47 protein-coding genes and 2 tRNA genes (2 of these 49 cut by a window edge) are annotated in these 57671 nt (G+C 71.3%); 25 read left to right on the forward strand and 24 right to left on the reverse strand.

The features are described from left to right. The 3 genes in view from BCR15_RS04900 to arfA are tightly spaced (at most 3 nt apart) and all read right to left on the reverse strand, a layout consistent with a single transcriptional unit that may run on beyond the window. Window positions 1–78, reverse strand: partial view of a LamG-like jellyroll fold domain-containing protein gene (locus BCR15_RS04900; RefSeq protein ID WP_068750961.1) — the start only. 2289 nt of this gene lie to the left of the window's left edge; only the first 78 of its 2367 coding nucleotides appear in the window; the start codon lies at window positions 76–78; its stop codon lies beyond the left edge, outside the window. A 3-nt stretch (window positions 79–81) separates the two neighbouring features. Further along, the gene (locus BCR15_RS04905) at window positions 82–1119 is read right to left on the reverse strand and encodes an arabinan endo-1,5-alpha-L-arabinosidase (protein WP_068750963.1); all 1038 of its coding nucleotides are present in this window, start codon (window positions 1117–1119) and stop codon (window positions 82–84) included. Then, window positions 1116–2612, reverse strand: a complete 1497-nt coding sequence (gene arfA / locus BCR15_RS04910; protein ID WP_068750965.1) for an arabinosylfuranosidase ArfA — start codon at window positions 2610–2612, stop codon at window positions 1116–1118. The genes BCR15_RS04905 and arfA overlap by 4 nt, the downstream gene beginning before the upstream one ends. A gap of 258 nt (window positions 2613–2870) precedes the next feature. On the opposite strand from arfA, the gene BCR15_RS04915 reads away from it, so the two are divergent. From BCR15_RS04915 to BCR15_RS04935, 5 genes are all read left to right on the forward strand, one after another. Then, window positions 2871–4217 (forward strand): ABC transporter substrate-binding protein, encoded by a 1347-nt coding sequence (locus BCR15_RS04915; RefSeq protein WP_068750967.1) that lies wholly within the window; start codon window positions 2871–2873, stop codon window positions 4215–4217. 63 nt (window positions 4218–4280) lie between these two features. Beyond that, window positions 4281–5243 (forward strand): carbohydrate ABC transporter permease, encoded by a 963-nt coding sequence (locus BCR15_RS04920; RefSeq protein ID WP_078919678.1) that lies wholly within the window; start codon window positions 4281–4283, stop codon window positions 5241–5243. A 1-nt stretch (window position 5244) separates the two neighbouring features. Next, complete coding sequence (locus BCR15_RS04925) at window positions 5245–6093, forward strand: carbohydrate ABC transporter permease (protein ID WP_068750969.1); 849 nt, start codon at window positions 5245–5247, stop codon at window positions 6091–6093. Window position 6094: 1 nt separating this feature from the next. Continuing rightward, a complete protein-coding gene (locus tag BCR15_RS04930) occupies window positions 6095–7333 on the forward strand; it encodes an arabinan endo-1,5-alpha-L-arabinosidase (RefSeq protein ID WP_068750971.1) in 1239 nt (412 codons plus the stop codon). Further along, window positions 7315–7989, forward strand: a complete 675-nt coding sequence (locus BCR15_RS04935; protein ID WP_068750973.1) for a DUF624 domain-containing protein — start codon at window positions 7315–7317, stop codon at window positions 7987–7989. The genes BCR15_RS04930 and BCR15_RS04935 overlap by 19 nt, the downstream gene beginning before the upstream one ends. A 1-nt stretch (window position 7990) precedes the next feature. Here the strand turns inward: BCR15_RS04935 and BCR15_RS04940 are convergent, their stop codons facing one another. From BCR15_RS04940 to gnd, 5 genes are all read right to left on the reverse strand, one after another. Further along, window positions 7991–9010 (reverse strand): LacI family DNA-binding transcriptional regulator, encoded by a 1020-nt coding sequence (locus tag BCR15_RS04940; RefSeq protein ID WP_197971690.1) that lies wholly within the window; start codon window positions 9008–9010, stop codon window positions 7991–7993. Window positions 9011–9088: 78 nt separating this feature from the next. After that, window positions 9089–9928, reverse strand: a complete 840-nt coding sequence (locus BCR15_RS04945) for a DNA-formamidopyrimidine glycosylase family protein (RefSeq protein WP_068750975.1) — start codon at window positions 9926–9928, stop codon at window positions 9089–9091. After that, window positions 9921–14489, reverse strand: coding sequence for an ATP-dependent helicase (locus tag BCR15_RS04950; RefSeq protein WP_068750977.1), 4569 nt, complete (start codon window positions 14487–14489; stop codon window positions 9921–9923). Before BCR15_RS04950 ends, BCR15_RS04945 begins: the two co-directional genes overlap by 8 nt. A gap of 68 nt (window positions 14490–14557) precedes the next feature. Next, window positions 14558–15487 carry a type IV toxin-antitoxin system AbiEi family antitoxin domain-containing protein gene (locus BCR15_RS04955; RefSeq protein ID WP_068750979.1) on the reverse strand — a complete coding sequence of 310 codons (930 nt, stop codon included), beginning with the start codon at window positions 15485–15487 and terminating at the stop codon, window positions 14558–14560. A 150-nt stretch (window positions 15488–15637) separates the two neighbouring features. Next, window positions 15638–17086 carry an NADP-dependent phosphogluconate dehydrogenase gene (gene gnd / locus BCR15_RS04960; RefSeq protein ID WP_068750982.1) on the reverse strand — a complete coding sequence of 483 codons (1449 nt, stop codon included), beginning with the start codon at window positions 17084–17086 and terminating at the stop codon, window positions 15638–15640. Window positions 17087–17178: 92 nt separating this feature from the next. Here gnd and BCR15_RS04965 point away from each other — a divergent pair, with 92 nt between their 5' ends. After that, window positions 17179–17622 carry a VOC family protein gene (locus BCR15_RS04965; protein ID WP_068750984.1) on the forward strand — a complete coding sequence of 148 codons (444 nt, stop codon included), beginning with the start codon at window positions 17179–17181 and terminating at the stop codon, window positions 17620–17622. A 4-nt stretch (window positions 17623–17626) separates the two neighbouring features. On the opposite strand, the gene BCR15_RS04970 is transcribed toward BCR15_RS04965, so the two are convergent. From BCR15_RS04970 to pyrR, 4 genes are all read right to left on the reverse strand, one after another. Further along, window positions 17627–18745 carry a glycoside hydrolase family 32 protein gene (locus tag BCR15_RS04970; protein ID WP_068750986.1) on the reverse strand — a complete coding sequence of 373 codons (1119 nt, stop codon included), beginning with the start codon at window positions 18743–18745 and terminating at the stop codon, window positions 17627–17629. 379 nt (window positions 18746–19124) lie between these two features. Then, window positions 19125–20393 (reverse strand): dihydroorotase, encoded by a 1269-nt coding sequence (locus tag BCR15_RS04975; RefSeq protein WP_068750988.1) that lies wholly within the window; start codon window positions 20391–20393, stop codon window positions 19125–19127. Beyond that, window positions 20390–21322: an aspartate carbamoyltransferase catalytic subunit gene (locus BCR15_RS04980; protein WP_068750990.1), complete on the reverse strand. Its 933-nt coding sequence runs from the start codon at window positions 21320–21322 to the stop codon at window positions 20390–20392. The genes BCR15_RS04975 and BCR15_RS04980 overlap by 4 nt, the downstream gene beginning before the upstream one ends. Then, window positions 21319–21858 (reverse strand): bifunctional pyr operon transcriptional regulator/uracil phosphoribosyltransferase PyrR, encoded by a 540-nt coding sequence (gene pyrR, locus BCR15_RS04985; RefSeq protein WP_068750993.1) that lies wholly within the window; start codon window positions 21856–21858, stop codon window positions 21319–21321. Before pyrR ends, BCR15_RS04980 begins: the two co-directional genes overlap by 4 nt. Window positions 21859–21954: 96 nt before the next feature. Between pyrR and BCR15_RS04990 the strand changes: the two genes are divergently transcribed. Beyond that, window positions 21955–22155 carry a hypothetical protein gene (locus tag BCR15_RS04990; protein ID WP_068750995.1) on the forward strand — a complete coding sequence of 67 codons (201 nt, stop codon included), beginning with the start codon at window positions 21955–21957 and terminating at the stop codon, window positions 22153–22155. A gap of 7 nt (window positions 22156–22162) precedes the next feature. On the opposite strand, the gene pepN is transcribed toward BCR15_RS04990, so the two are convergent. After that, window positions 22163–24748 carry an aminopeptidase N gene (gene pepN, locus BCR15_RS04995; protein WP_068750997.1) on the reverse strand — a complete coding sequence of 862 codons (2586 nt, stop codon included), beginning with the start codon at window positions 24746–24748 and terminating at the stop codon, window positions 22163–22165. Window positions 24749–24900: 152 nt separating this feature from the next. Between pepN and ligA the strand changes: the two genes are divergently transcribed. Both ligA and BCR15_RS05005 read left to right on the forward strand, forming a co-directional pair. Next, a complete protein-coding gene (ligA, locus tag BCR15_RS05000; protein WP_068750999.1) occupies window positions 24901–27003 on the forward strand; it encodes an NAD-dependent DNA ligase LigA in 2103 nt (700 codons plus the stop codon). 8 nt (window positions 27004–27011) lie between these two features. Further along, window positions 27012–27461: a ribose-5-phosphate isomerase gene (locus BCR15_RS05005; RefSeq protein ID WP_068751001.1), complete on the forward strand. Its 450-nt coding sequence runs from the start codon at window positions 27012–27014 to the stop codon at window positions 27459–27461. Here the strand turns inward: BCR15_RS05005 and BCR15_RS14895 are convergent. Next, on the reverse strand, window positions 27458–27604 hold the full coding sequence (locus BCR15_RS14895; RefSeq protein ID WP_153302373.1) for a hypothetical protein: 147 nt from the start codon (window positions 27602–27604) through the stop codon (window positions 27458–27460). The two genes, BCR15_RS05005 and BCR15_RS14895, sit on opposite strands and share 4 nt — an antisense overlap. A gap of 33 nt (window positions 27605–27637) precedes the next feature. Here BCR15_RS14895 and BCR15_RS05010 point away from each other — a divergent pair, with 33 nt between their 5' ends. Genes BCR15_RS05010 through BCR15_RS05025 form a run of 4 tightly spaced genes read left to right on the forward strand, consistent with a single transcriptional unit; the run spans window position 27638 to window position 32991 of the window. Beyond that, complete coding sequence (locus tag BCR15_RS05010) at window positions 27638–28456, forward strand: Fpg/Nei family DNA glycosylase (protein WP_068751003.1); 819 nt, start codon at window positions 27638–27640, stop codon at window positions 28454–28456. Between the two features lie 10 nt (window positions 28457–28466). Beyond that, on the forward strand, window positions 28467–29183 hold the full coding sequence (locus BCR15_RS05015) for an HAD family hydrolase (protein WP_068751005.1): 717 nt from the start codon (window positions 28467–28469) through the stop codon (window positions 29181–29183). Further along, complete coding sequence (locus BCR15_RS05020) at window positions 29180–31699, forward strand: glycoside hydrolase family 65 protein (protein ID WP_068751007.1); 2520 nt, start codon at window positions 29180–29182, stop codon at window positions 31697–31699. Before BCR15_RS05015 ends, BCR15_RS05020 begins: the two co-directional genes overlap by 4 nt. Further along, on the forward strand, window positions 31699–32991 hold the full coding sequence (locus BCR15_RS05025) for a hypothetical protein (RefSeq protein ID WP_068751009.1): 1293 nt from the start codon (window positions 31699–31701) through the stop codon (window positions 32989–32991). The genes BCR15_RS05020 and BCR15_RS05025 overlap by 1 nt, the downstream gene beginning before the upstream one ends. A 3-nt stretch (window positions 32992–32994) precedes the next feature. On the opposite strand, the gene BCR15_RS05030 is transcribed toward BCR15_RS05025, so the two are convergent. The 6 genes from BCR15_RS05030 to BCR15_RS05055 form a co-directional block, all read right to left on the reverse strand. Further along, a complete protein-coding gene (locus BCR15_RS05030; RefSeq protein WP_068751011.1) occupies window positions 32995–33345 on the reverse strand; it encodes an L-rhamnose mutarotase in 351 nt (116 codons plus the stop codon). A 33-nt stretch (window positions 33346–33378) separates the two neighbouring features. Next, a tRNA-Pro gene (locus BCR15_RS05035) sits at window positions 33379–33454 on the reverse strand. A gap of 56 nt (window positions 33455–33510) precedes the next feature. Then, window positions 33511–33581, reverse strand: a tRNA-Gly gene (locus BCR15_RS05040). A 59-nt stretch (window positions 33582–33640) separates the two neighbouring features. After that, on the reverse strand, window positions 33641–34786 hold the full coding sequence (locus BCR15_RS05045) for a type II toxin-antitoxin system HipA family toxin (RefSeq protein WP_068751013.1): 1146 nt from the start codon (window positions 34784–34786) through the stop codon (window positions 33641–33643). Beyond that, entirely contained in the window at window positions 34783–34977 is a 195-nt protein-coding gene (locus BCR15_RS05050; RefSeq protein ID WP_068751015.1) for a helix-turn-helix domain-containing protein, read from the reverse strand. Before BCR15_RS05050 ends, BCR15_RS05045 begins: the two co-directional genes overlap by 4 nt. A gap of 162 nt (window positions 34978–35139) precedes the next feature. Then, window positions 35140–36027, reverse strand: a complete 888-nt coding sequence (locus BCR15_RS05055) for a patatin-like phospholipase family protein (protein ID WP_068751017.1) — start codon at window positions 36025–36027, stop codon at window positions 35140–35142. 121 nt (window positions 36028–36148) lie between these two features. On the opposite strand from BCR15_RS05055, the gene tig reads away from it, so the two are divergent. From tig to BCR15_RS05090, 7 genes are all read left to right on the forward strand, one after another. Further along, complete coding sequence (gene tig / locus BCR15_RS05060) at window positions 36149–37543, forward strand: trigger factor (protein ID WP_078919676.1); 1395 nt, start codon at window positions 36149–36151, stop codon at window positions 37541–37543. Window positions 37544–37701: 158 nt separating this feature from the next. Further along, entirely contained in the window at window positions 37702–38298 is a 597-nt protein-coding gene (locus tag BCR15_RS05065) for an ATP-dependent Clp protease proteolytic subunit (protein ID WP_068751127.1), read from the forward strand. After that, window positions 38298–38939, forward strand: coding sequence for an ATP-dependent Clp protease proteolytic subunit (locus BCR15_RS05070; RefSeq protein WP_228383430.1), 642 nt, complete (start codon window positions 38298–38300; stop codon window positions 38937–38939). The genes BCR15_RS05065 and BCR15_RS05070 overlap by 1 nt, the downstream gene beginning before the upstream one ends. Before the next feature lie 138 nt (window positions 38940–39077). Further along, window positions 39078–40358, forward strand: a complete 1281-nt coding sequence (gene clpX, locus BCR15_RS05075) for an ATP-dependent Clp protease ATP-binding subunit ClpX (protein WP_068751131.1) — start codon at window positions 39078–39080, stop codon at window positions 40356–40358. A gap of 19 nt (window positions 40359–40377) precedes the next feature. Beyond that, entirely contained in the window at window positions 40378–41889 is a 1512-nt protein-coding gene (locus BCR15_RS05080) for an ATP-dependent DNA ligase (protein ID WP_068751021.1), read from the forward strand. A gap of 17 nt (window positions 41890–41906) precedes the next feature. Continuing rightward, window positions 41907–45131, forward strand: a complete 3225-nt coding sequence (locus BCR15_RS05085) for a S41 family peptidase (RefSeq protein ID WP_068751022.1) — start codon at window positions 41907–41909, stop codon at window positions 45129–45131. Continuing rightward, a complete protein-coding gene (locus BCR15_RS05090; protein WP_068751025.1) occupies window positions 45128–46369 on the forward strand; it encodes a D-arabinono-1,4-lactone oxidase in 1242 nt (413 codons plus the stop codon). The genes BCR15_RS05085 and BCR15_RS05090 overlap by 4 nt, the downstream gene beginning before the upstream one ends. On the opposite strand, the gene BCR15_RS05095 is transcribed toward BCR15_RS05090, so the two are convergent. From BCR15_RS05095 to BCR15_RS05110, 4 genes are all read right to left on the reverse strand, one after another. Then, window positions 46366–47388, reverse strand: coding sequence for a LacI family DNA-binding transcriptional regulator (locus BCR15_RS05095; protein WP_068751027.1), 1023 nt, complete (start codon window positions 47386–47388; stop codon window positions 46366–46368). The genes BCR15_RS05090 and BCR15_RS05095 overlap by 4 nt on opposite strands. A 104-nt stretch (window positions 47389–47492) precedes the next feature. After that, on the reverse strand, window positions 47493–49718 hold the full coding sequence (locus BCR15_RS05100; protein WP_068751029.1) for a beta-glucosidase family protein: 2226 nt from the start codon (window positions 49716–49718) through the stop codon (window positions 47493–47495). Window positions 49719–49908: 190 nt separating this feature from the next. Next, window positions 49909–52464: a valine--tRNA ligase gene (gene valS / locus BCR15_RS05105; protein WP_068751031.1), complete on the reverse strand. Its 2556-nt coding sequence runs from the start codon at window positions 52462–52464 to the stop codon at window positions 49909–49911. 30 nt (window positions 52465–52494) lie between these two features. Further along, window positions 52495–53310: a DsbA family protein gene (locus BCR15_RS05110; RefSeq protein WP_068751033.1), complete on the reverse strand. Its 816-nt coding sequence runs from the start codon at window positions 53308–53310 to the stop codon at window positions 52495–52497. Window positions 53311–53449: 139 nt separating this feature from the next. On the opposite strand from BCR15_RS05110, the gene BCR15_RS05115 reads away from it, so the two are divergent. The 5 genes in view from BCR15_RS05115 to BCR15_RS05135 are tightly spaced (at most 53 nt apart) and all read left to right on the forward strand, a layout consistent with a single transcriptional unit that may run on beyond the window. Then, window positions 53450–54787: a bifunctional folylpolyglutamate synthase/dihydrofolate synthase gene (locus BCR15_RS05115; protein ID WP_068751035.1), complete on the forward strand. Its 1338-nt coding sequence runs from the start codon at window positions 53450–53452 to the stop codon at window positions 54785–54787. Next, a complete protein-coding gene (locus BCR15_RS05120) occupies window positions 54784–55137 on the forward strand; it encodes a DUF4233 domain-containing protein (RefSeq protein ID WP_068751037.1) in 354 nt (117 codons plus the stop codon). Before BCR15_RS05115 ends, BCR15_RS05120 begins: the two co-directional genes overlap by 4 nt. After that, window positions 55134–55541: a nucleoside-diphosphate kinase gene (gene ndk / locus BCR15_RS05125; protein WP_068751039.1), complete on the forward strand. Its 408-nt coding sequence runs from the start codon at window positions 55134–55136 to the stop codon at window positions 55539–55541. Before BCR15_RS05120 ends, ndk begins: the two co-directional genes overlap by 4 nt. 53 nt (window positions 55542–55594) lie before the next feature. Continuing rightward, window positions 55595–57532 carry a TIGR03960 family B12-binding radical SAM protein gene (locus BCR15_RS05130; protein ID WP_141680039.1) on the forward strand — a complete coding sequence of 646 codons (1938 nt, stop codon included), beginning with the start codon at window positions 55595–55597 and terminating at the stop codon, window positions 57530–57532. 39 nt (window positions 57533–57571) lie between these two features. Beyond that, window positions 57572–57671, forward strand: partial view of a DUF1846 domain-containing protein gene (locus BCR15_RS05135; protein WP_068751043.1) — the beginning only. Its footprint extends 1400 nt past the window's final position; only the first 100 of its 1500 coding nucleotides appear in the window; the start codon lies at window positions 57572–57574; the stop codon falls past the right edge of the window.

The raw sequence follows: 57671 nt of genomic DNA on the forward strand, positions 1-57671 counted from the left end.
GGCCGCCCCGACGGCCAGGGCCGCGAGGACCTTGGACCGGCGGGAGGCGGGCACGGGGATCACAACTCTGTGAAACATGGGTCAGGACTCCTGATCTGGTGGGGCGGTGGTGAGGACGGGCCATCCGTCGGGCGACCAGCCCAGCTCGCGGATCGCCAGCTGGAAGTCACCGCCCAGGGATGCGTCGTAGTAGTGGAAGGCCAGGTGGTTGCCGGAGACGGACTGGCCGCCGGGCCCGATGCGGTCGCCGTCGGTGTCGAGCAGCAGGGTGCCGCCGCCCTCGAGCAGGGGAACCCCGTCGGCGTCGAGATAGGGCCCCGACACCTGCTCGGCGCGGCCGACGTTGATGGAGTACGTGCTGTCGGTGCCCCGGCAGCACGAGTCGAAGGAGACGAACAGGTAGTACCAGCCGTCGCGATGCAGCAGGGCGGGTGCCTCGATGGCGTTGGGCGGGAACCCGCGATCGGCGATGGTGACCGGCTCCGCGCCGGCCGGCGGCTTGCCGGAGGGGAAGTCGAGCTCGATGAGCTGGATGCCTCCCCAGAAGGAGCCGAAGGCCATCCACCCCTGGCCGTCCCCGTCGATGATGACGGCCGGGTCGATCGCGTTGTAGTTGGCCGAGCCGTCGGAACTCCAGACCTCGCCCTGGTCCACCCATCCGTCGGACGGGTTCTCGGGGTCGAGGTTCGCGTTGGTCCGCAGCCCGATGGCCGAGGTGTTGGAGCCGAAGGTGGACGCGGAGTAGTAGAGGTACCAGGTGCCGTCGTGCTCGAACACCTCTGGGGCCCAGAAGTTCTCGACGCCCTGGATCTTCTCGATGGCCCAGGTGGGCTCGGTCGACGGCGTCCAGGCGTGTCCTGCGTGGGTCCACGCACGGCCGTCCGGCGAGGTGCGGACCTGGATCGCGCCGAGGCCGACGCGCAGGTCGCCGGTGGAGAACACCATCCACGGCTGGTCGCCGTCGCCGACGACGAGCCCCGGGTCGTGCGTGCGGATGTCGCCGGAGACAGGGATCTCCGTCGCGACTGCGGAGACGGACTTGTCGGCGGCGTCGGGTTGGCACCCGGTGAGGAGCAGCGCGCCGGCGAGCGCGGCCGCCCCCCACTGGGCGATCCTCATCGCGACAGCCTCACCATGCTCCAGGAGATGGCGGGCAACTCGAGCGTGAGCGTCTGCCCGTCGAGCGCGGCGCTGGTGTTGGGGCGGGGGACGACGGTGGTGTCGTCGTCGGGGCCGGCCTGCCAGCGGGGGTCGTCGTGGTTGAGGGTGACGGCCTCCGTGAGCCGGCAGCCGGCCGGGACCTCGATGGTCACGCTGACGGTGTCGGTCTCGTGGCGGTTGACCAGGAAGATGGCGCCCTCGGCCTCGTCCCACGTGGCCACCGCGTCGACGGCCTGCACCGGGCCGAACTCGGCGCTGTCGATGGTGGAGCCGTCAATGATGACGCGCAGGACGTCTCCCTTCGCGTGCGCGGCGGTCAGCGCGAACGGGTGGAAGATCGTCTGCTTCCAGACCGGTCCCTCGGGCTCGGCCATGATCGGCGCGATGACGTTGACGAGCTGGGCCTGGCTGGCCGACCACACGCGGTCGGTGTGCCGCAGCAGCGAGATGAGCAGGTTGCCCACCACGACGGCGTCGGCGACGGTGTAGTTGTCCTCCAGCAGGCGCGGTGCCACCGGCCAGTCGTCGCCCGTCGGGGGCTTCGACGGCGTGCGGTCCTGGTACCAGACGTTCCACTCGTCGAAGGAGATGCCGATGACCTTGTCGGACTTCCGGGCGGCGGCGACGGTGTCGGCGGTCGCGGCGACGGCTGCGATGAAGCGGTCCATGTCCTCGGCGGAGACGAGGAACTCCTGGAGGCCGGCCTCCTTCTCCCAGTAGTAGGCGTGCGCCGAGATCATGTCGACCTGGTCGTAGGCCTCGGTCAGCACGGTGCGCTCCCACTCGCCGAAGGTGGGCATCGACCGCGACGAGGAGCCGCAGGCGACGAGCTCCAACCCCGGGTCGATCATCCGCATGGCGCGGGCGGTCTCTGCGGCGACCCGTCCGTATTCCTCGGCGGTCTTGTGGCCGATCTGCCACGGGCCGTCCATCTCGTTGCCGAGGCACCACATCTTCACGCGGTAGGGCTCGTCCGCCCCGTTGGCACGGCGCTGCTCGGCCCAGTGCGAACCGCCCGGCACGTTGCAGTACTCGAGGACGTCGAGGGCCTCCTGCACGCCGCGGGTGCCGAGGTTGACGGCCATCATCGGTTCGATGCCCGCCTTCCCGGCCCAGGTCATGAACTCGTCGGTGCCGACGGTGTTGGGCTCCATCGAGTGCCACGCCAGGTCCAGCCGCTGCGGGCGCTGGTCGACGGGGCCGACCCCGTCCTCCCAGCGGTAGCCCGAGACGAAGTTGCCGCCGGGGTAGCGCACGGTGGACACGCCGAGCTCGCGGACGAGTTCCAGCACATCGGTGCGGAAGCCGTCCTCGTCGGCCTTCTCGTGACCCGGTTCGTAGATGCCCGTGTAGACGCATCGGCCCAGGTGCTCGACGAAGGACCCGAAGGTGCGCCGGCGGACGGGGCCCACCGTGAAGGCGGGGTTCATGACGAGACGTGCTGTGCTCATGGGGGACGGGCTCCTTCGCCGGTCGTGACTTTCATCGATGTAAATGGATGATGACATGCCCGCCCCGCGAGGTCAAGGGGGCACCGTCAAAGGCGTGCCGGGAGCGCAAAGATCACGATCTGGTCACAGGGACTTGACGTATTCATCGATTACCGTCTACAAATGTCCCAGTGAGAGTTCCAGGGTCGGAAACCTCCCGATGGCCCGCCAAGGAAGGCGGGTTCGCGGCACCGGCCCGATGACATGAAAGGGCCACCAATGTTTGGCAACTTTTCCCGCCGCTCGCTCCTCGGGGGCATCGGCGCGGCCGCGATGGCAGCCGGTCTGGCGGCCTGTGGCGGCGAGACCAGCACGGGCAGCTCGAGCTCTGCCAGCGGCTCCGCCGCCGGCGGCGCGGGCGTCGAGCTGACCTACATGTTCCGCGGCGGCGAGGACGAGCGCAAGGCCTACGACCAGGCCATCGCCGCGTTCGAGAAGCAGACCGGCGCCAAGGTCAAGGTCATCGTGACCGACGCCGACCAGTACCGCACCAAGCTGCAGGCCGCCATCACCGGCAACCAGGTACCCGACGTGTTCTACCTCGAGCAGGGTTCGGTCATGGCGTTCGCCAAGAACGGCATCGTGAAGAACATCACCCCCGACATCGAGGCCGCCGGCCTCGACATCGACCGCGTGTGGAAGTACGGCGTCGACTCCTACCGCTTCGACGGCGACCAGGTCGGCCAGGGCGACATCTACGGCCTGCCCAAGGACGTCGGCCCGTTCTCCTTCGGCTACAACAAGACCATGCTCGAGGCCGCGGGGATCCCGCTGCCCGACAAGGACAAGCCCTACACGTGGGCCGAGTTCCGCGAGGTCGCCAAGCAGCTCACCAAGGACGAGCAGTGGGGCACCGGCCTCAACGTCGTCTGGAACCTGCAGGCGTGGGTCTGGTCCAACGGCGCCGACTGGGCCGACGAGGAGCGCCGCACGGTCACCGTCGACACCCCGGAGTTCGCCGAGGCCCTGCAGGACTTCGCCGACATCCAGCTCGTCGACAAGTCCACCCCGTCGGTCGAGCAGGCACAGACCATGGACACCTACCAGCGCTGGATGCGCGGCCAGATCGGCTTCTTCCCCGTCGGACCGTGGGACGTGTCCACGTACCGCGAGCTCGACTTCGAGTGGGACCTCATCCCTTGGCCCGTGGGTAAGACCGGCGAGACCGCCACGTGGCTCGGGTCGCTCGGCATCTCCGTGTCCAACAAGACCAAGCACCCCGAGCTCGCCACCCAGCTCGCGATGTTCCTCTCCGCCGACGAGGAGACCCAGCGCAGCCTCTACAAGGCCGGCGTCCAGATCCCGAACCTGGTCGACATGGCCGAGGGCGAGTACCTCGACGACGAGCTGGCTCCGGCCAACAAGGAAGAGTTCGTCCAGATCGCCCGCGACTACGGCCGTGCGCTGCCGGCTGCGGAGACCTGGTCGCCCGAGTGGTACGACGACTTCTGGATCGACATCCAGCAGGTCCTCGACGGCAAGGTCACGGCTGCCGACTGGCTCGCCCAGATGCAGCCCCGTATGCAGCAGAAGCTGGACCAGGCCAACATGGCCGCCGGCCGCTGACCCGTATCCACTGATGGGGCGGGGCCCCTCCCGGGTCCCGCCCCTCGTCATCCGAGGACAAGCATGAGTGCCACCACGGCCCCCGCCGCCCCCGCGGCACGCGCGGCCACCGCGTCACCGCCGTCGCCGCCGCCGAAGCGCAAGTCGAAGCTGTACCGTCGCGAACACCTCGTGGCGGCCGCCTTCATCGCGCTGCCCCTGGTCGGGTTCCTGACCTTCGCGATCGGCCCGTTCCTGTACAGCATCTACGCGTCGTTCACGAACTGGAACATGCTGAGCTCGCCGACCTGGATCGGTCTGGCCAACTACCGGCAGGCGTTCGGCGACCCGTACTTCCGGACGTCGCTGTTCAACACGTTCTTCTACATGATCGGCATCCCGATCGGGCTGGCGCTCTCCCTGACGCTGGCGCTGGCCATGAACCGGCGCATGCCGGGACAGTCCTTCTTCCGCGCCATCTACTACGTGCCGGTCGTGTCGTCCCTGGCGGCGGTGTCCATCCTGTGGCAGTGGGCCTACAACGGTGACTTCGGCCTGGTGAACCAGGCGCTGGAACTGATCGGCGTCGACGGCCCGAACTGGCTCATGAACGTCTCCACGGTGAAGCCGGCGCTCATCATCATGGCGATCTGGAAGGGCCTGGGCTACTCCATGCTGCTCTACCTCGCCGCGCTGCAGAGCGTGCCGCGCTCCCTGTACGAGGCGGCTGAACTCGACGGCGCCAGCTCGATGAAGCGGTTCTGGCACATCACGCTGCCCATGGTGCAGCCGGTCACGTTCTTCCTCGTGGTCACCAACATCATCGCCGGCTCGCAGATCTTCACCGAGATCAACATCATGACCCCGACGGGCGGCCCGGAGTTCAGCTCCGCCTCGGTCGTCTGGTACATCTGGCGCCAGGCCTTCTCCAACCTCCAGATGGGGTATGCGTCCGCGATGGCCGTCCTCCTCGGGATCCTGGTGTTCCTCATCACCGCGTTCCAGTTCTGGCTGAACGCCCGCAACGCACACGAGGGGGTCGACTGACATGGCCAGCAACGCCAAGAGGCGCTACCGCACCGGCAACATCATCGTCGCGGTTCTGCTGCTCATCGGAGGCATCGTCATGGTGGCCCCGCTGCTGTGGATGATCTCCACGTCGCTGAAGACCCGCGAGGGCGTCTTCGCCCTGCCGCCGGAGTGGATCCCGCCCATCCCGCAGTGGGACAACTACGTGCGGGTGTGGACCGCGGGCCCCCTGCTGTCGGGCATCAAGAACTCGCTGATCGTGTCGCTGTCGGTCACGATCGTGGGCTCCCTCACCTCGACGCTGGCCGCCTTCGCGTTCGCGAAGCTGCGCCTGCCGGGCAAGGACTTCATCTTCCTGTTCATGCTGGCCGGGTTGATGATCCCCTTCCCGACCCTGATGATCCCGCAGTTCGTGATGTTCGCCGGCCTCGGCTGGGTCGACACCCTGCTGCCGCTCATCGTGCCCGGCCTGTTCGGCAACATCATGATGATCTTCTTCCTACGCCAGTACCTGGGCAGCGTGCCCGATTCGCTGATCGAGGCCGCGAAGATCGACGGCGCGGGCTACCTGCGGATCTTCGGCTCTGTGGTGTTGCCGCTGATCCGGCCGGCCATCGCCGCCCAGTTCATCCTGTGGTTCATGGCGGTCTGGAACGACTACCTGGCCCCGCTGATCTACCTCAACACCCCCGAGCGGCAGACGCTGCAGGTGGTCATCGCGAACTTCAACGCGAACTACGCGATCCAGACCGACTATCCGCTCATCATGGCCGCCTCGGTCATCGCGCTGATCCCCGTCTTCGTCATCTTCCTCGCGTTCCAGCGGCAGATCATCGAGTCGGTGGCGCTCACCGGAACGAAGGGCTGACGTGGAGCCGGACTACCTCACCGCCGTCTCCGACGGCACCGCGGACCCGGGGGCCTGGGGCGCGCACGACCCCACCGTCGTCGACGCCGGGGACGGGCGGTGGCTGATGTTCTCCACCGACACCGCCGTCGCGGGCGCTCCGGGTGTGGGCGTTCAGATCCGCCAGTCGCGCGACCTCGTCGAGTGGTCCTGGCTCGGGCACGCCTTCACTGGCGTGCCCAGCGAGGCCGCCGACTGGAGCGGTGCCACAGGCATCTGGGCCCCCGAGGTCGTCCGGCGCGGCCACGAGTACCGCATGTACTACTCGGCGAGCTCCTTCGGCTCTCGGACGTCCGCCATCTCCTTTGCCACGGCGCCCTCAGCCGCGGGGCCGTGGGAGCACCGGGCCGTGGTCGTCCGGACGCAGCACGAGCGGGACGTCGTCAACGCCATTGACGCGGCGGTGGTCGTCGACGCCGAGGGCGCCGACTGGCTGCTGTACGGGTCGTTCTTCGGCGGCCTGCGGATCCTCCCGCTGCGCCCCGACGGTCTGCCGGCCGAGCCGGGCGACCTCGGCACACCCGTCGTCCGCCGGGCGGCGTCGATCCACGGCGCCGTCGAGGGTGGCCACGCACTGTGGGACGCGGAGTCGGCGACCTACGCGCTGTTCTGCTCCTTCGACTCGCTCTTCGACACCTACAGCGTCCGGGTCGCCCGGGCGGGCGCCATCACGGGTCCGTACGTGGACCACGCGGGACGCGCCCTCGTCGACGACGGGGAACCGCCCGCCGAGAACGGCCTGATGATCGTGGCCGGCTACGAGGCCCCCGACGGCCGGCTCTGGCAGGCCCCCGGGCACAGCTCGCACCTCGTCACAGAGTCCGGGCGCTTCCTCGTCCACCACGTCCGCGACGGCGCCGAGCCGACCCGGCACACCGCCCACCTCCGGCGGCTGCTGTGGACCCAGACGGGATGGCCGCTGGCCAGCCCGCTGCCGTACGCCGGTCCCGCCGTCGACGACACGCCGGATCTGGCCGGCGACTGGCTGGTCTACCGGCTCGAACCGGGTCCCGATCTCATCCGACGCCCGAGCCGGCAGACGCTGGCGGCCGGCCAGCTCGACGCCCTGGCGCTGCACGGGCGCGGTAGGGTCACCGTCGACGGAAGCGACCTCGACGCCGTGCTGTTCGTCGAATCCCACGGCGTCGCGTTCGCCGGCATCGACGAGCGGAGCGTGGTGGTGTGGGGGATCAGGGCCTGAGGCGGCCGCGTCGCGCCGGATCCGACGACGGCGGCTGGTCACACGTCGCCATGCGCTGGTTGACCCGGCTCACGCAGCCGGTGGAGATCACGCTGTGCTGGGCAGTGGGTGTGCTGGCCGGCGGCGTGATCCTCGGCTGGCTGCCGGCCGGCGTGGCCGCGGGCGCGGTCCTCTCCCGGCTCGGCACCCCCGACGCGAGCGCCTCCCCCGTCGGGGAGTTCTTCCGCAGCTGGCGGCGCCACCTGTGGCGGGCAAACGCCGTCGGGTGGCCTGCCACCGTGGCGCTGCTGATCATGGCCGTCAACATCTGGGTGCTGTCGCGGGGCGGCGAACCGTGGATGCCCGTCGTCCTCGGCCTGACGCTCCTCCTGGCCGCGTGGCTGATGCTGGCCACGGGGTACCTGATGGCCCTCCTCGACCGGCCGGCGCTCAGCGGCGCCCCGGCCTCGTCCCTCTGGCGGCTGGCGCTGGCCATGCCGGCGCTGTCGCCCGGCACCTCCGCCGCGTGGGTGGTGACGGTGGCAGCACTGCTCGTGGTCGCGGTGGCCGTCCCGCCGGTCGGGCTGCTCTTCGGCCCCGGCGCGTTCGCCTGGGTGACCGGGTGGCTGACCCGGCGGGGCCTGGAGTCGGCCAGCGTCGTCGGGTCCGAGGGCTGACTCAGCCCGTCGACTCGCGCAGCACTACCTCGAAGTCGGCGTAGACCCGCTGGATGGGGCGGCGGTGCTCGGGTGCGGCGTTGGCCTCCCCGATCCGCATCTCCAGCAACTCGATCGCGCGCCGCGCGATCTCCTCGCGCCCCGGGGACACGGTGCTGAGGGTGGGGCGCGTGTAGGCGGCGTCCTCGATGTTGTCGAAGCCGATCACCGCGACGTCGCCGGGAACCTCGATCCGGTGCGCGTGGAGGCTGTGCAGGACACCCATCGCGAGCGCGTCGTTGAGGGCGAAGACGGCGTCGAACGGCTCCCCGGAGTCGATGAGCTCGTCCGTGGCCTCCGCCCCGGTGCTGCGGTGCCACAGGACGGTCGTGCGGACCAGGTTCTCGTCGACGGGGATCCCGGCCTCGGTGAGGGCCGTGCGGTAGCCCTGCTCGCGCAGCGCCGCCGAGCCGACGACCTCCCCGGGGTGGGCGCCCACGACCGCGATCCGGCGGCGGCCCGACTCGATGAGCCGGCGCGTCGCGGCCTTGGCCGCCTCCACGTTGCTCATGGTGATGTGGTCGTTGGTGGAGCCGAAGACGCGCTCGCCGAGCAGGACCAGCGGGAAGTCCACCTTGAACAGGTGGATGTCGTCCATCCCCAGCGCCAGCGGCGAGAAGATCAGCCCGTCGGTCATGAAGCGGCGCTGGCCATGCAGGACGTCGATCTCGCGGTCGCGGTCCGCGTTGGTCTGTTCGATGAGCACGCGCAGGCCCACCTTCTCCGCCTCGACGATGACCGAGTCCGCGAGTTCCGCGAAGTAGGGCAGCTTCAGCTCGGGCAGCGCCAGGCCGATGAGGCCGGTGCGCCCCTTGCGCAGGTTGCGGGCGGTGACGTTGAGCTCGTAGTCGAGCTTCTCGATGGCCTGCAGCACCTTCTTGCGGGTGCTTTCGCTGACGTGCGGGTGGGCGTTGACGACGTTGGAGACGGTCTTGGCCGAGACACCGGCGAGGAGTGCGACGTCGCGCATCGTGGCGGCCACGACCCACCTCCTGGTAAACGATGATCGTGCAGAGATGATCTTGTCACATCGCGGTCGGGGGCGCAGCGGAGGGCCGCGTCAGCCGGGCAGCGGCTGGCACGCGGGGCACCACCAGATGACGCGCTCCTGGCCCGCGCGCGGATCCGCGACGGTGTCCGCCCCGCCCAGCGTCCCGCCGCGGATCGCGGTGCCGCACCGGCGGCATGGCCTCCCCTTGCGCCCGAACACGAAGCTGGTGTGCCCCGGCCTGTGGTCGCCGGTGAACGTGCGCACCGGGCTGGTCAGGTTGCCGCGCATGACTCGGCCCACGAGGTCGACGACAGCCTCGGCGTTGAGGGCGTCCGCGCGGGTCGCGGGATGGGTGCCGAGCAGGAAGCACAGCTCGGCCCGGTACTCGTTGCCGATGCCGGCGACGATCCGCTGGTCGAGGAGCGCCTCGCCGAGGCTCCGTCCGGCCGCGGCGGCCTCGGCCAGCCGGCGCACCGCCTCGTGGCGGCCGGTTGGGGACCACCGGCCGGCCGTCGACCAGTCGTCGGCCAGCGGGTCGGGGCCCAGGTGCGCGGTGCGGGACGCGTACTCCGCGGCAGGCCAGAGCTCGATGAGCCCGAGGTCGTGGCCGACGAGCTCGACGCCGCCGCTCACCCGGATGACCACGCGCGCGGTGTGGGCGGGCAGGGACCAGCGGGTTCCCGCGGGATGGATGCGCCAGGTGCCGTCCATCCGCAGATGCGTGTGGAGGATCGTCTCGTCGCACAGCCAGAAGAGATGCTTGCCGTGCGGCCAGACGCGCCGCACCGTCGTGCCGTTGAGGGTGGCGGTGGCCAGCTGAGGGACCCGGAAGTCGGTGCGCTCGATCGTGCGGCCGACCAGCGGCTGCAGGCGGTCGGAGAGGCGCAGGACCGAGTCGCCCTCAGGCACGGCCGGCCTCCAGCGTCAGCCCCTTGGGCGAGAGGCGCGCGCCGGCCGCCCGCATCACGGCCTCCAGCCCGGAGGCGCCGGCGCGGTCGCCGTCGATCTCCTCGATGCGCAGCCGCTCCATGCGTCCCTCGGCGATGGCGGCGAGCAAGGCGCGGGTGACGAGGGTGGCCCGGTCGGCGCGCGTGTCGTCGTCGGCGAAGAGGGTGAGCACCCGGCCGCCGCGGGTGAGATGGGCCAGGCAGAGCCCGTCGGCCAGCACCACGAGGGCGCCCGCGGCCCGGGCGGGGCGGGCGCTCGGGTGCTCCGGCCAGGGCAGCACACTGCCGTACGGATTGGCGGGGTCCAGCGCGGCCAGCACGATCGCGGCCGGATGCTCGGTCCCAGAGGGCCACGCCGCCCGGTCGGGCGAGTCCGCGAAGCCGCGGACGAGTTCGAGCACCTCCCGTGTGGTGAACTGGGCGCCGCCCAGCCCCTCCACGACGTAGCCGCGCAGGACGGTCCCGGCCAGTTCCAGCTCCGAGAGGAGGCGGTAGGCGGCCGCGAATCCGCCGGGGGTCCCGTCGGCGGTCACGCCGCCGCGGGTGACGACGCCCTGGCGCTCCAGCCATGCGGAGGCGGTCGCGATCGCCGCCTCCGCCGGCGGCAGCTCCGGGTCGCGGACGCGGTACCAGCGCCCCGCGCCCGACGGCGGGGTGAGGGCGCCTCCCGCCATCAACAGCGAGCGGGACGGACGCGGGAGCCGGGCGCGCCGGCGCGGGGCCGGCCGCGGGGCGCGGTGGGCGCCGCGGGCGCTGCCGCCGATGCGGGCGCGCACGGCCGCCATCGACGCCGGCGCGATGGCACCCTCCTCCGCGGCGCGCCACAACGCCTCCGTGACCTCAGCGGTCGTCCCGCCCAGGGCCGCGTGGAGGGCCGCGAACGTGCCGTCGCCGTCGGCCAGGGCCCGGGCCACGGCCAGTGAGTCCTCCGACGGAGCGCCCTCGGCCGGGCCGAGCAGGTCCAGGTCCCCGGCGGGGACGAGCGCGATCAGCGGATCGTTGGCGCCGGCGGACCCCCGCACGCGGATCACGACCTCCGACTCCGCGAGGAGTGCGTCGAGGTGGGCGGGGGAGTAGCCCGCTAGGCGTGCGGGGAGCACGTGCGTCTCCCAGGCGCTGGCCGGCAGGACGGCCCCGGCAAGGCGTTGGAGGGTCAGGAGCACCTCGTCGGGCGTGGAGGAGGGGCGGTCGTCGAGCTGGTGACTGGCCGCGAGGAAGCGCGCGTAGGCGCTCTGCGACACGGGCTGCAGCTCACGGCGGGCGGCGGCGAGGCTGCGGGTCCGCAGCCGGCGCAGCACCTCGGGGTCGACGACCTCGGTCTCCGTGGCGCCCGGGGTGAACCGGCCGGAGGTCAGCCGCCGGCCGGCGATCTCCCGGTCGAGGATGAGGGAGACCGTCGCCACGCCGAGACCGAACGCGGCCGCGACCTCGGCGGCGGTGAACGGGCCGTGGGTGCGCGCGTAGCGGGCGACGAGCTGCGTCAGCGGGTCCCGGCCCTCCGTCGTGGCCGGCGCCGTGTGGCCGGCGGGGACGGGGACGCCGAGGGCGTCGCGCAGGAGCCCCAGGTCGGCGGCGGCGACCAGGTGCGGCTCGCCGGCCACCCGCACCACCGCGACCCGCCCCGCCACGGCGGCGATGGCCGCGTCGACGTCCGCGAGGGTCACGCGGTCCGGGAGGTCGGTGAGCGGGATCGGGCCCAGCAGGCGCGGGAGCTCGGCGAGGTCGTCGGCAGTGGCGGCGCGCCGCTCGGGCGCCGTGTGCTGCAGCTCAGCGACCACCTGGGCCACGACGTCCGGGTCGAGCAGTTCCCGGAGGTCGAGCGTGCCGAGGGCGGCGGCCAGCAACTCGGGGTCCATCGACAGCATCGCGGCGCGGCGCTCGGCCAGCGGGGTGTCGCCGTCGTACAGGAACGCCCCGGTGTAGCGGAACAGGATCGTCGCGGCGAACGGGCTGGGCTGCTCGGTCGTGACCTCGACCAGCCGCACCCCGCCGGAGCGCAGCCCGCGCATCAGCTCCACGAGGCCCGGCAGGTCGTAGACGTCCTGGGTCACCTCGCGGACCGTCTCGATGATGATGGGGAAGCGGGGGTGGTGCCGGGCCACCTCGAGCAATTGCGCGGCCCGCTGCCGCTGCTGCCACAGCGGCGCGCGGCGCCCCGGGGTCCGGCGGGGCAGGAGCAGGGCGCGGGCGGCGCACTCCCGGAACCGGCCGGCGAACAGCGCGGTGCCGCCGACCTGCTCGGTGACGATGGCGACGACCTCGTCGGGGTCGGCCAGCAGCAGCTCGGGGAGCCGGTCCGCGGCCTCGCAGTCCGGGAGACGCAGGACGACGCCGTCGTCGGAGGCCACCGGCTGGACGTCGACGCCGGCCGCCCGCGACAACGCCTCGGCCATCAACAGCGACCAGGCCCCGAGCAGGCGCCGGCCCAGCGGCGAGTGCACGACGACCCGCCAGTCGCCCAGCTCGTCGCGGAACCGCTCGATCACGACCGTCGAGTCGTCGGGCAGCGCCCCGGTGGCGGCCCGCTGCTCGGCCAGGTAGGTGGCGAGGTTGGCGGCGGTGTTGGCGTCCACATGCCCGGCGTCCAGGCGGCGGGGGTCGCGGGCGGCCTCCTTGAGGAACCTCCCGATGTCGCGGCCCAGCTCGGCGGGGCGGCCCTCGTCGTCGCCGCGCCAGAACGGCAGCCGTCCAGTGCGCCCGGGGGCGGGCGTCACGCGGACCTGGTCGCGGGTGATCTCCTGGATCTGCCAGGCCGAGGCGCCGAGGGTGAACACGTCGCCGACGCGCGACTCGTAGACCATCTCCTCGTCGAGTTCGCCCACCCGCCGGGCCCCCTGCTCGTCCCCGGCGAGGAAGACGCCGAACATGCCCCGGTCCGGGATGGTGCCGCCCGACGTCGCGGCGAGGCGCAGCGCGCCGGGCCGGGGATGGAGCCGCCCGTCGTCGCCCAGGACCAGGCGGGCCCGCAGCTCCCCGAAGTCCGCCGACGGGTACGCGCCGGTCAGGAGTTCGACGACGGAGTCCAGCAGCGCGCGGTCCAAGCCGGCGTACGGCTGGGAGCGGGTGACGGTGGCGTACCAGGCGTCGACGTCGAGGCCGGTCTCTCCCGCCGCCGCGGCGGCTGCGACGGTCTGCTGGGCCAACACGTCGAGTGGATGGCGCGGGATCCGCAGCTCCTCGATGCGGCCGGCGAGCATCTGTTCGGTGGCGACGACCGCGGGAGCCAGGTCGCCGCGGTGCAGCGGGTACACGTCCCCGACGCTGACGGCGCCCACGACGTGGCCGGCCCGGCCGATCCTCTGCAGCGCCCCGGCGACCGTCGGCGGGGCCCCCACCTGGATGACGCGGTCCACGGCGCCCATGTCGATGCCGAGCTCGAGCGAACTGGTCGCGACGACGCAGCGGAGCTCGCCGGACTTGAGCGCGCCCTCGATCTCGGCGCGCGCCTCCTTGCTGACCGACCCGTGGTGCGCGCGGGCGATCACCGCGGGCGCGCCGCGCGACACGTCGGAGGCGGCCATCATCTGGGCGGGCGGCCGGTCCGGCGTCGCCGGGAGCGTGTCCGGCGCGTGGCGGGCCGCCCAGATCTCGTTGAGCCGCGCCGTCAAGCGCTCCGCCACCCGGCGTGAATTGGTGAACACCAGCGTCGACCGGCCGCCGATGACGGCGTCGTAGACCTCCTGCTCGATGTGCGGCCACAGCGACGAGCCCGACGGGGCGTCCACGCCCAGCGTGTCGGTGCCCGGGCCCGCGAGCAGCGGGTCGACGGGCGTCTCGGCACCGGGGGCGGGGCCCGGGTCCGTGATGTCGGCCACGGGCAGCCGGACGTGCACGTCCCACTCCTTCGCCGTCGGCGGGGCGACGACGGTGACCGTGCGGTCTCCCCCCAGGAACTGGGCCACCCGCTCGATGGGCCTGACCGTCGCCGACAGCGCGACGCGCTGCACGTCGTTGCCGACGAGCGCGTCGAGCCTCTCGAGGCTGAGGGCCAGGTGGCTGCCGCGCTTGGTGCCGGCCACCGCGTGGATCTCATCGACGATGACCGTCTCGACGCCGGTCAGTGTGCTGCGGGCCGAGCTCGTGAGCATGAGGTAGAGCGATTCGGGCGTGGTGATGAGGATGTCGGGGGGCCGGCGCAGCAGCGCCGCCCGCTCCCGCGACGTCGTGTCCCCGCTGCGGACGCCGACCGTCACGTCGGCCGGCGGCAGGCCCAGCCGCTCGGCCGTCACGCGCATCCCGGTGAGGGGGGCGCGGAGGTTGCGCTCGACGTCGACCCCGAGCGCCTTGAGCGGCGACACGTACACGACGGTGGTGCCGGCCGTCCGGGGGCGCGCCGCCAGGCGGTCCAGGGCCCACAGGAACGCGGCGAGCGTCTTGCCCGATCCGGTCGGGGCGACGACGAGGGCGTGATCGCCGCGGGCGATGGCCGTCCAGGCCTCGACCTGCACCGCCGTCGGGGCGGCGAAGACGGCACGGAACCACTCGCGCGTGGGCGCGGAGAAGGCGTCGAGCGCGTCGGTCATGTGGGCCAGTGTGCCACTGCCCCCCGACGGCCCGGTGAGGGTTTCTTGGCTGTAGTCACCCACGAAAGTCACACTGGAGAATCGGTGGGGCAGGCGCGGCAGCGTGACACGGTTCCAGTCCACCCTCGGGCCGACAGGGCGGCGGCGAGTTGGGCGGCCACCGCACAGGGGCTCGTTTCGACCGCCCACCATCCGTACCGCAGAGTCACCGCGCCGAGGCGCAGCGCGTGCTCATTGTCGCGCCACATGTCTTTCGACCAGTTCGTGTGGTCACGCATGCCGTCCAATTCCACGAAGAGTCCCTCCGCGGGGTAGACGCCGTCGACTCTGCCTGAGTGTGTCCATTCCTGACGGCGAGGCACGGGAAGCCGGTGGGGCTCCAGAACCCTGGTGTGGAACCGCCACTCAAGTGCGCTCTCGATGCCGCTGTTGGCATGGCTGACAAGACGACTGAGGGTGCTCGAGTGGCGCGTAGGCCCCTTGATCCTCAGCGTCTCAAGTAGCCGTGACGGGGTAGTGCGGCGGTTCGCCAGTGCCGATGCCACGGCCGATACCGTCGTGGTCTCGTCGCTCTCGTCCGCGAGGTCGCACAAGGCCACCTCCTCGGGAGAGGTCCGGCTTGGTGCCCCGCGTCCGCGTCGATCGCCCCGCCGGAAGCGCACCTGGATAGACGCCACGTCCAGGGGACTCCGCTGTTGAAGCGTCCAGACCGTCACCCTCCCTGGAGTGTCTCGGAGGAAGCCGTGCAGGTAGCAGGCCGCGGCGCCGCTGATCGCAGCCGAGCTTCCGCCGCGCAGCACCCCCACCCACAGGGCAGCTTCGAACGTTGTTCCTTCCAGCAGATAGAGCTTGGGGGCGATGGTGATCCAGCCCTGCCGGAATCGTCGCCGAACATCAGGGCTGACCCCAGCTGCTGTGAGCTGCGCGGCGGACAGGACGCCGGCCTGACGGGCGGCGAGAGCGGTCAAGGAGTCGGGGAGTTTCTGCCGTGGGCGCATGGGGCCACCCTCCGCCGTCGGCCGTCATCGGACAAGCAGTGCGCGCTGTAGGGACGACACTTCTCCCGCTCCTGACAACACCGCCCGTTTCGCCATCCCAGTGTGAGTCTCGCGGGTGCGTACCACCACGAGACTCACACTCGACGTGGCTCAGTGGCTGTCGGTCGCCTCCACCTCGGCGCCGTCGGTGGACCAGTTGACGTGGAACGTCCCCTCGCGGTCGACGCGCCGGTAGGTGTGGGCGCCGAAGTAGTCACGCAGCCCCTGCGTCAGGGCGGCGTTCAGGCGCGGGGCGCGGGCCTGGTCGTAGTGCGCCAACGCGGCCGAGAAGCCCGGCACCGGCACGCCGCCGCGCACCGCCTCCGCCACGACGGTGCGCCACGCGTCCTGCGCGTCGGCCAGCCCCGCCGCCACCGACGGCGCCTCGAGCAGCGTGGTGAGCTGGCCCGCCGCGTACTCCGAGCGGATGCGCTCCAGCAGCTTGGCGCGGATGATGCAGCCGCCGCGCCAGATCTTGGCCACCTCGCCCACGTTGATGTCCCAGCCGTACTCGTCAGCCGCCATGCGGATCTCGTCGAGCCCCTGGGCGTACGCGACGACCTTGCTCGCCCACAGCGCCTGCCGGATCTGGTCGAGGAACCGTGCCCGGTCCTCGACGCCGATGGTCCCGGCGGGGCCGTGCAGCGCGGCTTGCGCCGCGCGCCGCAGCTCCGGCGACGACGAGATCGCGCGCGCGAACACCGACTCCGCGATCGTGTTGACCGGGGTGCCGAGCTCGAGCGCCGATTGGACCGTCCACGTGCCGGTGCCCTTCATGCCGGCGGCGTCGACGATGACCTCCACGAGCGGGCCGCCCGTGGCCGGGTCAACCTTGCGCAGCACCTCGGAGGTGATCTCGATGAGGTAGGAGTCGAGGTCGCCCTCGTTCCAGGCGGCGAAGGTGTCGGCCATCTCCTCGTGGCTGAGGCCGAGGGCCTTGAGCAGTTCGTAGGCCTCGCCGATGAACTGCATGTCGGCGTACTCGATGCCGTTGTGCACCATCTTGACGAAGTGGCCCGCGCCGTCGGTGCCGATGTAGGTGCAGCACGGCTCGCCGTCGACCTTGGCCGAGATCGACTCCAGGATGGGTCCGAGGGCCTCGTAGGACTCGGCCGACCCGCCGGGCATGATCGACGGCCCCTCGAGCGCCCCGACCTCACCGCCGGAGATGCCGGCGCCGACGAAGTGGAACCCGAGTCCGCGGAGCTTCTCCTCGCGGCGCCTGGTGTCCTCGAAGAACGCGTTGCCGCCGTCGACGACGATGTCGCCCTCGTCGAGGAGGGGGAGGAGCGAGTCGATGGTGGCGTCGGTGCCGGCGCCCGCCTTGACCATGATGATGATGCGGCGGGGGCGCTCGAGCGAGGCGACGAAGTCGGCCAGCTCCGCGGCGGGGCGGAAATCGCCCTCGTGGCCGTGCTCGGCGATCACGGCGTCCGTCTTGGCGGTGGTCCGGTTGTAGACCGCGACCCGGTGCCCGTTGCGGGCGAGGTTGCGGGCCAGGTTGGATCCCATCACCGCCATCCCGATCACGCCGACGTTGGCCAGCTGCGCCTCAGACATATCCGTCTCGTCCCTTCTTCCGCGACTCTCGTACCGCCCGAGCCTATCGGGCAGAATTGGAGGCCCCGGCCATCCCAGTGATTGGACCCGCCATGCACCTGACGACGACGCTCTGGTTCGCCACTGAGGCCGAGCGGGCCGCGGACCGCTACACCGAGATCTTCGGCGGCCCCACCCCGACGGTGCACCGCGGCCCCGACGGCAACGTCCTCGCCGTCGAGTTCACGGTCCTGGGCTGCCACTTCACGGCCATGAACGGCGCGCGGGTCGCGCCCAGCGAGGCCATCTCGTTCCAGGTGCCCTGTGACACCCAGGAACATATCGACACCTTCACCGACGCGCTGATCGGCGAGGCGGGGGAGCAGCAGGCCTGCGGGTGGCTGCGCGATGAGTTCGGCGTGTCCTGGCAGATCGTCCCGGCGGAGCTGCCGAGCCTGTTGTCACACCCCGTCTGGGGCGGTCACGTGGCGGCGGAGCTGTTGTCGATGCACCGCATCGACATCCGGCGCCTGCTCGCCGCCGGCCACGTGGAGTAGGCCGTCAGCGGGCCGGCCCACCGAGGAGGCCGCGCCCTCCGCGCACCTCGACCACCTCGTCGTCGAGGACGACCTCCACGGGGCCTCCGTCGTGGGGCAGCTCCGCGGTCAGCGACGGCGTGACCAGGCGGAGGACGTCGCCGTCGAGCTCGAGCGTCGCGGTGTCGGTCAGCTCGAGCAGCCCCTCGGGCAGCCAGGTGTAGCGCTCAGCCGTGCCCGGCTCGGCGTGCGCGTCGAGGTCCGGGTGCGGCTCGGCGAGGAGGCGGTCGCCGTCGACCCGCAGCACGTAGGGCAGCGACAGGCAGCCGGTCCAGTCCTCCCCGCGCACCTCGCGCAGCCAGGCCATCATGCACGGCCGGCCCGCGGCGTCGCGGAAGACGGTCGGGGCGTAGTAGGTGCCGTAGGTGAGGCGGCCCCAGGCGCGCGGGGTGAACCGGCCGCCCGCGAACTCGCCGACGGCGTAGCCCGCGTAGTGCAGCCTGCCGGCCTCCCACACGGAGGTGAGCATCACCCAGGAACCGTCCACCTCGATGACCTGTGGGCACTCCCACAGTGCGCCCATCCAGACCCCGTCGGTCTCGTCGCGGTGCCGGCTGAGCGCGACGCCGTCGTAGGCCCAGCTCTCGCCGTCGGTGGAGACGAAGCCGTGCATCATGGCGTGCCCGGACGCGGAGTCGGAGCCGACCATCATGCGCCACACGTCGCCGTCGCGGAGCACGAAGGGGTCGCGGAAGTCCCTGATGCCCAATCCGGCGGGCGCGGTGACGACGACGTCGCCCTTGTCCCAAGACGTCAGGGCGGTGTCGCGGGGACGCGCGGTGCGGACCGAGGCGAGTCCGAGGACGGGCTGTCGCGCGGAGGTGTAGTACGCCAGCGGGCCTAGGTCGTCCTCGACGATGCAGCCGGTCCAGATGCCGTCGTCGCCGTCGCCGGGCTGGATCGCGGGGCCCGCGTAGCGCAGGCTGAACAGGTCGTCGCCGATGGCGTGTCCCCACTCGATGCCGAGGCCCCAGTCGAGGGTCTCGGGCGCGTGCTGGTGGAACACGTGGTAGCCGTCCGCGCGGTGGATGACGCCGTGGGGGTCGTTGAGCCATCCGCGCGGGGACCGATAGTGCAGCCTCATGGAGTGAGACTAGAGCCGCCCGGGCGCTCCCGCCGGGGTGGCGGCTTCATCCGCCCCGGTTCCGCCCGCTCGCGAGGCCTGGATGAGCCTGATCCATGGCTCGACGACCGAACTCGTCGATATTCGCCTGATTCGAGCGTTGACCCTCGAAGCAGGCTCAAGCCTCTCTTCGAATCGTGGAGAGCCTGGGAGCGGTAAGACCCCATGAGAAACCTTGAACAAACCCTGGACAATCGTCGCGGCTCGACGTACTCTCGAGTCATGCCCGCCGAGGCCATCCAGAACGGCCGCGCGGCGCACCCCGGCGCCAAGATGACGCCCAAGACCATCCTCATGTCGGTGCACTGCGCCGGCTGACCCCGTCCTACCGCCGGGACTCCTACGCCCGGCGGTAGGTCTCCCGGCCGCGCAGGTACGTCGCCACCACCGGGTCCGGCAGGAGCCGGCCGTGGTAGGGGTTGTTGCGGCTGAGCGACGCCGACGCGTCGCGGTCCACCGTGCCCATCCGCTCGGGGTCCACCAGCACGAGGTTCGCCGGCTCTCCGACGGCGAGCGGTCGGCCGTGCCCAGCAAGCCGCGCGATCCGCGCGGGCGTGTGGCTCATCCGGTCCGCAACACCGGCCCAGTCCAGCCGGCCGGGCTTGACCATGGTCTCGATCACCACGGACAACGCCTGCTCAAGGCCCAGCATGCCGGGTCGGGCATCGACGAAGGCGTGGTCCTTGTCCTGGGGCGCGTGCGGGGCGTGGTCCGTGGCGACGGCGTCGATGGTGCCGTCGGCCAGCGCCGCGCGTAGCGCCTCGATGTGTTCCGAGGTGCGCAGCGGCGGGTTGACCTTGTAGACGGTGTCGTAGTCGACGAGTTCCTCGGTGCCGAGGAGCAGGTGGTGCGGCGTGACCTCGGCGGTCACGTTGATGCCGCGTGCCTTGGCCCAACGGACCACCTCGACGCCCTCCGCGGTGGTGATGTGACACACGTGCAGCCGCGACCCCGTCGCCTCGGCGAGCATGACATCGCGGGCGATGATCACCGACTCCGCGACCGGCGGCCAGCCGCCCAGCCCGAGCCGGCCGGACAGTTCGCCCTCGTGGCAGCACGCGCCGGGGCCGGCGAGCGTGGCCTCCTGCGAGTGCTGGGCGATGACGCCGTCGAACGGCCGCACCCACTCGAGCGCCTTGCGCATCAGCGACGCGTCCTGCACGCACATGCCGTCGTCGGAGAACATCGTGACGCCGGCGCGGGAGCGGTGCATGAGGCCGAGCTCGGCCAGCTCCTCGCCGCGCAGCCCCTTGGTGATGGCGCCGATGACCTGCACGTCGACGACCCCGGCCGCGAGGCCGAGGTCATGGATGTGCTCGGCCTTCTCCGCGGTGTCGGTGACCGGCTGCGTGTTGGCCATCGCCAGGACGGCCGTGAACCCGCCGCGGGCTGCGGCCCGCGCGCCGCTGGCGACGGTCTCGGCGTCCTCGCGGCCAGGCTCCCTCAGGTGGGTGTGGACGTCGACGAGCCCGGGCAGCGCCAGGAGCCCGGAGCAGTCGACGCGCTCGGCGCCCGAGGGCGCCTCGTCGACGAGGTGACCGTCGGCCACGTGCAGGTCCGTGGTGGCACCGTCGGGCAGGGACACCCCGCTGAGTACGTAGGCCGTCATGACTGGTCCTCTCCGGCGAGCAGGTGGTAGAGCACGCTCATCCGCACCGCGACACCGGACGAGACCTGGTCGAGGATGATCGAGCGGGCGGCGTCGGCGGCGGCCGACGAGATCTCCAGTCCCCGGTTCATGGGGCCGGGGTGCGCGATGCACGCGCCGTCCTTGAGCAGCGCCAGGCGCCGCGGGGTGAGCCCGTAGCCGTCGATGTACTCGCGCTCGGACGGGAAGAACCCTCCCTGCATGCGCTCGCGCTGCACGCGCAGCATCATCGCGACGTCCACCTCCGCCAGCACCGAATCGAAGTCGTGCGTGACGTCGACGCCCCACGTCTCAACCCCGGGCGGCAGGAGCGTCGGCGGCGCCACGAGCACGACGGAGGCGCCGAGCTTGGCCATCAGCAGCACGTTGCTGCGCACCACGCGTGAGTGCAGCAGGTCGCCGGTGATCGCGACGCGCTTGCCGGAGATGTCGCCCAGGTCGTGGCGGGCGAGGTGCCGCCGGATGGCGTGGGCGTCCAGCAGCGCCTGCGTGGGGTGCTCGTGCATGCCGTCGCCCGCGTTGACCATCGACGCCCGCACCCAGCCGGCGGCCTGCCGCACCGCGCCGGACCCCGCGTGGCGCATGATGATCGCGTCGACCCCCATGGCGTCCAGCGTCAGGAGCGTGTCGCGCATCGACTCGCCCTTCGACACCGACGACCCCTTCGCCGACACGTTGATGGCGTCCGCCGAGAGCCACTTCGCGGCCAGCTCGAACGACGACCGCGTCCGCGTCGAGTCCTCGAAGAACAGGTTGACGACCGTGCGGCCGCGCAGGGCAGGCAGCTTCTTCACCGGCCGCGACTGCACGTCGTGCATCTCCTCGGCCAGGTCCAGGATGGAGCGGATCTCGTCGACGCTGAGATCCGCGATGCTGAGGAGGTGCTTCACCGGCCGGTCCGTTCGATCGTGACGAGGTCCTCGCCGTCGGTCTCGCGTACCGCGACGCGGACGCGCTCGTCGCGGGCCGTCGGCAGCTGCCTGCCGACGACGTCCGCCTGGATGGGCAGTTCCCGCAGCCCGCGGTCGATCAGGGCGGCGAGCTGGATGGCGCGCGGCCGACCCAGGTCGGCCAGCGCGTGCAGCGCGGCCTGCACCGTGCGGCCCGAGTAGAGGACGTCGTCGACCAGCACGACGACGGCGTCGTCGATCGAGCGGGGGAGCACCGTGCGGCCGACGGGGCGGGTGGGGTTGGCGCGCAGATCGTCGCGGTACATCGTGATGTCCAGCCGTCCGACGGCCAGCTCGTGCCCCTGCTCGGCCGCGATCCGCGCGATCCGGTCAGCGAGCGGGGCGCCGCGGGTGAGGATGCCAAGGAGCACCACCCCCTCCGACCCCTGGTTCCGCTCAAGGATCTCGTGGGTCATCCGGGTCAACGTCCACGCCATCTCGTCGGCGGTGAGCACCGTCCGTGGGGCCTGTTCCATCGCACCTCCCGTGGGTCGGAGGCAATCTACCGCACCCTGCCGGATCGGCCGCGGGACGTCTGCCCTACGGCCGTCTCGTCGGTTACGCTTGCCCGCATGAATCTGCTCCCTCTCGAGGTCCTGCCCGGCTGGCCCCAGCCGGAGCCCGTGTCGGACCTGACGCTCGTCATGCTGACCATCGTGGGCCCGCTGGCGCTGGGCGCGGTCATCGCGCTGCTGGCGTTCGGCCCGAAGCTGGCGCGCCGCCAGCGCGACGAGGCCCGGGGCACCGACGTGGAGCGGGTGCACCGGGCCTGAGCGCAGGTCAGCCTCGGCTGACCTCCTGCACCCGCAGCGCGCGCCGCGCCTCGTCCAGCCGTTCGGTGACGGTGCGGCGCACCTGCTCGCTGGGCTCGTTGTCCTCGAGCCACGCCGCGACGGTCGCGACGAGGGCGTCGTCGGCGAGCGGCTGGGGGAACAGCCAGCGCAGCGCCGTCCCGATCGCGGCGTAGCCGCGGTCCGCCCAGGTGCCCTCCCGGCGTGAGATCCGGCCGAGGAGGTCGAGATACGCGGCCGGGTAGGGCTCCAACACCTCGTCCTGGCCGTAGCGCCAGAACCCCATACAGATCGCGCGGTGCGTCTCGTTCGGCACCGACGGGTCGTCGGTCGCCCGCACCCAGGCCGCCATCTTCGTCTCCGCGTCAGGCAGCGACGCCGCCGCGCCGGCCGCCTGCTCGGCGCCGGCGGACGTGCGATCCCGCTCGAGTTCCGCGGCGATCTCGTCCTCGCCGATCGCGCCCAGCTTCGCCAGCGCCGACGTGATCGCCCACCGCATCCCGGTGTCGATGGCGAGCCCCTCGGGCACCTCCTCATCGACGAGCCAACCCTTGAGGAGCGCCACCCCCTCGGAGCTGCGGACCGACGCGATGAGCGCCTTCGCGATGAGCACCTGCGCGTCGGAACCGGCCTCGGACGCCTTGAGGAGCCGCGCCAGCCCGGTGACGAGCGTCACGTTGGCGTCGGCGCGCAGCTCGGGCGCCGTGAAGGACAGCGAGGCCATGACTGCCTGGTTCAGCAGCGTGGAGACCGCCGCCATGTCGTGCTCGCTGGGGATTGCGGCCAGGGCGAGGGCCACATAGTCCTGCGGCCGGAACTGCGCGTCCCGGGTCATCTCCCAGAACGCCGCGAACGTGACGGCGCGCGCCAGCGGATCCGTGAGCCCGCCGATGTGCTCCACCAGGGCCGCGGCCGACGCCTCGTCGAGGCGCACCTTGGCGTACGTGAGATCGCCGTCGTTGAGGAGCACGACGTCCCCGCGGGCCACGCCGACGAGCTCCGGGATCTCGGTCGACTCCCCGTCGATGTCCGCCTCGACGTACTCGCGACGCTCGAGGCGGCCCTCGTCGTCGAGGTGGTAGAGCCCGATGCCGAGCCGGTGCGTGCGCAGCGTCGGGTAGTCCGGATGGGCCGTCTGCACGACGGCGAACCGCGTGAAGCGGCCCTCGTCGTCGACGTCGAAGTCCGCCGCGAGCGTGTTGACCCCCGACGTCTCCAGCCACTGCGCCGAGAACCAGCTGAGGTCGCGCCCCGAGGCCGCCTCCAGCTGCGTCAGCAGATCGCTGAGCTGCGTGTTGCCGTACGCGTGGGCCCGGAAGTACTCCGTGACGCCGGCCAGGAACGACACCTCGCCGACCAGCGACACCAGCAGCTTGAGCACCGAGGCGCCCTTGGCGTAGGTGATGCCGTCGAAGTTCTGCTCGACCTTCTCCAGGTCGCTCATGTCGGCCGCGATCGGGTGCGTGGTCGACAGCTGATCCTGCAGATAGGCCCACGCCTTGCGCTCGTTGCTGAACGACGCCCACGGGTTGGCTCCGGTGTCGTAGCGGCGGGCGATCTCGTCGTTAGCGTAGTGGGAGGCCCACTCGGCGAACGACTCGTTGAGCCACAGGTCGTCCCACCAGCGCATGGTCACCAGGTCGCCGAACCACATGTGGGCCAGCTCGTGGAGGATCGTGTTGTCGCGGGCGTCCAACTCGCGGCTGGTGACGCGGGAGCGGAAGAGGTACTCGTCGCGGAACGTCACGCAGCCGGCGTTCTCCATGGCCCCGGCGTTGAACTCGGGCACGAAGATCTGGTCGTACGTGCCGAAGGGGTACGCGACCCCGAACGCGGTCTCGAACACCTCGAAGCCGCGCTGCGTGGTGGTGATGATGCGGTCGAAGTCCAGGTACTCGGCCAGCGACTGGCGACAGGCCACCGACGCCGGGACCTCGCCCGCGGCGGAGTCCAGCACCGCCCGCCGGACGTGGAACTCGCCCGCCACGAGGGCCGTGATGTAGGTGGAGATGCGCGGCGTCGGGGCGTGCTCGAAGCGCCCGAAGCCGTCGCCCAGATCGCTGGGGGCCACGCTCGGGGCGTTGGTGAACACCAGCCAGTCGATCGGGGCGAGCACCGTCAGCTGGAAGGTCGCCTTCTGGTCCGGCTGCTCGGCGGTGGCGTACATGCGCCGGGCGTCGGCCGCCTCGAACTGCGTGTACAGGTACACGCGTGCATCGGCGGGATCCACGAAACGGTGCAGGCCCTCGCCGGAGTTCGAGTAGCGGCACACGGCCACCACCGTGACCTCGTGCGGGCCCTCCTCCAGGTGCGGCAGCGGCAGCCGGTAGCCGTCGAACGCGGACGTGTCGAACGGCTCCCCGTCGAGCCTGGCCTCGCGGACCTCGTCGGCGATGAGGTCGAGGTGCGTGTCGCCGCCGTGCGCCGTCAGCGTGAGTTCCGTCGTGGACAGGAACTGCCGCTCCGGCTCGGCGACCTCGCGGCCCCGGAGGTCGACGGTGACCCGGTAGGCCTCCGTCGAGATGACGGCGGACCGGTCCGCCGCCTCGAGGCGAGTGATGTTCGCCGTAGCCATGCTGCTGCTCCTACTGTCGGTGTCTCGGCGCCGTACCCCCTGCGGACCGGCGCGCCACTGCGGCCCATTCTGGAGCGTACCGGCCCCCGCGCGTGGGATTTCGGACTCCTGGACCGTGTCAGGGCCGGATGGCGTGTGGAACGATGGGCGCCATGAGCGAGCACGACGAGGCCGAGTCCGGGGTGACCTCGCCCGAGCTGAGGCGGCGCTGGACCGAACTCAACCAACTCCTGGCCGAGGCGCAGGAGGCCTATTACGGCGCCGCGGCGCCGACGCTGTCGGACGCCGAATACGACGAGGCCATGCGCGAGCTCGAGGCGCTGGAGGCCGCGCACCCCTCCCTCGTGACGCCCGACTCCGTGACCCAGCGGGTCGGGGCGGCGCGGGTCACCGACTTCCGGCCCATCGAACACCGCCGGCGCATGATGAGCCTGGACAACGTCTTCTCCGACGAGGAGCTCGCGGCGTGGCTCGCCAGGACCCCGGCCGAGCGCTACCTGTGCGAACTCAAGATCGACGGCCTGGCGGTCAACCTGCTGTACCTCGACGGACGGCTCGCGGTCGCGGCCACCCGCGGCGACGGTCGCGTCGGCGAGGACATCACCCCCAACGTCCTCACGCTGCAGGGGGTGCCGCACCGGCTGCGCGGCGAGGCCCCGGCGGTGCTGGAGGTCCGCGGCGAGGTGTTCTTCCCCGTCGCGGGCTTCGAGGACCTCAACGCCGCCTTGGTCGCCGCGGGCAAGGCGCCCTTCGCCAACCCCCGCAACGCCGCCGCCGGCTCGCTGCGGCAGAAGAACCCCGAGGTGACCGCGGCCCGGCCACTGCGCATGCTCGTCCACGGCGTCGGCGCCGTCGAGGGCGTCGAGTTCGGGTCGCAGAGCGAGGCCTACGCACGCATGCGCGAGTGGGGACTGCCCGTCCCCGACACGTTCGTCGTCGTGACCGGCGCCGACGACGTGACCGCGTTCGTGCGCCACCACGGCGACCACCGCCACGACCTCAGCCACGAGATCGACGGCATCGTCATCAAGGTCGACGACCTGGACGAGCAGGAGCGCCTCGGCGCCACGTCGCGCGCCCCGCGCTGGGCCATCGCGTACAAGTACCCGCCGGAGGAGGTCAACACCAGGCTCCTCGACATCCGCGTCAACGTCGGCCGCACCGGGCGCGTCACGCCCTACGGCGTCATGGAGCCGGTGTTCGTCAGCGGCTCCACCGTCGAGATGGCCACGCTGCACAACGCCTACGAGGTGGAGCGCAAGGGCGTGCTCATCGGCGACACCGTCGTGCTGCGCAAGGCCGGCGACGTCATCCCCGAGATCGTCGCACCGGTCGTCGCGCTCCGCGACGGCACCGAGCGGGCCTTCGTCATGCCCACCCACTGCCCGTCCTGCGGGACCGAACTGCGGCCCGAGAAGGAGGGCGACAAGGACATCCGCTGCCCCAACGCCCGGACCTGCCCCAGCCAGCTGCGGGAGCGGCTCTTCGCGCTGGCGTCGCGCGGGGCGTTCGACATCGAGGCGCTGGGCTGGGAGGGCGCCGGCGAACTGTTGTCGCGGGGGCTGTTGACCGACGAGGGGGCGCTGTTCGGCCTCACCGCCGACGACCTGCTCCGCACCGAGCTCTACACCCGCCAGGCGAAGCCCGCCGAGCTCGCCGACCCGCCGGCCACGGGCATCCGGGACGGGCGTGTGCTGTCGCGGCAGGGGGAGAACCTGCTGGCCAACCTCGCCTCCGTGAGGACGCAGCCGCTGTGGCGCGTGCTGGTGGCACTGTCCATCCGGCACGTCGGGCCCACGGCGGCGCGTTCGCTGGCGGCCCGGTTCGGCTCGCTCGACGCCATCCGCGCCGCCTCCGTCGAGGACCTCGCCTCCGCCGACGGTGTGGGCCAGGTGATCGCCGAATCGATCCAGGCCTGGTTCGACGTGGACTGGCACCGCGACATCGTCGAGGCGTGGGCGGCCGCCGGCGTGCGGATGGCCGACGACGTCGACGAATCGGCTCCGCGCACGCTGGAAGGGATCACGGTCGTGGTGACCGGCTCGCTGCAGGGCTTCAGCCGCGACGAGGCCAAGGAGGCCATCCTGTCGCGCGGAGGCAAGGCCGCGGGGTCGGTCAGCCGGAAGACCGACTTCGTCGTCGTGGGGGAGAACGCCGGCTCGAAGGCGGCGAAGGCCGAGGAGCTGGGGCTGCGGATCCTCGACGAGTCCGGGTTCGAGGCCCTCTTGGCCAGGGGTCCGGCCGGGGTGGAATAGTTGCCCCCATGCGTGTCCACATTGCCACCGACCATGCGGCCTTCGAGCTGAAGAACCACCTCGTCGACCGCCTCCGCGCCGCCGGCTACGACGTCGTCGACCACGGCGCCCACACGTACGAGGCGCTTGACGACTACCCGCCGCTGATCATCCCCTGCGCGGAGGCCGTGGCCGGCGAACCCGGGGCGCTCGGCATCGTCCTGGGCGGCTCCGGCAACGGCGAGCAGATCGCCGCGAACAAGGTGCGCGGCATCCGCGCCGCCCTGGCCTACAAGCCGGAGTTGGCCGAGCTCGCGCGCCAGCACAACGACGCCAACATCGTGGCCCTCGGCGGCCGGATGCAGTCGTTCGACGAGGCCTACGCCATCGTCGAGACGTTCCTCACGACACCCTTCTCCGGCGACGAGCGGCACCAGCGCCGCATCGACCAACTCGCCGCGTACGAGGCGCGGGCTTAGTTCCTCCCGGGCGCGGCGGGCGGGCGCCGCTCGTCGCGCGGCGCGGTGCGCCGGGGGAGCAGCCGGGCGCGGATGGCGCGTGCCCGGTCCACGAGGCCGGACACCCCGTCGCGGCCGAACTCCCGCGGATGCTCCTCAGTCATGAGGGCATGGTAGCCCCGGGCTAGTCTGGGGCGATGCCCGAGGGTCACATCATCCATCGCCTCGCCGACGCCCTGACGGGGACCTTCGGCGGTCGCCCGGTCTCGGTCACGTCCCCGCAGGGGCGCTTCGACGCCGCCCCACTCGACGGCGCCGTCCTCGAACGGGGCGAGGCCGTCGGCAAGCACCTCTTCGTCGACTTCGCCACCGGTGACGTCGTGCACATCCACCTCGGCCTCATCGGGAAGCTCCAGCTCGAGCCGTTGGCCCCTCCCCGGGGGCAGGTGCGGCTGCGGATCCATGACGGGATCACCTCCGCCGACCTGCGCGGGCCCCAGTGGTGCCGCACCATCACCCCCGACGAGCGCGACGCCGTCGTCGCGGCCAGCGGCCCCGACCCGCTTCGCCCCGACGCCGATCCCGCGAAGGGATTCGCCCGCCTGCGCCGCTCGTCGAAGTCGCTCGCGGCCCTCCTCATGGACCAGCGGGTGGCCGCGGGCGTGGGCAACATCTTCCGGGCGGAGGTGCTGTACCGGCACCGCCTCAACCCCGACGTCCCCGGCAACCGTGTCGACCAGCGCACCTGGGACCTCATCTGGACGGACCTGGTGGGCCTCATGGCGTACGCGGTGGAGCACGGCCGCATCGACACCGTCCGTGTCGAGCACGGCCCCGAGGCCCAGGGCCGGGACGCGCGGGTCGACCGCCACGGCGGCGAGGTGTACGTCTACCGCCGGGCCGGTCAGCCGTGCCTGGTGTGCGGCACCGCGGTGCGGACCCGCGTGGTCGAGGGACGCAACCTCTACTGGTGTCCTCGGTGCCAACGCCGGTCGCGGGCCGCCGCGCAGGTCTAGGCTCGTCCGCATGGAGTGGGGCGCGTACACCGCGGTGCTGTTCGATCTCGACGGGGTGCTCACCCCGACCGCCGAGGTCCATATGAAGGCGTGGAGCGAGATGTTCAACGGCTACCTCGCCGGCCTGCCCGGGCAGGAGCCGTACGGCGACGCGGACTACTTCGCCTACGTCGACGGCAAGCCCCGCTACGACGGCGTCCGCGACTTCCTGGCCTCGCGCGGCATCCTCCTGCCGGAGGGCGCACCCGACGACGACCCGGGCCTCGAGACGGTCTGCGGTCTCGGGAACCGCAAGAACGCCACCTTCACCCACATCGTCGCCCGCGACGGGGTGACCCCCTACGCGGGGTCCGTGGCGCTCGTCGAGCAGCTGGCGGCCGACGGCCACCGGCTCGCCGTCGTGTCCTCCTCGCGCAACGCCCGGCCGGTGCTCGAGGCCGCCGGGCTGGCCGGCCACTTCCCCGTCGTCGTCGACGGGGTGCTCGCGAAGGCCGAGGGGCTGGCCGGCAAGCCCGCCCCCGACACGTTCCTCCGCGCCGCCCAGCTGCTGGGCGCGCCGCCGGCGCAGGCGGTCGTGGTCGAGGACGCCATCTCGGGCGTCGCCGCGGGCGCGGCGGGGGGCTTCGGGCTGGTGATCGGGGTTGACCGGGGCGTGGGGGCCGAGGCGCTGCGCATCGCCGGCGCCCACGTCGTCGTGTCCGACCTGGCGGAGGTGGCGGCGCGATGATCCGCGACATCACGGGCGACCCCATGGACCGGGACCGCTTCCCGGTCGACACCTGGCGGCTCGTCGAGACCGAGCCGGGCGAGGACCACGGCCTCACCGAGACCCTCTTCGCGGTCGCGAACGGCCACATCGGGATCCGCGGCACGACGGAGGAGGGCCGGCCGAGCCACTCGCCGGGCACCTTCGTCAACGGCTTCCACGAGACGTGGCCGATCAAGCACGCCGAGGAGGCCTACGGCTTCGCCCGGACCGGACAGACGATCGTCAACGTCCCCGACACCACGCTGCTCAAGGTCTACGTCGACGACGAACCCTTCGTGATCTCCGTGGCCGACCTACAGTCCTACGAGCGCGCCGTCGACTTCCGCCGCGGCCGCCTCACCCGCTCGCTGGTGTGGCGCACGCCGGCCGGGAAGCGCGTTCGGATCCGGTCCTCGCGCATGGTCTCCTTCACCGACCGCCACGTCGTGCTCCACGAGCTGGAGGTGACGGTGCTCTCGGGCGGCGGGGCACCCGTCGTGGTCAACTCCCTCATCGTCAACAGGCAGGACGGCTACACCGACTATCGGCGGCCGGCAGCGGCCGGCGAGGGCTGGGACCCGCGCCGCTCGTCGGCGTTCAACGGCCGCGTGCTGCTGCCCCAGCTGCACTGGGAGCACGACCCCCGCATGGTGCTGACCTACCAGACCGCACGCTCGGGCATGACGCTGGCGGTGGGAGCCGACCACGCCGTCGAGACCGACAATCCCGTCGAGATCCTGTCGTCGACGCAGGAGGACATCGGCAAGTACGTCTTCCGCGTCGAGGCGGCGGAAGGCGTCCCCATCACGGTGCGCAAGGCGGTGGCCATCCACACCTCCCGGGGCGTGCCGGCCGAGGAGCTGTCCGACCGGTGCCGCCGGACGCTGGACCGCGTCCGCGACAAGGGATTCGAGTACTACCACGCCGAGCAGGAGGCCTGGCTGGACACCTTCTGGCGGGACTCCGACGTCGTCATCGACGGCGACCCCGCCGTCCAGCAGGCGGTCCGGTGGTGCCTGTTCCAGTTGGCGCAGGCCGCCGCCCGCAGCGACCAACTGGGAATCGCCGCCAAGGGCGTGACGGGCTCCGGCTACGAGGGCCAGTACTTCTGGGACACCGAGATCTACGTGGTGCCGTTCCTCATCTACACCTCGCCGCGGGTGGCGCGCAACGTCCTGCGGTTCCGGGTCAACCTCCTGCCCCGGGCACGGGAGCGGGCGGCCGTGCTGTCCCAGAGGGGCGCCCTGTTCCCGTGGCGGACCATCAGCGGTGAGGAGGCCTCGGCGTACTACGCCGCCGGCACCGCGCAGTACCACATCGACGCGGACGTGGCCTACGCCTTCGCCAAGTACGGCGACCTGACGGGCGACACCGGGTTCATGCACCGCGACGGCGTCGAGGTGCTGATCGAGACCGCCCGCATGTGGGCCGACCTCGGGTTCTGGCGACAGGACGCCGACGGCACGGACCAGTTCCACATCCACGGCGTGACCGGCCCCGACGAGTACACCACCGTCGTCAACAACAACATGTTCACCAACGTCATGGCCCGGGCCAACCTGCGGGCCGCGGCGACGCTGGTGCGCGAGATGGCCACGGCAGATGCGGAGGTCTACCGCAGGCTCGCCGCGCGGCTGAATCTCGACCCGGCCGAGGTCGACGAGTGGGAGGCCTGCGCCGACGGGATGGTCGTCCTGTTCGACGAGACCTTCGGCATCCACCCGCAGGACGCCCAGTTCCTCGCCTCCGAGCTGTGGGACCTCGAGAACACCCCGGATGAGAACCGGCCCCTGCTGCTCCACTACCACCCGCTGGTCATCTACCGCTTCCAGGTGCTCAAGCAGGCCGACGTCGTGCTGGCGCTCTTCCTGCAGGGCGACCAGTTCACCCCGGCGCAGAAGCGCGCCGACTTCGAGTACTACGACCCGATCACCACGGGCGACTCCACCCTGTCGGGCGTGGTGCAGTCCGTGGTCGCCGCCGAGGTGGGCTACCAGGACATGGCCATGCGCTACTTCCTGTCGGGCCTGTTCGTGGACCTGGCCGACCTGCACGGAAACGCGCGCGACGGTGTGCACATCGCCTCGACGGGCGGCGTCTGGACGGCTCTGGTCTACGGGTTCGGCGGCCTGCGCGACCACGGGGGGCGTATCACGTTCGATCCCCGGCTGCCGGACCAGTGGGACAGCCTCCGGTTCCCCCTGCAGATCCGCGGCTCCCGGGTCAGGGTCCATCTGGAGCGCACCGCCATCACGTTCGAGATCGAAGTCGGCGAGCCGGTGGCCGTGAGCGTGCGCGGTCAGGACGTGACGGTGGAGCCCGGCACACCACTGCGGGTGCCGTTGGACGGGCAAGGCCCCAGGCTCGCCTCCTTGCACGGCCGGCATCCGGTGCTGGGCGCCAACCGGGAGGACGGGTCGATCGTGCGGGCCGTGGTTCCCGGCGCGCAGGCCCAGGATCCGGACGGCCCGACAGTGCTGGGAGGACCGCTCTGATGGTGACCGAACTCACCGGGGCCGTCCAGGAAACGTTCGAGTCGCGCCCGACGGCGCGGGGCTTCGAGCTGTGGGGCGAGGGGCGCCTGCGCCGACTCACCGTCGAGTTCGGCGAGGGCTGGGGCCACCCCCGGCCTGCCGAGGACGTCGCGGGGGTCGACGTCGACCACGAGGCCGGCGTCGTCGCCCGGGTGCGGGTGCGCTCCGGGCAGCGCGTGCGCCTGGAGGTGTCGCTGGAGTCGGTGACCGAGGACATCGTCGCGGTGCCGGCGCCCGTGCTGCGGGTCGAGGGTCCGCGGGAGCCCGTGTCGTGGCTGGCGGGTGCGTCTGGCGAGATCGTCCTGCCGGCGCCGGACGGCCCGGGCATGCTGACGCAGCGCCGCGGCCTGTGTGCCCCGGGCGAGGGCCTCGGCGAGGCCGTCCTGTTCGAGGACCCCGCGCTGCTGCGCCCGCGACAGCTGGTGTCGGCCGCCTGGACGTACGAGGCCATGACGGGCGAGGAGCTGGAGGTGCCGGTCGAGCAGACCTGGCTGCCGTGGGTGCGGCATGTCCCGGTGGGCGACGCCGTCGAGTTCAGCGTCCCGGACGGCACCGTCACGGTCGAAGAGGGGGCCGACCTGGCCGAGGCGGAGGGGGAGTTCATGGTCACCCCGAGGCCAGGGCTCGAGCGCGTCGGGGTGTGGGGGCCCGGCGGCCGGACCGAGGTCGAGGTCGGCGCGTTCCGCGACGTGGCGGTCCTCCGCGGTGAGCTGATGGCCGGTGGCCCGCGCACCGACGTCTGGGCCTACGTCGCCGTGCGGCACATGCTCGACTCCTGGACGTCGGAGGATCTGCTCGACGCGGTCGACCGCGTCATCGGCGACTACCAGGACCGCCCCACCGCGTGGGCCGCGTGCACCGCGATCCTCGCCCACCGGCTCGGTCTGCCGGTCGAGAGGGAGGCGTCGGCCGCCGCCGCCGCGGTCCTGGCGCGCCCGACGCGCCTCGACGGCATCCTGCTCGCGCTGCACGGCCTGACGCCGGTCGATGTCGCGGGCGGCGGGTGGCCCATCGGGGACTTCGACGAGGTGGGCCGCTCGGCGTTCACGGCGATCGGCTTCGGGCGGATCAGCACCGACGACCGCCCGCTGAGGGGCAGCGACGTGGCGCTCGCCAAGCTGTACGCGGCGGGACTGGGGGAGTCGGAGCGCGGCATCCGGCTGGCCGCCTACGCGCAGGCCGCCGAGAACCGGCTCCTGTGCCTGCTGTCGGCGGCGCCGAACCCGGTCGACGTCGCCTGGTTGTCGATCTGAGGGTCAGTCCTCGAGCGCGGCGAGCTGGTCCTCGAGGTTGAAGACTTCCTGCAGCAGCACGAAGCCCTCGTCGGGGGCGACGTCGAGGTCGACGAAGAACTCGCCCATCTCGGCCTGCCAGCGCGCGTTGACCTCCGTCGCCGCCATCGCGGCCTGGGCCGCGGCGAGGTCGTCGGACTCGACGTAGCCGATGAGCAGACCGTCGGGGCGCATGAACAGCGAGTAGTTGTGCCAGCCGGAGGCCTTGAGCGCGCGGAGCATGTCCGGCCAGACGGCCGCGTGGCGCTCCTTGTACTCCTCGATGCGGTCCGGCTTGACCTGGAGCTCGAAGCAGTAGCGGCGGCGCTGGGACATGGGGGGCCTTTCGTGTCTGGACGCGTCGGTGCGTGGTCGGGGCGACAGGACTCGAACCTGCGGTCTCCTGCTCCCAAAGCAGGCGCGCTAGCCACTACGCTACGCCCCGATAGTGAGACCGGAGCCCTTGCCGAACATGTGTCTGACAAGGGCTCCGGCGCCTCGAGCGGATGACGGGAATCGAACCCGCGTAGCTAGTTTGGAAGACTAGGGCTCTACCATTGAGCTACATCCGCAGAACCGCCGACGAGTGTATCAGCACTGGCGGGGGGCCGCGATCCACGCGACGGCGTCCTCAGGTCCCGGCATCGCGCCGCCGTCGGGCTAGCTGCCGCCGCAGCGTGCGGACGGCCATGTCGTCGAAGGGCAACGTGCCTCCGGCGAGGTCCTCGTCGAGCCCCTCGGTGGCGCGGAGTGCGATCTGCAGAGCCCGTTCGGCCACGGGGAGGGGCAGCCCGATGTCTGTGCCGAACGCCAGAAGGTGCCGGCGGATGAGTCCGTCGCTCCGGCCGCCGATGGTCAGCGCCGTGGTGTGATCCCCGTAGGGGAGCGTGCTGAGCACATCGTAGATGGGCGCGATGCGCCACTCGCCGCTGGGATCCTGGCGGACGGCGAGGTTCTTCGCGTGCAGGTCGCCGTTGCCGATCAGCCACGAGAAGACCACCTGCAGGTACACACTGCGCAGCGCCGCCTGAGGGGCGGCGCACACCGCAGCCAGGGCGAGAGCGACGTCCTCCGTGCTGAGCAGGTACTTGTCGGCGGGATAGCGGCCCATCACCTGGCAGGCATCTTCGACGGCGACCCTCTCCGGCACCCGGTCGAAGCGCCGCACGAGGAGTCCGGAGAGCCCTCGGGCATCGGTGACGAGGCGCGCCTCGGCCACCGGCAGCCTCAGCCTGCGGGCGAGCCGGAGGAAGTACGCCTCGTTCTCGACGGCGTGGGGATAGTCGGGGGGCGTGAGCTTCACGAAGGCCGGGGCCCCGTCCACACCGGCGCCGGGAAGGGTGATCATCCCCGAGGACAGCTTGTCCTGGGCTCCCGGGATGGACACCCGATCGATTCCGTGCGTCCTGAGGAGCGCCGCGAAATCCAGCGTCGCCCCCGGGGCGATGACCGGCTCGGCCGGAACCGGCGCCGTCCCGGACGGCAGCACCTGAACGTCTCCCACCGTGTCCGAGCCGACGGCAAGCAGGAGGCTCAACTCGTCGTCCGCTGACGTCTTGACCGCACGCAGCAGCGCCGAGAGACGGCGTCCCTCCGGGAGGAGGTTGGTGAAGTAGGGCGGCAGTGTGCGGCCGGGGCGGTCGACCACCGTGCCCAGTGGGAGGGTGAGTGCGACTGGAGGGCCGCTATAAGCCGCCAGATACTCGAACCTGGTGTCCGCTCCGACCGCGGTGAGTCGGCCCGCCAGGGTCCCGGCCTTGTAGACGTCCGCGCTCATCGCTGCACCGTTGCGGTGAGTCGCAGGCCCAGGGCCGCCAGGAGCGCTTCCGCCTTGTCGAGTCGGACGGATCGTTTGCCGGCCTCGACATCGCGGACGAACCGCTCCGAGACGCCTGCCATGTCAGCTGCATCGAGTTGGGTGAGGCCGAGCGTTCTCCGGCGCTCGGTGACGACCGCGGCGAGATCCATCAATGGTCACTGCCCCCTCCTCCGGCGCGATCGTGCCGGTTGGATCCAGTAGAGCACGCGCCGGCGACGAAGTCCAGCTATTCCGGCGAGATCGTGCCGGAATAGCCCCTGTGGGGCGGCTGCAGCCGGGCGGGGGTGTGCGTTCGGCGCGATCGCGCCGAATCAGACGCCGACGAATCGCCGGATCGCGGGAAGCTCCCGCTCGGCCTGGGCGCGCCCGGCCTGGAACACCGAGCGGAGCACCGGCACCCGGCGCTCAGAGTTGCGGATGGGCATGAGATCAGGGAAGACGAGGTAGGCGCGGCCCGCGCGCTCGAGTTCGAGCAGCTCGTCGACGGTCCGGTTGTAGTTGGCGGGCCGCTGCAGGATGCCGCGGGCGACCGCCGGGTAGCGACGGAAGAGGGCGCGGTGTGCCACCGGGAACCTGGCCGGCGGCTTGCGGTAGCCGCGCTCCCGGGTCATCACCACGATGAAGCGGTCGTACCCATCGGCCCGCGCCGCGTCAAGGGCGAAACCGCCGGTCGGACCCAGGGCGCCGTCGCAGTAGTCGACGCCGTCGATGGTGGTCAGCGGCATGAGCAGCGGCATCGTCGACGACGCGCGCACCCGCTTCATCAGCGCCGCCATGTCCGCCAGGTCGTCGCGGCCCCAATAGACCATCTCACCGTCGCTGCACCGGAAGCCGCCGATGCGCACCTGGGCCGGGTTGCCGGTGAAGGCGTCGAAGTCCAGCGGCAGCACCTGGTGAGGCAGCGACGTCTGCTCGTAGATCCACTCCGCGTTGAACACGCCCTTGCCCGCGAGCCACGTCCGCCAGTCCCCGAACTCGGGGTGCGCCGCGAAATCCACGAACGACCGCTCCGCCCGCTCGGCGTCCTGCGCCACGTAGTTGACCGTGCAGCTCGAGCCCGCCGAGATGCCACCGACCCAGTCGCAGTGGATGCCCGCCTCGAGCAGGACCGCCAGCACGCCTGAGGAGTAGGCGGCCCGCATGCCGCCGCCCTCGAAGATGAGGGCGGTGTCGGTCACGGTGCTGGTGATCTCGGTCACGCGGGCCACTCTAGGACGGCCGTGGCGCAGGCCGGCGGAGGGGTCGGGCCCGCCGATTGGTCGCCCGCCCGATGACCGATAGACTCGCCGGTGATTCATGTCCAACTTCAGGAGTCCATTCGTGCCCAGCACCGCTGAGAAGCTCAACCCGACGCGGGTGAAGCTCACCGTCGAGATCCCCTTCGCCGATCTCAAGCCGTACCTCGACAAGGCCTACAAGGAGATCGCCGAGTCGGTCAACATCCCCGGATTCCGGAAGGGGAAGGTGCCCGCCGCCGTCATCGACCAGCGCTTCGGTCGCGGGGTCGTGCTGCAGGAGGCCATCAACGAGGCCGTGCCCAACGCCTACAACGCGGCGGTCACCGAGCACAAGGTCGTGCCGATGGCGCAGCCCGAGGTCGAGGTCACGAAGCTTGAGGACAACGAACTCGTCGAGTTCACCGCCGAGGTCGACGTCCGCCCCGAGGTGACCCTGCCCGACTTCGCCGCCATCACGGCCACCGTCGACAACGCGGGCGACGTCGACGCTCTCGTCGAGGAGCGAATCGAGCTGCTCCGCGAGCGCTTCGCCACCACCACCGAGGTCGAGCGGGCCGCGGCCGAGGGCGATGTCCTGACCCTCGACCTCGAGGCCAAGCAGGACGGCGAGACGCTGCCCGACGCGACCGCCGATGGCATCACCTACAAGGTGGGCCAGGACCAGAACATGCTCGAGGGCCTCGACGAGGCCGTCACGGGCCTGAAGGCCGGCGAGTCCGCCACCTTCACCTCGACTCTGGTGGGCGGCCAGTTCCGCGGCCAGGAGGCCGAGATCACCGTGACCGTGCAGAAGGTCTCGGAGCAGAAGCTCCCCGAGGTCGATGACGAGTTCGCCCAGCTGATCTCCGAGTTCGACACGGTCGAGGAGATGAAGGAGGACCTGCGCAAGGGTGCCGAACAGCAGGTCAAGACCGACCAGCTCGCCGACGCCCGCGACAAGGTTCTCGAGGCCGTCATCGAGCAGGTCGAGGTCCCGCTTCCGGAGTCGGTGCTGTCGCGCGAGCTAGAGGCGCGTCGCGGTGAGGTGCAGCGTCAGCTGGCCTCCGGCGGCCTCACCGTCGCCGACTACCTCGCCAACGCCGAGGACGAGGAGGCGGAGACCGAGGAGGAGTTCTGGGCCACGATCGACACCCGCTCGGAGCAGGCGCTCAAGGCGCAGGTCGTCCTCGACGTCTACGCCGACGAGCACTCCATCGACGTGTCGCAGCAGGAGCTCACCGAGCTGATCTTCCGCAAGGCTCAGCAGAACCGCACGAGCCCGCAGGACGAGATCAACCACATGATGGAGCACAACCACATGCCGGAGTGGATGCAGGAGATCCGCCGCGGCAAGGCTCTGGCCGCCATCTGCGCCGACGCCAAGGTCACCGACGCCGACGGCAACGCCGTCGACACCTCGCTGGCCGTGGACCCCATCGAGGCGGCCGACGAGGTCACCGCGGAGGAGCAGGCCGAGGAGAACGAGACCGACGCCTGAGCGTCCCTCGTAGCCCCTGACGTCGCGAATCGCCGCCCGGATCACCGGGCGGCGATTCGTCGTTGAGACAGCCGTCGGCGAACACCGCCCCACCCGCTTGGGTGGCGGCGGTTTGCCGGTAGGTTAGTGGGGTGAACAACACTTCGAACGACATCCGAATGGCGGGGCCCGGCGGCTCCGGCCTCGGCCTGACCGACAACGTCTACGCGTCCCTGTTGGCCAACCGGATCATCTTCCTCGGGTCGGAGGTGCGCGATGAGAACGCCAACGCGATCTGCGCGCAGATGCTGCTGCTGAACGCGGAGGACCCCCACAAGGACATCTTCCTCTACATCAACTCCCCGGGCGGCTCCGTCGATTCCGGCATGGCGATCTTCGACACCATGCAGTGGATCAGCAATGACGTCGCCACGGTCGCGATGGGCCTGGCCGCGTCGATGGGGCAGTTCCTGCTGTCCGCAGGCACGCCCGGCAAGCGGTTCGCGCTGCCGCACAGCCGCATCATGATGCACCAGCCGTCCGGCGGCCTCGGCGGCACGGCCTCCGACATCCGCATCCAGGCCGAGCAGTCCCTGCACATCAAGAAGACGATGGCCGAGCTCATCGCCAAGCACACCGGTCAAACCATCGACCAGATCGAGGCGGACTCGGACCGTGACCGGTGGTTCACCGCGGAGCAGGCTCTCGAGTACGGGTTCATCGATCACGTGTTCGAGCGCGCCGCGCAGATCAAGACGGAGGCCCCGAACCAGTGATGAGCACCCTGCCCGAGGGCGTCGCCCGGCCCGGAATGGACATGAACTACTACATCCCGCAGTGGGAGGAGCGCACCAGCTACGGCGTGCGGCGCGTCGACCCCTACACCAAGCTGTTCGAGGACCGCATCATCTTCCTCGGCACCCCCATCAACGACGACGTGGCCAACGCCGTCATGGCCCAGCTGCTGTGCCTGCAGTCGATGGACGCGGATCGGCAGATCTCGATCTACATCAACTCGCCCGGTGGCTCCTTCACGGCGCTGACCGCCATCTACGACACCATGCGCTACATCAAGCCGGACATCCAGACGGTGTGCCTGGGACAGGCCGCCTCCGCGGCCGCCGTCCTGCTGGCTGCCGGCACCAAGGGGAAGCGGCTCGCCCTGCCGAACTCGCGGATCCTCATCCACCAGCCGGCCACCGAGGGCGGCTACGGCCAGTCCTCTGACCTGGAGATCCAGGCCAGGGAGATCCTGCGGATCCGCGCCCTGATGGAGAACATGCTGGCCGCCGACACCGGTCAGGACCTCGCCAAGGTCAGCAAGGACATCGAGCGCGACAAGTACCTGACCGCGCAGGAGGCGGTCGAGTACGGCATCGTCGACGACATCCTGCCGTCGCTGAAGGACCTGGGCTGACCTCCCGTCCGTGGGGCGGCGCCATCCGGCGCAGCCCCACGGATCCGGGTTGGTGTGTCTCCCGTGTGGGCGGCGCGGCGCGGGTAGGGTGGGGCTCTGACGGAGCCCACGCACGAGACAATGAAGGAGGTGGGCGACGTGGCGCGCATCGGCGAGTCCAGTGACCTGTTCAAGTGCAACTTCTGCGGCAAGAGCCAGAAGCAGGTCAAGAAGCTCATCGCCGGCCCCGGCGTCTACATCTGTGACGAGTGCATCGGGCTGTGCAACGAGATCATCGAGGAGGAGTTCCCCCAGCCGACCGACACCGGCCTCGGCGCGGAACTGCCCAAGCCCCGCGAGATCCGCGACTTCCTCGACACCTACGTCATCGGCCAGGACTCGGCGAAGAAGACGCTGTCGGTGGCGGTCTACAACCACTACAAGCGCATCCAGGCGCAGCAGGGCAGCCACGGCCGCCGCGCCGAACACGACGACGTGGAGGTGGGCAAGTCCAACATCCTCCTGATCGGCCCCACGGGCTGTGGGAAGACCTACCTCGCACAGACGCTCGCACGGATGCTCAACGTGCCGTTCGCGATGGCGGACGCCACCGCGCTCACCGAGGCGGGGTACGTCGGCGAGGACGTGGAGAACATCCTGCTCAAGCTGATCCAGGCGGCGGACTTCGACATCGCCAAGGCTGAGACCGGCATCATCTACATCGACGAGATCGACAAGGTGGCGCGGAAGTCCGAGAACCCGTCGATCACGCGCGACGTGTCCGGTGAGGGCGTGCAGCAGGCACTGTTGAAGATCCTCGAGGGCACGGTCGCGTCCGTGCCGCCGCAGGGCGGCCGCAAGCATCCCCATCAGGACTTCCTGCAGATCGACACGACCAAGGTGCTGTTCATCGTCGGCGGCGCCTTCTCGGGCCTCGAGGAGATCATCAACCAGCGGATCGGCAAGCGCCCGCTCGGGTTCAACAACTCGACGGAGGCGCGCGCCCCCGAGGGCGAGCCGTTCGCGGCCGTCCGCCCCGAGGACCTCCACAAGTTCGGCCTCATCCCCGAGTTCATCGGCCGCCTGCCCATGATCACGTCGGTGTCGCCGCTGGACCGCGAGGCGCTGGTCCGGATCCTCGTCGAGCCCCGCAACGCCCTGGTGCGGCAGTTCCAGAAGCTCTTCGAACTCGACGGCGTCCAGCTGGAGTTCACCGACGAGGCCGTCGAGTCGATCGCGGAACTCGCCCTGGTGCGCGGCACCGGCGCCCGCGGCCTGCGTGCCATCCTCGAGGAGCTGCTGCTCGACGTCATGTTCGAGGTGCCCTCCGAGGAGGACGTGGCGCAGGTGCTCGTCACCCGCGACGCCGTCGAGGGACTCGCCGCGCCCACCATGGTGCCGCGGGCCAAGCTGGCCCGCCGCCGCGACATGTCCGCCTGACCCACTCCGGGCGCGGGCCATGCTGTTCAGCGAACTGGTCGCCGTCTCCGGGGCCGTCGCGGCCACGCGGTCCCGGCTGGAGAAGCGCCGCCTCCTTGCGGGCGCGCTGCGGTCCGCCTCCGCTGACGAGGCGGAGGTCGTCGCCACGTATCTCTCCGGTCGGGTGCGGCAGCGGCGGACCGGCGTCGGATGGCGCGGCCTGGCCGATCTGCCCGCCCCGGCGGCCGCCCCGTCGTTGACGCCGCTCGAGATCGACGCCACGTTGGAGCGGCTCTCCCTCCTCGCCGGGTCCGGCTCCCAAGGCGAACGCGCCCGCGAGGTCACGGCGCTGTTCGCGCGCGCCACCGGCGCCGAGCAGGACGCCCTGCGCGGGCTCATCACCGGGGAACTGCGCCAGGGGGCACTCGACTCCCTGCTGCTGGACGCCGTCGCCGAGGCTGCCGCCGTGCCGGTCGAGCTGGTGCGGCGGGCCGCGATGTTCTCGGCGCCGACCGGTCCCGTCGCGGCCGCGGCGCTCCGGGGCGGCGCTGACGCGCTGGCGGCGTTCCGGCTCGAGGTCGGCAGGCCGGTGCGGCCGATGCTCGCGGCGTCGGCCCCGGATGTGGCAGCCGCCATGGACCAGAGCGACGGCGAGGTCTGCGTCGACGGCAAGATCGACGGCATCCGCATCCAGGTCCACCGCCGGGGCGACGACGTGACGGTCTTCACCCGATCGCTGGACGACATCACCGAGCGGCTCCCGGAGGTCGTCGACGTCGCCAGGAGCCTGGGGCCCCTGCGGCTCGTCCTCGACGGCGAGGCCATCGCCCTCGACGCGACCGGCCGCCCCCGGCCGTTCCAGGACACGGGCTCGCGGACCATGAGCCGCGACGCCACCGCACTGCGCGCCACCGTGCCGCTCACGCCGATGTTCTTCGACGTCCTCCACGTCGACGGCCGGGACCTCATCGACGAGCCGGCACGCGTCCGCGCCGCCGAACTCTCGCGGATCGTGCCGCCGGAGGCCGTGGCCCCCCGGCTCGTCACGGCAGACGCCGGCGAGGCCGCGGCGTTCTTCGACCGGATGATCGCACTCGGCCACGAAGGCGTCGTGATCAAGGACCTGGCCGCCCCGTACGACGCCGGCCGCCGCGGCTCCGCCTGTGTCAAGGTCAAGCCGCGGCACACCCTGGACCTCGTGGTGCTGGCCGTCGAGTGGGGCAGCGGCCGACGCTCCGGCCTCCTGTCCAACATCCACCTCGGGGCCCGCGACGGCGACGGCTTCTCGATGTTGGGCAAGACCTTCAAGGGGATGTCCGACGAGATGCTCACCTGGCAGACCGCCCGCTTCCTGGAGCTGGCGACGGGCCGGGAGGGCCACGTCGTGCACGTCCGGCCCGAGCAGGTGGTCGAGGTGGCCTTCGACGGCGTCCAGCGGTCGCGCCGGTATCCGGGCGGCGTCGCGCTGCGGTTCGCGCGCGTGCTGCGCTACCGCGACGACAAGACGGCGGCCGAGGCCGACACCCTCGAGGCGGTCCGGGCCCTCGCGTAGCCGGTATCGTGGGGCCGGTGACTGACGGCTACCTGCGCTACCCGCACCTGCACCGTGACCAGCTCGTCTTCGTCGCCGACGACGACCTGTGGCTCGCCCCACTCGACGGGGGCCGGGCCGCCCGCATCACGCTGGGCGAGGAGACGCCCCGCAGCCCGCGGTTCTCTCCCGACGGCTCACGCGTCGCCTTCACCGCGACGACGCACGGCGGCTGGGACGCACACGTCGTCGACCTCGACGGCGGCACCCGGCGTCTCACCTGGCTGAGCGGCCGCCCCATGCTCGTGTCGGGCTGGCTCGACGACTCGCACATCCTGGTGTGCTCGCAGCACGAGGGCTTCCACCGCGTCGACTCCGCCATGTACTCCCTGTCGCTCGACGGGCAGCTCACCCGGCTCCCCTGGGGCCTGGCGACCTCCGCCGCGGTGCACGCGTCCGGCCGCGTGGCCGTCGCCTCCGCCAACTTCCGGGACCCCTCGGGGTGGAAGCGCTACCGCGGCGGCATGGCGGCGCGGCTCTACACGTCGCCGGACGGGCGCGGGGACTGGACCCGCCTGCTGGCCGACCAGACGGCGGGACTGTTCCACCCCACGTGGGTGGGGGACCGGCTGGTCTTCACCTCGGACCTGGGCGACGGTGCCGCCGTCCAGGCCCAGGTCTGGTCCGTCGACGCCGCCGGCGGTGACCTGCGCAGCCACACCGCGCACACCGAGTCCGAGGGCTACGTGCGTGACGCCACCAGCGACGGGGCCGGCGTGGTCTACCACTCCCGTGGCGTCGTCTACCACCTGCCCTCCCTGGACGCCGAGGCGCGGCGGGTCGACGTCACGGTCCCGGTGGGCCGGCCGCAGCCGATGCCGGTGGCGCCCACGGACCGCCTCGAGGTCATCGCGCCGGACCGCGGCGGCGACACCTCGCTCGTGGAGTGGCGCGGCGCCGCGTACCTCCTGACGCATCGCGGCGGCCCCGGCCGGGCGGTCGCAGACGTCCCCGGCGCGCGCATCCGGGAGCCGAGGTTCCTCGCCGGCACCGGCCGCGGCGTCTGGGTGACCGACGAGACGGGCGAGGACGCCCTGGAGATCCGGCAGCTCGACGGATACGGCGCCGCTCGCCGTCTGGGCACCGGCCGCCTGGGCCGGATCATGACGCTCGAACCCAACCCGGAGGGCACCAAGATCGCGGTGGGCAGCCACGACGGCACCGTGTCGCTCGTGGACGTCGCGCGGGGATCCGTCAAGCGCATCGGGCGCTCGCCCGCGGGAGAGCCGACGGGGCTGACGTGGTCGCCCGACGGCCGCTATCTCGTCTGGCGCAACGCCATCGCCAACGAGGGCACCCGGGGGCAGCTCGTCGGTCATGACCTCACCGAGGACCGGGCCTTCACGTTGACCCGCGGCCAGTTCAACGACTTCTCGCCCGTGTTCACGCGCGACGGGAAGCACCTGTGCTTCCTCTCCAGCCGCACCATCGATCCCACCTACGACGAGCTCGGCTTCGACCTGGCCTTCACCAACACCACCCGCCCGTGGCTGGTCCCGCTGGGCGCCGCCGAACCGGCGCCCTTCGGCCCGTCGGCCGAGGGCTGGCCCGTCAGCGACGGCGAGGACGGCGACGACGGCGACAAGCCCAAGAAGGACGGCGAGGACCAGCCGGAGGAGCCGGCGGTCGTGTTCGACACGGAAGGCGTCGAGGACCGCATGGTGCCGCTGCCCGTGCCGTCCGGGCGTTACGCCCACCTGCAGGCCGCGAAGGACGGGCTCGTGTGGCTCTCCGTGCGCGCCACGGGCGAGCTGGGGGCCCTGCGCGCCGGCGTCGAGGGCGAGGTCAAGGATCAGATCGAGCATTTCTCGTTCAAGACCCGCAAGCTCACGGTCGTCGTCGACGGCTGCGACGGCGCGGCGGTCAGCGGCGACGGCGGACACCTCGTCGTGCGAAACGGCGACGAGGTGTGGGTGCAGCAGTCCGACCACGAGCCGGACGGCGACGACGCCAAGATCCCCGTGGACCTCGGCCGCCTGCGGCGCGACATCGACCCCGCCGCGGAGTGGCGGCAGATGTTCGACGAGAACGCCCGCCTCATGCGCGACCACTTCTGGCGCGACGACTTCGACGGGACGGACTGGGCCGCGGTCGCGGCGCGGTACCGGCCGTTGCTGGACCGGATCGCCACGCACGACGACCTGGTGGACGTCCTGTGGGAGACCGTCGGGGAGCTCAACACCTCGCACGCCTACGTGGATCCGCCGTCGGCGCACCACGACGCGGCACACGTCGCATTCCTGGGGGCGGAGTTCACCCGCAATGCCAAGGGCGAGGTGGTCATCGCGCGGATCCTGCCCGGCGAGACGTCCGACCCGACGGCCCGCTCACCGCTGCGGGCCGCCGGTGTCGCGGCGCGCCCAGGCGACGTCATCGCGGCGGTCGACGGCCGCTCCACCGCGGACGTGGCCGATATCGGCATGCTCCTGCAGGGTGCCGCGGACAAGGTCGTGGAGCTGACCCTCGTGCAGGGTCGGCAGCGTCGCCGCGTGGCGGTGGTCCCCACGGCGAGCGAGGGCCCGCTCCGGTATCACGAATGGGTGGCGGGACGCGTCGAGTACACGCGGCGTCGCTCCGGCGGCCGGGTGGGCTACGTGCACGTCCCCGACATGGTCGCCCGAGGCTGGGCGGAATTCCACCGGCTCATCGACGCCGCCATGCGCTGCGAGGCCGTCGTGGTCGACGTGCGCTTCAACGCGGGCGGGCACACGTCGGAGCTGGTGATCGAGCGGCTGGCGCGCCGCGCCGTGGGCTGGAACGGTGCCCGGCACCACGACGACGTCACGACCTACCCGAGCCAGGCGGCGCGTGGTCCGGTGATCTTCCTCACCAACGCGTACGCGGGATCCGACGGCGACATCGTCACCGCCGCGGCGCAGGAGCTGGGCCTCGGACCGGTGGTCGGGGAGCGCAGCTGGGGTGGCGTCATCGGGATCGACGGACGGTTCGCGCTCGTCGACGGCACCGAGGTGACGCAGCCGAGGTACTGGATCGCCTTCGACCGACACGGGTTCACGCTCGAGAACCACGGCGTGGACCCGGACATCGTCGTCGAGATGGGGCCGGCGGAATGGGAGTCCGACGCCGACGAGCAGCTCGACCGCGCCGTCGATGAGGCGCTGACGCGGCTCGGGGAGCGGCCCGCGTCCGTCCCGCCGTCGCTCGGCCCGGCCCGCTTCGGCCGGCCGGAGGGGGCGCGGTGACGCAGCGGAACTGGGCGGGCAACGTCAGCTACTCCTCGTCGCGGGTCGCTGAACCGGTCTCCGTGGAGGACCTGACCGCCCTGGTGGCGAGCGAGCCGCGGGTCCGGGCCCTGGGATCCCGGCACTGCTTCAACGACATCGCCGATACCCCGGGCGTCCACGTGTCGCTGGCCCGGCTCCGGGGCGAGGAGCCGAGGCTGACGGCGCCCGGCACGCTCCGCACGCCGGCCTGGCTGCGCTACGGCGACCTCGTCCCCGTCCTGCGCGAGGCGGGCGCGGCGCTGGCGAACCTGGCGTCGCTGCCGCACATCTCCGTGGCCGGAGCGGTGCAGACCGGCACCCACGGCTCCGGCGATCGGATCGGGACGCTCGCGACGCAGGTGTCGGCGCTGGAACTGGTCACGGGCACGGGCGAGGTGCTGCGGCTCGAGCGCGGGGAGCCGGACTTCGACGGTGCCGTCGTAGGTCTGGGTGCTCTCGGTGTGCTCACCCACGTCGAGCTGGACGTGTCGCCCGCCCGCGACGTCGCCCAGCACGTGTACGAGGGGGTGCGGCTGGACGACGTGCTGGCCGACCTGGGGGCTGTCACGGGCGCCGGCGACAGCGTCAGCATGTTCACTCACTGGCAGGATCCGGCCGTCGTGTCGCAGGTGTGGGTGAAGTCGGGCGGGGACGTCGATGACGCCGCGATCCGCCGCGCGGGCGGCCGCCCTGCCGACGGACCCCGGCACCCCATCGCGGGCATCGACCCCACGCCGTGCACGCCCCAGCTGGGCGCGCCCGGCCCCTGGTACGACCGCCTGCCCCACTTCCGCCTCGAGTTCACACCGTCGGTGGGGGAGGAACTGCAGTCGGAGTACCTCGTGGACCGCGGCGACGCCGTCGACGCCATCCGCGCCGTGCAGGACCTCGCCCCGCGGATCGCGCCCCTGCTGTTCGTGTGCGAGATCCGCACGATGGCCTCGGACGGGCTGTGGCTCTCGCCCGCGCAGGGACGCGACACGGTCGGCCTCCACTTCACGTGGCGGCCCGACGAGTCGGCCGTGCGCCAGCTGCTCCCCGAGATCGAGCGGGCACTCCCGGCCTCGGCGCGCCCGCACTGGGGCAAGGTCTTCACGCTGCCCGGCCATGACGTGGCGGCCCGGTACCCGAGGTGGGCGGATTTCGTCGATCTGCGCCGCCGCCTGGACCCGGAGCGGCGCTTCGCCAACGCGTACCTGGAGCGCCTGGGGCTCTAGTGTCGCCCCGCGCACTGCGCGCTGGAGGCGCGGGCCACCAGCGACGGGGAGAAGACGTGGTGGACCGGGGTCCCGCGCCCCGCGATGCGTTCCAGGAGGAGCCCCACCGCGACCCGGCCCATCTCGGCGGCGGACTGGTCCACGCTGGTGAGCGAGATCAGGGGGTGCGCGGCGATGTCGGTGTCGTCGTAGCCGACGACAGAACACTGGGCGGCCGTGAGGCCCGACTCGGCCACGGCGCGCAGCGCCCCCATGGCCAGTTCGTCGTGGCCGGCGAAGATCGCTGTCGGCGACGGATCCGCCCCGAGTAACGCCAGCGTCGCGCGGTACGTCGCCTCCTCCGTCGGCGCGACGTGCACGATCTGCGCGGCGAGCCCCGCCCGCTCCATGGCCGCCCGGTAACCGGCCGTCCGGAGCGCGTGCGGTGCCTGCGGCAGGCCGCTCTCCGCTTCCGGGGTCAGGGTGACGTGCGCGATGCGCCGATGGCCGAGGCCGAGGAGATGTTCGGTCGCCAGCCTCGCGCCCAGGAGGTCGTCGTCGACGACGGTGTCGTAGTGGTCCGACGCGTCGTGGCGGCCGATCATCACCAGCGGGACCGAGCTGCCGAGGGCCTCCAGCCACTCGGGCGCGACGGCGGGGGACACGGCGAGGATGCCGTCGACGTTGCGGTCGGCCAGTGCCTGGATGGCACGGGGTCCGTTGTCGTGGTCCGGCCCGGCTGGAGCGATGATCAGCTGGTAAGGGCTCGCCGCCAGGGCGCTGGTGGCGCCCCGGACGAACGTGTCGAAGAAGTTGTTGGCCAGCGTCGGCAGTTCGATGCCGAGCGTGTAGCTGGACCCTCGCATCGCGCGGGCGGCGATGCTGGGACGGTAGCCGAGCTCCGTGATGGCGGCCTCGACGCGGCGGCGCATGTCGTCGCTCACCCCGTAGGCGTTGCGGATGACCTTCGACACCGCCGCCCGCGACACACCCGCCTGGCGCGCCACGTCGGCGATCGTCGCGGTGGATCGAACCGACATGGTCACTCCTGGGTCTGACGCTGATCGACAGCCTAGTGATGGGAAGTCGGGAACGCGACGGTGGGGGCGGACCGCCGGGCGGCCCACCCCCACCGTCGAACTGCTCAGCGAAGGGCCATCACGGCCGGGGCCGAGAGAGCGTCGGACGCGCCGCCGACGCGGAACGAGACGGTGCCGGCAGGGGTCACCCAGCCGTCCTCCCCCTCATCCCACACCTGGAGCAGGTGGCGGTCCGCCAGCTGTTGCGGGGTCAGCTCGACCGTCACGTTCCGGTGCTCGCCGGGCTCCAGCGTGACGCGCTCCCATCCGACCAGGCGCTGGGAGGGCAGGTCCGCCGACTCGGGCAGGTCGGCGTAGACCTGCGCAACCTCCGTGCCCGTGGTGTCACCGGTGTTGGTGAGCCGGAAGCTCACCCGGATGGCCTTCGAGCCGTCACTGTTCTTCGGCGTGACGTTGACCTTCGAGTACTCGAACGTCGTGTAGGAAAGGCCGTGGCCGAAGGCGAACAGCGGATCGATGTCCTGGGCTTCGTACCAGCGGTAGCCGACACTCAGGCCCTCGGCGTAGTCGACCTGGCGGATCCCTGTCTCGTCGACGATGCCCGGGTAGCGGTCCTCGGTGGACGTGGGGGTGTCAGCGAGCGACTCGGGGAAGGTCATTGGCAGTTTGCCGGACGGGTTGACGTCGCCGAGGAGGATCCCGGCCAGGGCGGGGCCGAACTGCTCGCCGCCGTACCAGCCGTGCAGGACGGCGTCGACGTCTGCGAGCCACGGCATCGCGACCGCGGTGCCGGAGTTCAGGACCACGACGGTCCGTTCCGCGGCGGCCGCCACGGCAGAGACCAGTGCGTCTCCGTTGAGGTCCAGGTTGAGATCGGGGATGTCGGCGAACTCGCCCATCCTGATGTGGCCGAACACGACGGCGACGTCAGCCGCGGCCGCGACCTCGGCTGCCTCGGACAGATCCGCTCCCGAGCTGAACACGACCTCACCACCGGTTGCCTCGATCCGCTCGGTCAGGGCGGTCAGTGGGTCGACCAGGGCATCGCAGTTGAGGATGGGACCGTTGCGGAACCGGAAGTGTGCGGCACAGGCAGTCGTCGCGCTCACTCCGTCGGTGGGGGTCAGGGAGGCGGTCTGCCCGATCACGGCCACGGTCAGCCCGTCGGTGAGGGGGAGCGTCGCGTCAGCGTTCTTCAGCAGTACCGTGCTCTGCTCCGCGAGCTCGCGGGCCACCGCCTTGTGCTCCTCGGTCGAGACGCTGGTCAGGGCCGGCGACGGCACCGGGTTGTCGAAGAGGCCGACGTTGATGTAGGCCCGCACCACGCGGAAGGCGGCCTCGTCGATGGCCTGCTGGGTGATCTCGCCCGCCGCGAGCGCGGCATCGAGCTTCTCCGGCGTGAACCAGATCGGCCGGTTGAGTTCCTGGTCGAGGCCGGCGTTGAGCGCGTCCGCGGTCGAGTGCACGGCGCCGAAGTCGCTCATGACGTAGCCCTTGAACCCGATGCGGTCCTTGAGATCCTCGTTCATGATGGGGTGCTCGCACGCCCACGTGCCGTTGATCTGGTTGTAGGAGCACATGACGCTGTCGGGGTCGCTCTCGCGGACGGCGATCTCGTAGGGCAGGACATAGAACTCCTGCAGCGTGCGCTCGTCCATGTTCGACGAGCTGGACTGCCGATCCCACTCCTGCTCGTTGGCGACGAAGTGCTTGGGGTTGGCGATGACTCCCTTGCCGAGGTTGCCGTCCTCGAGGCCGCGCACGGCGGCCGCGCCCATGACGCCGCTCAGGACGGGATCCTCACCGAAGTACTCGGGTGTCCGCCCGGACAGGGGAGTGCGCCCGCCGGCCATCCCGGGACCCAGGATGACGGCATTGCCGCTGTCGAACGCCTCGCTGCCCTGCATCGCGGCCTTCGTCTCGTTCAGCTCCTCGTTGAAGGTCGCGGCGATGGCGATGGGTGACGGCCAGGCCGTGGTCCCGGCCTTGCCGTGCACGCCCTCTGCCCCGTTGGCGTAGACCACCGTGGGCGTGCAGCCCACCTGGGCGGGGTAGCTCACGGGTGCGGAGGTCTGTCCGAAGGTCGTCCGCATGGGTGAGTTGGCGGCATGCTCATTGAGCCATCGGTACTTCTGGTGCTGGGTGCTCGCGTCGAGCAGCAGGTCGGCGCGTTCCTCGGCGGTGAGTTGGGTGTTCATCCACGGGCATTCGGCGGGGTAGGGCTCTTCTGCCCGAGCCACCTCATCCAGGGCGGGGCTGGCCAGTCCGGACAGGAGGGTGAGTGCGGCGGCGACGCTGATGGCCGCGCCCCGTCGTCGGTGCTGGTTCATGACAATGATCTCCTCGGCAACGTGCTGGGAGCCCGTTCGGCTGTGAACGAGCTGTGTAGACCGGTCTACGGACGACCATAAGTCGGCTCGTGTGAGCATGCAAGGGGGTGGCGCGAAATTGTGTGTTCAACGCTCCAGATATGGCCGAAGGGCCGGTGTCCGCAGACACCGGCCCTTCTCAGAGGCTGATTCAGGCCTGGTCGGCCAGGTCCACCGCGACGGTCAGGGGGCCGTCGCCCTCGGCCCACGTCACGTCGCCGACCAGCCGCCCGACGGCGCGCAGGTCCGGCTCGATGGTGCGCAGCCGCGACACGACGGCGGCAGGGCCGGCGAACGCCGCCCGCGTCACCTCGGCCTTCATGGAGACCTTCGCCGTGGACTTCGCTCCGCGGATGGCGATGAGCGCGGTCGCGACGTCGGCGAGCAGGGCGGAGTCGCCGTCGGGCAGTTCGTCCACCGACGGCCACGCGGCCAGGTGCACCGAGCCGTCGCGGGTCCACCGCCAGACCTCTTCGGTCACGAAGGGCAGGATCGGCGCGAACAGCCGCAGCTGCACGTCCAGCGCCAACGCGAGCGCAGCCTGCGCCGAGGCGGCCTCCTCGGCCGTGGCCTGCGTGCCGTAGGCACGCTCCTTGACCAGCTCCAGGTAGTCGTCGCAGAAGGACCAGAAGAAGGACTCGGCCGCCTCGAGCGCGGTGGTGTAGTCGAACTCCTCGAACGCGCTCGTGGCGGCGGCGACGACGTCGCGCAGCCCAGCGAGCATCGCCAGATCGACGGGGTTGGTCACTGCGGCGAGGCCGCCCGGGTCCTGCGCCAGCGTCAACACGAACTTCCCGGCGTTGAGGACCTTCATCGCGAGGCGGCGGCCGACCTTCATCTGCGTCTCGTCGAACGGCGAGTCCATCCCGGGCCGGGCCATGGCGGCGCGCCACCGGACGGCGTCGGAGCCGTACTTGTCGAGGATGTCGGTGGGCACGACCACGTTGCCCTTCGACTTGCTCATCTTCTTGCGGTCCGGATCCACCACGAAGCCGGAGATGGTCGCCCGCTTCCACGGCAGCGACCCGTTCTCGAAGTGTGCCCGCACCACGCGGGAGAACAGCCAGGTGCGGATGATGTCGTGGGCCTGCGGTGCGATATCCATGGGGAAGGTGAGCCCGAACAACTCGTCGTCACGCTCCCATCCCGTGGCTAGGTGCGGCGTGAGCGACGACGTGGCCCAGGTGTCCATGACGTCCGGATCGGCCATGAAGCCGCCGGGCTGGTCGCGCTGGTCGGGGGAGAAGCCGGGCGGGCAGTCGGTCACGGGATCGATCGGCAGCGACGCCTCGTCGGCGACGATGGGGTTCTCGTAGTCCGGCTCGCCCTCGCCGTCCAGGCGGTACCAGACCGGGAACGGCACTCCGAAGAACCGCTGGCGCGAGATCAGCCAGTCCCCGTTGAGGCCGCCGACCCAGTTCTCGTAGCGGTGAGCCATGTGCTCCGGCGTCCACCGCAGCTCGCGGCCGCGCTCGAGCAGCCGCTGCTTGAGGTCCTCGTCGCGGCCGCCGTTGCGGATGTACCACTGGCGGGTGGCCACGATCTCGAGCGGCTTGTCGCCCTTCTCGTAGAAGTTGGTCATGCGCGTGGTCGGCTTGGGTTCGCCGTCCAGGTCGCCGCTGTCGCGGAGCATCGCGACGGTGGCCTCGCGGGCGGAGAACGCCGTCTTGCCGGCGAGCGGCTCGTAGGCGCCGGCGTTGACGATCCACTCCGGCGTTTCCGCCTGTAGTCGGCCGTCGCGGCCGATGACCGTCCGGGTGGGCAGGTTGAGCTCGCGCCACCACTGCACGTCGGTGAGGTCGCCGAACGTACAGCACATCGCGATACCGGCGCCCTTGTCGGGCTCGGCCGCCGGGTGGGCGAGCACCGGGATCTCGACGCCGAACAGCGGCGAGGTGACGGTGCTGCCGAACAGCGGCTGGTAGCGCTCGTCGTCGGGGTGCGCGATCAGGGCGCAGACCGAGGGAAGCAGCTCCGGCCGCGTGGTCTCGATGTAGACGGGTTCGCCGCCCGCGCGGTGGAACGCGACACGGTGGTACGCGCCGGGGTACTCGCGGGCCTCCAGCTCCGCCTGCGCGACGGCGGTGTGGAACGTCACGTCCCACAGCGTCGGTGCGTAGCTGAGGTAGGCCTCCCCGCGGGCGTGGTTGCGGAGGAACGCCTTCTGCGCCACCGCCTGCGAGCTCGCGGAGATGGTCGTGTACAGCGTCGACCAATCCACCGAGAGGCCGAGCTGCTTCCACAGGTCCTCGAACGCCTGCTCGTCCACGGCGGTCAGCTCGTGGCACAGCTCGATGAAGTTGGCGCGGCTGATCGGCACCTGCCGCTTGGGGTCAGGCTTCGCCGGCGGCTGGAACCCCGCGTCGAACGGGATCGACGGGTCGCACCGCACGCCGTAGTAGTTCTGGACCCGGCGCTCGGTCGGCAGGCCGTTGTCGTCCCAGCCCATGGGGTAGAAGACGCGCTTGCCACGCATCCGCTGATAGCGGGCGATCGTGTCGGTGTGCGTGTAGCTGAACACGTGCCCGACGTGCAGCGAACCCGACACCGTCGGAGGCGGGGTGTCGATGCTGAACACGTCGTCGCGGGAGGCAGGACGGCGGAACGCGTACGTGCCCTCCTCGGCCCATACCTCGCCCCACTTGGCCTCCAGGCCTTCGAGGACGGGCTTGTCGGGCAGAGCGCGCTGAGCGGTCGATGCGGTCATGGGCCCCGATCTTAGTGGCCCCGCGGAGGGTCAGCTGTCCAGCTGCTGGCCGCTCGCCTCGAACGCCTCGTCGATGGCGGCCTGCATGCTCTCGACGGTGGGCTCGATGAGGACCGTCTGAGCCTCCTGGTCGTAGAACTCGAGGCGCTGGCCGCCCACGAGGAAGGTCGGCGTCGAGCCGATCTGATCCGTCCCGAACTTGTCGTGGGCGTTGGTCGTGAACTCGTCGAAGGCCCGAGTGTCGTACAGCTCCTGATAGCGCGTGAGGTCCTCGCCCTGGATGCCCGCCAGCGCAGGGAAGTCGACGCGCAGCTGCTCCTCGGTGAAGCCCTGGCCCTCCTGGGCCGGGTGGTTGGCGTAGACGACCTTGTGGAACTCGTCGAACGCGCCCACCTCGGCAGCCGCGGCGGCCGCCAGCGCCGCCCGCTTCGAGGAATCGTTGCGTAGGCCAGCGTCGAGGAAGTAGGCGGTGCGGATCTCCGCGGTGATGGACCCGTCGGCGACCAGCTGCTCGATGATCGGCCCGTAGTCCTCCTCGCGCGCGGCGCACGCGGGGCACTGGAAGTCCTCCCACACGACGAGGTGGGGGGTGCCCTCCTGCGGTGCCTTGCCGGCCAGGAGGATGCCGTAGCCCTCCGTGGCGTTCGGCGGCGTCAGCTGCTCCTCAGCCACCGTCGCGTTCCGGCCGAGGGCCTGGAAGATGACGATGGCGATGACGGTGACGACCGTGACCGCCACGAGCCCGGCGCCGACGGCGAGGATCCTGCGGGTCCGCTTGTTGCGCTCCTCGAGTTCCTGCTGCTGCCGGAGGGCGGCGCGCTTGCTGAGCGACGAGTTGTTGGCCATATCGACGTGTGCTCCTGGTGTGGCGGTGCGGGGCCGGACCTCCTGCGGGGCCGCGGCGTCGCCATCCTAACCGGCACACGCAACGGCTCCCGCCGTGACGCGCCTCCAGCGGGACGGCCCCAGTAGGCTAGGCGGCACCATGACTCACTCCACGCACGCCGCGCTCACGGCCGCCCTCACCGCCCGCTGGCCGGAACACCGGGTCGCGCCCAGCCTCTCGCGCATCTCCGCCCTCATGCACCTGCTGGGCGATCCCCACCGCGCGGTGCCGGTCATCCAGGTTGCGGGCACCAACGGCAAGGGCAGTACGGCCATCATGATCGAGACGCTGCTGCGCGCCGCCGGGCTGCGTACCGGGCGGTTCGCGAGCCCGCACCTCAGCGACGTGCGCGAGCGGATCAGCATCGACGGCGAGCCGATCAGCGAGGAGCGGTTCGACGAGGTGTGGCGCGACATCGAGCCGTACGTCGCCATGGTGGACGAGGAGCGCCACGACGGCGTGGCCATGACGTTCTTCGAGGTCATCACCGGGATGGCGTACGCCGCGTTCGCCGACGCCCCCGTCGATGTCGCCGTGATGGAGGTCGGGCTCGGTGGCCGCTGGGACGCCACGAGTGTCGCGGATCCGGCCGTCGCCGTCGTGACCCCCATCGGCATGGACCACATGCACATCCTGGGATCGACGTTGGCCGAGATCGCCGGAGAGAAGGCGGGGATCATCAAGGAGGGCTCCCGCGCCGTTCTCGCGGGCCAGGATCCCGAGGCCGCGCGGGTGCTGCTGCAGCGTGCCATGGACGTCGGCGCCTCCATCGCCGTCGAAGGTCCCGACTTCGGGCTGCTCGAGCGGCAGCTGGCGGTCGGCGGGCAGGTGCTGCGTCTCGATACGGCCGGCGGTCCGGTCGGTGACGTCTTCCTGCCCCTCTACGGGGAGCACATGGGCCGAAACGCCGCGCTGGCGGTCGCCGCCGTCGAGGCGTTCCTGGGGTCGCAGCCGCTCAACCCGGACATCATCGTCGAGGGGCTCGGCGCCGTCGAGGCGCCCGCGAGGCTGGAGCAGGTGCGCACCTCGCCCCCGATCCTCCTCGACACCGCACACAACCCGCCGGCCGCCCGCGCGACCATCGACGCCCTCGCCGAGGCCTACTCGTTCGACCCTCTCGTGGGAGTCGTCGCGATGATGCAGGACAAGGACGCGGACGAGGTGCTGACGATCTTCGCCGAGCAGATGCAGCACGTCGTCGTCACGACCGTTTCATCGACGGATCGCGGGCGCTCGGTCGAGGACCTCGCGGCGGTCGCGGAGTCCGTGTTCCCGCCGCAGCAGGTCCACCGCGCCCCGGGCATGGCCGAGGCCCTGGACATCGCAGTGATGCTGGCCGACACACTCGGTATGAACGGAGGGGTCCTGGTCGCCGGCTCGGTCATCGCCGCCGGCGAGGCGCGAGACCTCCTGACCGCGCACGGTGACGAGTCATGACGCTCGAACCCACGAACCCGATGCGGCCGGCCGCGATGTCGGTCCTGCTGTTCGAGGTCGTCGTCATCTGGCTCGCCTACATCGGCATGATCCAGGCCGAGGGGATCAGCCTCGCGGTGGCCGCTTTCTGGTGCGCGGTCGCCACCCTGCTGTGCGTGGCCGGCATCGCGGGCCTGCGCCGTCGGTGGGGCTATCTCGTCGGCTGGGCGGCCCAGGCCGTCATCATCGGCCTCGGCGTCCTCACCCCGTGGATGTACGCCATGGGTATCATCTTCGCCCTGATCTGGGTGACCTGCATGGTGCTGGGCCGCCGGCTCGAGACCATGCACAGCGACAAGGAGCGCCAGTGACCGAAGAGACGTTCGTCATCATCAAGCCCGACGCAGTGGCCGCCGGCCGCGTCGGCGCCATCCTCTCGCGCTACGAGGACGAGGGGCTGGAGATCGCGCGCATGGAGCTGCGCCGCATCGACGCGGCCTTCGCTGACCAGCACTACGCCGAACACGTCGAGCGCGACTACTACCCCCCGCTGCGCGAGTTCATGACGGAGGGGCCGCTCATCGCCATGGTGCTGCGCGGCGAGGACGCCGTGGCCCGGGTGCGCGCTCTGCACGGGGCCACCGACCCGACGAAGGCGGACCCCGGGACGGTGCGGGCCGACTTCGCCGAGTCCACGCGACGCAACGCGGTCCATGCCTCGGACTCCACCGAGGCGGCGGCCGGCGAGATCGCGCTCTGGTTCGGCGAGGGATAGGGAACGTCGGCCCCGCGGTTATCCTTGACGGCACCATGACTACACTGCCCACCCTGCCCACGCACTCGCTGTTCGACCGGCTGGAGCCGCTGCTCGCGCAGGTGAGCAAGCCCATCCAGTACGTCGGCGGGGAGCACAACTCCGTCGTCAAGGCCTGGGAGGACGTCGACGTCCGCTGGTGCCTGTCCTACCCTGACGCCTACGAGGTCGGCCAGCCCAACCAGGGCGTCGCCATCCTCTACGAGATCCTCAACGAACGCGACTGGATCCTCGCCGAGCGCACTTACTCCATCTGGCCGGACATGGAGGCGCGCATGCGCGACGCCGGCGTGCCCCAGTTCACGCTCGACGCGCACCGCCCGGTGCGGATGTTCGACGTGCTGGGCGTGTCGTTCTCCACCGAACTCGGCTACACCAACCTGCTCAACCTCCTCGATCTGTCCGGCATGAGCCTGCACGCGGCCGACCGGGGCGAGGACGAGCCGATCGTCATCGCGGGCGGGCACGCGGCCTTCAACCCCGAGCCGATCGCCGACTTCATCGACGTCGCGGTCCTGGGCGACGGCGAAGAGGCCTCCCTGCTGATCTCCGACATCATCCGGGAGTGGAAGGCGGACGGCCGCGAGGGCGGGCGCGAGGGCCTGCTGCTGCGGCTCGCCTCCACCGGCGCGTTCTACGTGCCCCGGTTCTACGACGTCGACTACCTCGACGACGGCCGGATCCAGCGCGTCGCCCCCAACCGGCCCGAGGTGCCCTTCCAGGTGCGCAAGCACACACTGATGAACCTCGACGAGTGGCCCTACCCGAAGAAGCCCATCGTGCCGATGGCCGAGACGGTCCACGAGCGCTACTCCGTCGAGATCTTCCGCGGCTGCACCCGCGGCTGCCGCTTCTGCCAGGCCGGCATGATCACCCGGCCGGTGCGCGAACGCAACATCGAGACCATCGGCGCCATGGTCGAGGGCGGTCTGCGCGCGACGGGGTTGGAGGAGATCGGACTGCTGTCGCTGTCGTCGGCCGACCACTCCGAGATCGCCGAGGTCACGCGACAGCTGGCGGACCGCTACGAGGGATCCAACGTGTCCCTGTCGCTGCCGTCCACGCGCGTTGACGCCTTCAACATCGACCTCGCCAACGAACTCAGCCGCAACGGGCGCCGCTCCGGGCTCACGTTCGCGCCCGAAGGCGGCTCGGAGCGCATGCGCAAGGTCATCAACAAGATGGTGACCGAGGACGACCTCATCAACACAGTCGCCGCGGCGTTCTCCAGCGGCTGGCGGCAGGTCAAGCTGTATTTCATGTGCGGCCTGCCCACGGAGACCGACGAGGACGTCCTCGCCATCGCGGACCTCGCCCGCCGGGTGATCGAGACCGGGCGCCGCGCGTCGGGCACCCGCGACATCCGTTGCACCGTCTCCATCGGCGGGTTCGTCCCCAAGCCGCACACTCCGTTCCAATGGGCCGCTCAGGCGAGCGCCGAGACGATCGACCACCGCCTGTTGCTGCTGCGCGACACCATCCGGCAGGACCGCAACTACGGCAAGGCCATCGGCCTGCGCTACCACGACGGCAAGCCCGGCGTCATCGAGGGGCTGCTGTCGCGTGGGGACCGCCGCGTCGGCCGGGTCATCGAGCGGGTCTGGCGCGAGGGTGGCAAGTTCGACGGCTGGAACGAGCACTTCAGCTACGAGCGCTGGGTCGCGGCGGCCACCGAGGAGCTGGCTCCCTACGGAGTGGATCTCGACTGGTACACCGTGCGGGAACGGGGCTACGAGGAGGTCCTCCCGTGGGACCACCTCGACGCCGGGCTGGACCGCGACTGGCTGTGGGAGGACTGGCAGGACGCCCTCGACGAGCGCGAGGTGGAGGACTGCCGCTGGACCCCGTGCTTCGACTGCGGCGTCTGTCCTCAGATGGACACCGACATCCAGATCGGCCCCACGGGCAAGGTGCTGCTGCCGCTCATGGTCGCGAAGCCCAACCTCGCCTGAGGACGGCCGCCCGGCCCGGCTGGGATAGGGTGGCCTTCCGTGGATAACGCGCGCAGGGTCGGCTTCGACCGCCAGAAGTACCTCACCCTCCAGTCCCAGCACATCGACGAGCGCCGTCGCCGCTTCGGCGGCAAGCTGT

The organism is Tessaracoccus lapidicaptus (assembly GCF_001693815.1).
Lineage (GTDB): Bacteria > Actinomycetota > Actinomycetes > Propionibacteriales > Propionibacteriaceae > Arachnia > Arachnia lapidicapta.

What these genes read in the sequence shown, in the direction of transcription:
- BCR15_RS04975 (WP_068750988.1), bottom strand. Translation starts at nt 20,393, where the DNA reads ATGACGGCCTACGTACTCAGCGGGGTGTCCCTGCCCGACGGTGCCACC.
- BCR15_RS04955 (WP_068750979.1), bottom strand. Translation starts at nt 15,487, where the DNA reads ATGCGCCCACGGCAGAAACTCCCCGACTCCTTGACCGCTCTCGCCGCC.
- BCR15_RS14895 (WP_153302373.1), bottom strand. Translation starts at nt 27,604, where the DNA reads ATGACTGAGGAGCATCCGCGGGAGTTCGGCCGCGACGGGGTGTCCGGC.
- BCR15_RS05015 (WP_068751005.1), top strand. Translation starts at nt 28,467, where the DNA reads ATGGAGTGGGGCGCGTACACCGCGGTGCTGTTCGATCTCGACGGGGTG.
- BCR15_RS04950 (WP_068750977.1), bottom strand. Translation starts at nt 14,489, where the DNA reads ATGACCGACGCGCTCGACGCCTTCTCCGCGCCCACGCGCGAGTGGTTC.
- BCR15_RS05080 (WP_068751021.1), top strand. Translation starts at nt 40,378, where the DNA reads ATGCTGTTCAGCGAACTGGTCGCCGTCTCCGGGGCCGTCGCGGCCACG.
- BCR15_RS04905 (WP_068750963.1), bottom strand. Translation starts at nt 1,119, where the DNA reads ATGAGGATCGCCCAGTGGGGGGCGGCCGCGCTCGCCGGCGCGCTGCTC.
- ligA (WP_068750999.1), top strand. Translation starts at nt 24,901, where the DNA reads ATGAGCGAGCACGACGAGGCCGAGTCCGGGGTGACCTCGCCCGAGCTG.
- BCR15_RS05045 (WP_068751013.1), bottom strand. Translation starts at nt 34,786, where the DNA reads ATGAGCGCGGACGTCTACAAGGCCGGGACCCTGGCGGGCCGACTCACC.
- BCR15_RS04925 (WP_068750969.1), top strand. Translation starts at nt 5,245, where the DNA reads ATGGCCAGCAACGCCAAGAGGCGCTACCGCACCGGCAACATCATCGTC.
- BCR15_RS05050 (WP_068751015.1), bottom strand. Translation starts at nt 34,977, where the DNA reads ATGGATCTCGCCGCGGTCGTCACCGAGCGCCGGAGAACGCTCGGCCTC.
- pepN (WP_068750997.1), bottom strand. Translation starts at nt 24,748, where the DNA reads ATGGCTACGGCGAACATCACTCGCCTCGAGGCGGCGGACCGGTCCGCC.
- BCR15_RS05005 (WP_068751001.1), top strand. Translation starts at nt 27,012, where the DNA reads ATGCGTGTCCACATTGCCACCGACCATGCGGCCTTCGAGCTGAAGAAC.
- BCR15_RS05095 (WP_068751027.1), bottom strand. Translation starts at nt 47,388, where the DNA reads ATGTCGGTTCGATCCACCGCGACGATCGCCGACGTGGCGCGCCAGGCG.
- gnd (WP_068750982.1), bottom strand. Translation starts at nt 17,086, where the DNA reads ATGTCTGAGGCGCAGCTGGCCAACGTCGGCGTGATCGGGATGGCGGTG.
- BCR15_RS05100 (WP_068751029.1), bottom strand. Translation starts at nt 49,718, where the DNA reads ATGAACCAGCACCGACGACGGGGCGCGGCCATCAGCGTCGCCGCCGCA.
- BCR15_RS05120 (WP_068751037.1), top strand. Translation starts at nt 54,784, where the DNA reads ATGACGCTCGAACCCACGAACCCGATGCGGCCGGCCGCGATGTCGGTC.
- BCR15_RS04965 (WP_068750984.1), top strand. Translation starts at nt 17,179, where the DNA reads ATGCACCTGACGACGACGCTCTGGTTCGCCACTGAGGCCGAGCGGGCC.
- BCR15_RS05070 (WP_228383430.1), top strand. Translation starts at nt 38,298, where the DNA reads ATGAGCACCCTGCCCGAGGGCGTCGCCCGGCCCGGAATGGACATGAAC.
- BCR15_RS05065 (WP_068751127.1), top strand. Translation starts at nt 37,702, where the DNA reads ATGGCGGGGCCCGGCGGCTCCGGCCTCGGCCTGACCGACAACGTCTAC.
- BCR15_RS05110 (WP_068751033.1), bottom strand. Translation starts at nt 53,310, where the DNA reads ATGGCCAACAACTCGTCGCTCAGCAAGCGCGCCGCCCTCCGGCAGCAG.
- BCR15_RS04990 (WP_068750995.1), top strand. Translation starts at nt 21,955, where the DNA reads ATGAATCTGCTCCCTCTCGAGGTCCTGCCCGGCTGGCCCCAGCCGGAG.
- pyrR (WP_068750993.1), bottom strand. Translation starts at nt 21,858, where the DNA reads ATGGAACAGGCCCCACGGACGGTGCTCACCGCCGACGAGATGGCGTGG.
- BCR15_RS05020 (WP_068751007.1), top strand. Translation starts at nt 29,180, where the DNA reads ATGATCCGCGACATCACGGGCGACCCCATGGACCGGGACCGCTTCCCG.
- BCR15_RS05025 (WP_068751009.1), top strand. Translation starts at nt 31,699, where the DNA reads ATGGTGACCGAACTCACCGGGGCCGTCCAGGAAACGTTCGAGTCGCGC.
- arfA (WP_068750965.1), bottom strand. Translation starts at nt 2,612, where the DNA reads ATGAGCACAGCACGTCTCGTCATGAACCCCGCCTTCACGGTGGGCCCC.
- BCR15_RS04920 (WP_078919678.1), top strand. Translation starts at nt 4,281, where the DNA reads ATGAGTGCCACCACGGCCCCCGCCGCCCCCGCGGCACGCGCGGCCACC.
- BCR15_RS05010 (WP_068751003.1), top strand. Translation starts at nt 27,638, where the DNA reads ATGCCCGAGGGTCACATCATCCATCGCCTCGCCGACGCCCTGACGGGG.
- BCR15_RS04915 (WP_068750967.1), top strand. Translation starts at nt 2,871, where the DNA reads ATGTTTGGCAACTTTTCCCGCCGCTCGCTCCTCGGGGGCATCGGCGCG.
- BCR15_RS05030 (WP_068751011.1), bottom strand. Translation starts at nt 33,345, where the DNA reads ATGTCCCAGCGCCGCCGCTACTGCTTCGAGCTCCAGGTCAAGCCGGAC.
- BCR15_RS04970 (WP_068750986.1), bottom strand. Translation starts at nt 18,745, where the DNA reads ATGAGGCTGCACTATCGGTCCCCGCGCGGATGGCTCAACGACCCCCAC.
- BCR15_RS05115 (WP_068751035.1), top strand. Translation starts at nt 53,450, where the DNA reads ATGACTCACTCCACGCACGCCGCGCTCACGGCCGCCCTCACCGCCCGC.
- valS (WP_068751031.1), bottom strand. Translation starts at nt 52,464, where the DNA reads ATGACCGCATCGACCGCTCAGCGCGCTCTGCCCGACAAGCCCGTCCTC.